The 55389-nt window shown below is 59.0% G+C and carries 53 protein-coding genes and 9 pseudogenes (1 of these 62 cut by a window edge); 25 read left to right on the forward strand and 37 right to left on the reverse strand.

Going from position 1 to position 55389, the window contains the following annotated elements; all coding sequences use genetic code 11:
- Positions 1 to 108 precede the first annotated feature (108 nt).
- The 3 genes and pseudogenes from ACR9ZQ_RS00820 to ACR9ZQ_RS00830 form a co-directional block, all read right to left on the reverse strand.
- Positions 109 to 648, reverse strand: a complete 540-nt coding sequence (locus ACR9ZQ_RS00820; protein WP_481426575.1) for a cytochrome b — start codon at positions 646 to 648, stop codon at positions 109 to 111.
- A complete protein-coding gene (locus ACR9ZQ_RS00825) occupies positions 645 to 1691 on the reverse strand; it encodes a catalase family peroxidase (RefSeq protein ID WP_310384060.1) in 1047 nt (348 codons plus the stop codon). The genes ACR9ZQ_RS00820 and ACR9ZQ_RS00825 overlap by 4 nt, the downstream gene beginning before the upstream one ends.
- A 719-nt stretch (positions 1692 to 2410) precedes the next feature.
- Positions 2411 to 2964 (reverse strand): annotated as a pseudogene (locus ACR9ZQ_RS00830) (IS6 family transposase); the annotation flags it as partial.
- Between the two features lie 682 nt (positions 2965 to 3646).
- Between ACR9ZQ_RS00830 and ACR9ZQ_RS00835 the strand changes: the two are divergent.
- Positions 3647 to 4354: an HAD family hydrolase gene (locus ACR9ZQ_RS00835; protein WP_481426576.1), complete on the forward strand. Its 708-nt coding sequence runs from the start codon at positions 3647 to 3649 to the stop codon at positions 4352 to 4354.
- A 206-nt stretch (positions 4355 to 4560) separates the two neighbouring features.
- On the opposite strand, the gene maiA is transcribed toward ACR9ZQ_RS00835, so the two are convergent.
- Positions 4561 to 5196, reverse strand: a complete 636-nt coding sequence (maiA, locus tag ACR9ZQ_RS00840; protein WP_310384086.1) for a maleylacetoacetate isomerase — start codon at positions 5194 to 5196, stop codon at positions 4561 to 4563.
- Positions 5197 to 5306: 110 nt separating this feature from the next.
- A complete protein-coding gene (locus ACR9ZQ_RS00845) occupies positions 5307 to 5762 on the reverse strand; it encodes a 2'-5' RNA ligase family protein (RefSeq protein ID WP_481426577.1) in 456 nt (151 codons plus the stop codon).
- 574 nt (positions 5763 to 6336) lie between these two features.
- Here ACR9ZQ_RS00845 and vapB point away from each other — a divergent pair.
- From vapB to ACR9ZQ_RS00860, 3 genes and pseudogenes are all read left to right on the forward strand, one after another.
- Positions 6337 to 6567, forward strand: a complete 231-nt coding sequence (gene vapB / locus ACR9ZQ_RS00850) for a type II toxin-antitoxin system VapB family antitoxin (protein WP_113185894.1) — start codon at positions 6337 to 6339, stop codon at positions 6565 to 6567.
- Positions 6567 to 6968: a type II toxin-antitoxin system tRNA(fMet)-specific endonuclease VapC gene (vapC, locus tag ACR9ZQ_RS00855; protein WP_310384091.1), complete on the forward strand. Its 402-nt coding sequence runs from the start codon at positions 6567 to 6569 to the stop codon at positions 6966 to 6968. Before vapB ends, vapC begins: the two co-directional genes overlap by 1 nt.
- A 327-nt stretch (positions 6969 to 7295) precedes the next feature.
- Positions 7296 to 7430: pseudogene (locus ACR9ZQ_RS00860) on the forward strand (hydrolase); the annotation flags it as partial.
- Positions 7431 to 8022: 592 nt separating this feature from the next.
- Here the strand turns inward: ACR9ZQ_RS00860 and ACR9ZQ_RS00865 are convergent.
- Positions 8023 to 8460: a hypothetical protein gene (locus tag ACR9ZQ_RS00865; protein WP_481426578.1), complete on the reverse strand. Its 438-nt coding sequence runs from the start codon at positions 8458 to 8460 to the stop codon at positions 8023 to 8025.
- A 627-nt stretch (positions 8461 to 9087) separates the two neighbouring features.
- On the opposite strand from ACR9ZQ_RS00865, the gene ACR9ZQ_RS00870 reads away from it, so the two are divergent.
- Positions 9088 to 9366 carry a hypothetical protein gene (locus ACR9ZQ_RS00870; RefSeq protein WP_481426579.1) on the forward strand — a complete coding sequence of 93 codons (279 nt, stop codon included), beginning with the start codon at positions 9088 to 9090 and terminating at the stop codon, positions 9364 to 9366.
- Between the two features lie 203 nt (positions 9367 to 9569).
- Here ACR9ZQ_RS00870 and ACR9ZQ_RS00875 read toward each other — a convergent pair whose 3' ends face one another.
- From ACR9ZQ_RS00875 to ACR9ZQ_RS00885, 3 genes and pseudogenes are all read right to left on the reverse strand, one after another.
- Positions 9570 to 11561: an AI-2E family transporter gene (locus ACR9ZQ_RS00875; protein WP_481427260.1), complete on the reverse strand. Its 1992-nt coding sequence runs from the start codon at positions 11559 to 11561 to the stop codon at positions 9570 to 9572.
- Positions 11562 to 11929: 368 nt separating this feature from the next.
- Positions 11930 to 12304: a VOC family protein gene (locus tag ACR9ZQ_RS00880; protein WP_310384100.1), complete on the reverse strand. Its 375-nt coding sequence runs from the start codon at positions 12302 to 12304 to the stop codon at positions 11930 to 11932.
- 309 nt (positions 12305 to 12613) lie between these two features.
- Positions 12614 to 12903 (reverse strand): annotated as a pseudogene (locus ACR9ZQ_RS00885) (SOS response-associated peptidase); the annotation flags it as partial.
- 430 nt (positions 12904 to 13333) lie between these two features.
- Here ACR9ZQ_RS00885 and ACR9ZQ_RS00890 point away from each other — a divergent pair.
- Positions 13334 to 14173, forward strand: coding sequence for an SDR family NAD(P)-dependent oxidoreductase (locus tag ACR9ZQ_RS00890; protein ID WP_310384102.1), 840 nt, complete (start codon positions 13334 to 13336; stop codon positions 14171 to 14173).
- A 76-nt stretch (positions 14174 to 14249) separates the two neighbouring features.
- Here the strand turns inward: ACR9ZQ_RS00890 and ACR9ZQ_RS00895 are convergent, their stop codons facing one another.
- On the reverse strand, positions 14250 to 14435 hold the full coding sequence (locus tag ACR9ZQ_RS00895) for a hypothetical protein (protein WP_113322326.1): 186 nt from the start codon (positions 14433 to 14435) through the stop codon (positions 14250 to 14252).
- 337 nt (positions 14436 to 14772) lie between these two features.
- Here ACR9ZQ_RS00895 and ACR9ZQ_RS00900 point away from each other — a divergent pair.
- The 3 genes and pseudogenes from ACR9ZQ_RS00900 to ACR9ZQ_RS00910 all read left to right on the forward strand — a co-directional run.
- Positions 14773 to 14847: pseudogene (locus ACR9ZQ_RS00900) on the forward strand (Na+/H+ antiporter NhaA); the annotation flags it as partial.
- A 194-nt stretch (positions 14848 to 15041) separates the two neighbouring features.
- On the forward strand, positions 15042 to 16868 hold the full coding sequence (locus tag ACR9ZQ_RS00905) for a bifunctional diguanylate cyclase/phosphodiesterase (protein WP_481426580.1): 1827 nt from the start codon (positions 15042 to 15044) through the stop codon (positions 16866 to 16868).
- A gap of 68 nt (positions 16869 to 16936) precedes the next feature.
- Positions 16937 to 17893 (forward strand): HD-GYP domain-containing protein, encoded by a 957-nt coding sequence (locus ACR9ZQ_RS00910; protein ID WP_481426581.1) that lies wholly within the window; start codon positions 16937 to 16939, stop codon positions 17891 to 17893.
- 61 nt (positions 17894 to 17954) lie between these two features.
- Here the strand turns inward: ACR9ZQ_RS00910 and ACR9ZQ_RS00915 are convergent, their stop codons facing one another.
- From ACR9ZQ_RS00915 to ACR9ZQ_RS00950, 8 genes are all read right to left on the reverse strand, one after another.
- Entirely contained in the window at positions 17955 to 18779 is an 825-nt protein-coding gene (locus ACR9ZQ_RS00915; RefSeq protein WP_481426582.1) for an ABC transporter ATP-binding protein, read from the reverse strand.
- Positions 18772 to 19377, reverse strand: a complete 606-nt coding sequence (locus ACR9ZQ_RS00920) for a hypothetical protein (RefSeq protein WP_481426583.1) — start codon at positions 19375 to 19377, stop codon at positions 18772 to 18774. Before ACR9ZQ_RS00920 ends, ACR9ZQ_RS00915 begins: the two co-directional genes overlap by 8 nt.
- Positions 19377 to 19928, reverse strand: a complete 552-nt coding sequence (locus ACR9ZQ_RS00925; protein WP_481426584.1) for a hypothetical protein — start codon at positions 19926 to 19928, stop codon at positions 19377 to 19379. Before ACR9ZQ_RS00925 ends, ACR9ZQ_RS00920 begins: the two co-directional genes overlap by 1 nt.
- Before the next feature lie 90 nt (positions 19929 to 20018).
- Positions 20019 to 20414 (reverse strand): periplasmic heavy metal sensor, encoded by a 396-nt coding sequence (locus ACR9ZQ_RS00930; RefSeq protein ID WP_481426585.1) that lies wholly within the window; start codon positions 20412 to 20414, stop codon positions 20019 to 20021.
- Positions 20411 to 20860: a hypothetical protein gene (locus ACR9ZQ_RS00935; protein ID WP_481426586.1), complete on the reverse strand. Its 450-nt coding sequence runs from the start codon at positions 20858 to 20860 to the stop codon at positions 20411 to 20413. Before ACR9ZQ_RS00935 ends, ACR9ZQ_RS00930 begins: the two co-directional genes overlap by 4 nt.
- A complete protein-coding gene (locus tag ACR9ZQ_RS00940) occupies positions 20860 to 21438 on the reverse strand; it encodes an RNA polymerase sigma factor (RefSeq protein WP_481426587.1) in 579 nt (192 codons plus the stop codon). The genes ACR9ZQ_RS00935 and ACR9ZQ_RS00940 overlap by 1 nt, the downstream gene beginning before the upstream one ends.
- Positions 21439 to 21457: 19 nt before the next feature.
- Positions 21458 to 21844 carry a hypothetical protein gene (locus ACR9ZQ_RS00945; protein WP_481426588.1) on the reverse strand — a complete coding sequence of 129 codons (387 nt, stop codon included), beginning with the start codon at positions 21842 to 21844 and terminating at the stop codon, positions 21458 to 21460.
- 32 nt (positions 21845 to 21876) lie between these two features.
- Positions 21877 to 22311 (reverse strand): EF-hand domain-containing protein, encoded by a 435-nt coding sequence (locus ACR9ZQ_RS00950; RefSeq protein ID WP_481426589.1) that lies wholly within the window; start codon positions 22309 to 22311, stop codon positions 21877 to 21879.
- A 237-nt stretch (positions 22312 to 22548) separates the two neighbouring features.
- Between ACR9ZQ_RS00950 and ACR9ZQ_RS00955 the strand changes: the two genes are divergently transcribed.
- Both ACR9ZQ_RS00955 and ACR9ZQ_RS00960 read left to right on the forward strand, forming a co-directional pair.
- Entirely contained in the window at positions 22549 to 22974 is a 426-nt protein-coding gene (locus ACR9ZQ_RS00955) for an EF-hand domain-containing protein (RefSeq protein WP_481426590.1), read from the forward strand.
- A 34-nt stretch (positions 22975 to 23008) separates the two neighbouring features.
- Positions 23009 to 23437: a BA14K family protein gene (locus tag ACR9ZQ_RS00960; RefSeq protein WP_481426591.1), complete on the forward strand. Its 429-nt coding sequence runs from the start codon at positions 23009 to 23011 to the stop codon at positions 23435 to 23437.
- A gap of 590 nt (positions 23438 to 24027) precedes the next feature.
- Here the strand turns inward: ACR9ZQ_RS00960 and ACR9ZQ_RS00965 are convergent.
- Genes ACR9ZQ_RS00965 through ACR9ZQ_RS00975 form a run of 3 tightly spaced genes read right to left on the reverse strand, consistent with a single transcriptional unit; the run spans position 24028 to position 25604 of the window.
- Positions 24028 to 24672 carry an HD domain-containing protein gene (locus tag ACR9ZQ_RS00965; protein ID WP_481426592.1) on the reverse strand — a complete coding sequence of 215 codons (645 nt, stop codon included), beginning with the start codon at positions 24670 to 24672 and terminating at the stop codon, positions 24028 to 24030.
- Between the two features lie 45 nt (positions 24673 to 24717).
- Positions 24718 to 25167 (reverse strand): carboxymuconolactone decarboxylase family protein, encoded by a 450-nt coding sequence (locus ACR9ZQ_RS00970; RefSeq protein ID WP_481426593.1) that lies wholly within the window; start codon positions 25165 to 25167, stop codon positions 24718 to 24720.
- Between the two features lie 11 nt (positions 25168 to 25178).
- Positions 25179 to 25604 (reverse strand): cupin domain-containing protein, encoded by a 426-nt coding sequence (locus ACR9ZQ_RS00975; RefSeq protein WP_481426594.1) that lies wholly within the window; start codon positions 25602 to 25604, stop codon positions 25179 to 25181.
- Between the two features lie 90 nt (positions 25605 to 25694).
- On the opposite strand from ACR9ZQ_RS00975, the gene pdxR reads away from it, so the two are divergent.
- Positions 25695 to 27110 (forward strand): MocR-like pyridoxine biosynthesis transcription factor PdxR, encoded by a 1416-nt coding sequence (gene pdxR / locus ACR9ZQ_RS00980; protein WP_481426595.1) that lies wholly within the window; start codon positions 25695 to 25697, stop codon positions 27108 to 27110.
- A 14-nt stretch (positions 27111 to 27124) separates the two neighbouring features.
- Here pdxR and ACR9ZQ_RS00985 read toward each other — a convergent pair.
- The 5 genes and pseudogenes from ACR9ZQ_RS00985 to ACR9ZQ_RS01005 form a co-directional block, all read right to left on the reverse strand.
- Positions 27125 to 27586 (reverse strand): annotated as a pseudogene (locus ACR9ZQ_RS00985) (GlxA family transcriptional regulator); the annotation flags it as partial.
- Positions 27587 to 28152: 566 nt separating this feature from the next.
- Positions 28153 to 28551, reverse strand: coding sequence for a helix-turn-helix domain-containing protein (locus tag ACR9ZQ_RS00990; RefSeq protein WP_481426596.1), 399 nt, complete (start codon positions 28549 to 28551; stop codon positions 28153 to 28155).
- Positions 28552 to 28805: 254 nt separating this feature from the next.
- Positions 28806 to 29645 carry a TIGR01459 family HAD-type hydrolase gene (locus ACR9ZQ_RS00995; RefSeq protein ID WP_481426597.1) on the reverse strand — a complete coding sequence of 280 codons (840 nt, stop codon included), beginning with the start codon at positions 29643 to 29645 and terminating at the stop codon, positions 28806 to 28808.
- Positions 29638 to 30918 carry an FGGY-family carbohydrate kinase gene (locus tag ACR9ZQ_RS01000; RefSeq protein WP_481426598.1) on the reverse strand — a complete coding sequence of 427 codons (1281 nt, stop codon included), beginning with the start codon at positions 30916 to 30918 and terminating at the stop codon, positions 29638 to 29640. Before ACR9ZQ_RS01000 ends, ACR9ZQ_RS00995 begins: the two co-directional genes overlap by 8 nt.
- The gene (locus ACR9ZQ_RS01005; RefSeq protein ID WP_481426599.1) at positions 30915 to 32051 is read right to left on the reverse strand and encodes a class II aldolase/adducin family protein; all 1137 of its coding nucleotides are present in this window, start codon (positions 32049 to 32051) and stop codon (positions 30915 to 30917) included. Before ACR9ZQ_RS01005 ends, ACR9ZQ_RS01000 begins: the two co-directional genes overlap by 4 nt.
- A 143-nt stretch (positions 32052 to 32194) precedes the next feature.
- Here ACR9ZQ_RS01005 and ACR9ZQ_RS01010 point away from each other — a divergent pair, with 143 nt between their 5' ends.
- The 9 genes from ACR9ZQ_RS01010 to ACR9ZQ_RS01050 all read left to right on the forward strand — a co-directional run bounded on the left by ACR9ZQ_RS01010 (position 32195) and on the right by ACR9ZQ_RS01050 (position 43860).
- Positions 32195 to 32974 carry a DeoR/GlpR family DNA-binding transcription regulator gene (locus ACR9ZQ_RS01010; protein WP_310384141.1) on the forward strand — a complete coding sequence of 260 codons (780 nt, stop codon included), beginning with the start codon at positions 32195 to 32197 and terminating at the stop codon, positions 32972 to 32974.
- Positions 32971 to 34377 (forward strand): FGGY-family carbohydrate kinase, encoded by a 1407-nt coding sequence (locus ACR9ZQ_RS01015; protein WP_481426600.1) that lies wholly within the window; start codon positions 32971 to 32973, stop codon positions 34375 to 34377. The genes ACR9ZQ_RS01010 and ACR9ZQ_RS01015 overlap by 4 nt, the downstream gene beginning before the upstream one ends.
- Positions 34374 to 35918 carry a sugar ABC transporter ATP-binding protein gene (locus ACR9ZQ_RS01020; protein ID WP_481426601.1) on the forward strand — a complete coding sequence of 515 codons (1545 nt, stop codon included), beginning with the start codon at positions 34374 to 34376 and terminating at the stop codon, positions 35916 to 35918. Before ACR9ZQ_RS01015 ends, ACR9ZQ_RS01020 begins: the two co-directional genes overlap by 4 nt.
- Positions 35919 to 35949: 31 nt before the next feature.
- Positions 35950 to 36933 (forward strand): ABC transporter permease subunit, encoded by a 984-nt coding sequence (locus tag ACR9ZQ_RS01025; RefSeq protein ID WP_310384147.1) that lies wholly within the window; start codon positions 35950 to 35952, stop codon positions 36931 to 36933.
- A 65-nt stretch (positions 36934 to 36998) separates the two neighbouring features.
- A complete protein-coding gene (locus tag ACR9ZQ_RS01030) occupies positions 36999 to 37937 on the forward strand; it encodes an ABC transporter substrate-binding protein (RefSeq protein WP_481426602.1) in 939 nt (312 codons plus the stop codon).
- A gap of 77 nt (positions 37938 to 38014) precedes the next feature.
- Positions 38015 to 38914 (forward strand): sugar phosphate isomerase/epimerase family protein, encoded by a 900-nt coding sequence (locus tag ACR9ZQ_RS01035; RefSeq protein ID WP_481426603.1) that lies wholly within the window; start codon positions 38015 to 38017, stop codon positions 38912 to 38914.
- Between the two features lie 171 nt (positions 38915 to 39085).
- A complete protein-coding gene (locus ACR9ZQ_RS01040) occupies positions 39086 to 40351 on the forward strand; it encodes a metallophosphoesterase family protein (RefSeq protein ID WP_481426604.1) in 1266 nt (421 codons plus the stop codon).
- Between the two features lies 1 nt (position 40352).
- A complete protein-coding gene (locus ACR9ZQ_RS01045; RefSeq protein ID WP_481426605.1) occupies positions 40353 to 41885 on the forward strand; it encodes an AAA family ATPase in 1533 nt (510 codons plus the stop codon).
- A gap of 25 nt (positions 41886 to 41910) precedes the next feature.
- Positions 41911 to 43860 (forward strand): ATP-binding protein, encoded by a 1950-nt coding sequence (locus tag ACR9ZQ_RS01050; protein ID WP_481426606.1) that lies wholly within the window; start codon positions 41911 to 41913, stop codon positions 43858 to 43860.
- 614 nt (positions 43861 to 44474) lie between these two features.
- Here the strand turns inward: ACR9ZQ_RS01050 and ACR9ZQ_RS01055 are convergent.
- From ACR9ZQ_RS01055 to ACR9ZQ_RS01105, 11 genes and pseudogenes are all read right to left on the reverse strand, one after another.
- Positions 44475 to 44684, reverse strand: a pseudogene (locus tag ACR9ZQ_RS01055) (DUF6088 family protein); the annotation flags it as partial.
- Positions 44685 to 44794: 110 nt separating this feature from the next.
- Positions 44795 to 45290, reverse strand: a pseudogene (locus ACR9ZQ_RS01060) (hypothetical protein); the annotation flags it as partial.
- Position 45291: 1 nt separating this feature from the next.
- A pseudogene (locus ACR9ZQ_RS01065) lies at positions 45292 to 45444 on the reverse strand (IS66 family transposase); the annotation flags it as partial.
- Positions 45443 to 45601: pseudogene (locus tag ACR9ZQ_RS01070) on the reverse strand (alpha/beta hydrolase); the annotation flags it as partial. The pseudogenes ACR9ZQ_RS01070 and ACR9ZQ_RS01065, both read right to left, overlap by 2 nt.
- A gap of 175 nt (positions 45602 to 45776) precedes the next feature.
- Entirely contained in the window at positions 45777 to 46631 is an 855-nt protein-coding gene (locus ACR9ZQ_RS01075) for a MurR/RpiR family transcriptional regulator (RefSeq protein ID WP_481426607.1), read from the reverse strand.
- An 86-nt stretch (positions 46632 to 46717) separates the two neighbouring features.
- Positions 46718 to 47422: an aspartate/glutamate racemase family protein gene (locus ACR9ZQ_RS01080; RefSeq protein ID WP_481426608.1), complete on the reverse strand. Its 705-nt coding sequence runs from the start codon at positions 47420 to 47422 to the stop codon at positions 46718 to 46720.
- Between the two features lie 46 nt (positions 47423 to 47468).
- On the reverse strand, positions 47469 to 48434 hold the full coding sequence (locus tag ACR9ZQ_RS01085) for an ABC transporter ATP-binding protein (RefSeq protein WP_481410996.1): 966 nt from the start codon (positions 48432 to 48434) through the stop codon (positions 47469 to 47471).
- A gap of 2 nt (positions 48435 to 48436) precedes the next feature.
- On the reverse strand, positions 48437 to 49498 hold the full coding sequence (locus ACR9ZQ_RS01090) for an ABC transporter ATP-binding protein (RefSeq protein WP_481426609.1): 1062 nt from the start codon (positions 49496 to 49498) through the stop codon (positions 48437 to 48439).
- Positions 49495 to 50385 (reverse strand): ABC transporter permease, encoded by an 891-nt coding sequence (locus tag ACR9ZQ_RS01095; RefSeq protein WP_439018688.1) that lies wholly within the window; start codon positions 50383 to 50385, stop codon positions 49495 to 49497. The genes ACR9ZQ_RS01090 and ACR9ZQ_RS01095 overlap by 4 nt, the downstream gene beginning before the upstream one ends.
- A gap of 2 nt (positions 50386 to 50387) precedes the next feature.
- Complete coding sequence (locus tag ACR9ZQ_RS01100; RefSeq protein ID WP_481426610.1) at positions 50388 to 51341, reverse strand: ABC transporter permease; 954 nt, start codon at positions 51339 to 51341, stop codon at positions 50388 to 50390.
- Between the two features lie 79 nt (positions 51342 to 51420).
- A complete protein-coding gene (locus ACR9ZQ_RS01105) occupies positions 51421 to 53019 on the reverse strand; it encodes an ABC transporter substrate-binding protein (RefSeq protein ID WP_481427261.1) in 1599 nt (532 codons plus the stop codon).
- 266 nt (positions 53020 to 53285) lie between these two features.
- On the opposite strand from ACR9ZQ_RS01105, the gene ACR9ZQ_RS01110 reads away from it, so the two are divergent.
- The 4 genes from ACR9ZQ_RS01110 to ACR9ZQ_RS01125 all read left to right on the forward strand — a co-directional run.
- Entirely contained in the window at positions 53286 to 54110 is an 825-nt protein-coding gene (locus tag ACR9ZQ_RS01110; protein ID WP_439018914.1) for a bifunctional allantoicase/(S)-ureidoglycine aminohydrolase, read from the forward strand.
- A complete protein-coding gene (locus ACR9ZQ_RS01115) occupies positions 54107 to 54328 on the forward strand; it encodes a hypothetical protein (protein ID WP_481426611.1) in 222 nt (73 codons plus the stop codon). The genes ACR9ZQ_RS01110 and ACR9ZQ_RS01115 overlap by 4 nt, the downstream gene beginning before the upstream one ends.
- A gap of 469 nt (positions 54329 to 54797) precedes the next feature.
- On the forward strand, positions 54798 to 55271 hold the full coding sequence (locus ACR9ZQ_RS01120) for an Hsp20 family protein (RefSeq protein WP_310384320.1): 474 nt from the start codon (positions 54798 to 54800) through the stop codon (positions 55269 to 55271).
- A gap of 76 nt (positions 55272 to 55347) precedes the next feature.
- A protein-coding gene (locus ACR9ZQ_RS01125) for a DUF982 domain-containing protein (RefSeq protein ID WP_481426612.1) crosses the window boundary here: on the forward strand, positions 55348 to 55389 show its start. 258 nt of this gene lie beyond the right edge of the window; only the first 42 of its 300 coding nucleotides appear in the window; its start codon is at positions 55348 to 55350; the stop codon falls past the right edge of the window.

The following is a 55389-nucleotide window of genomic DNA, read 5'->3' on the forward strand; positions in this document are numbered from 1 at the left end:
GCCAATGGACGGTTCCAGGAAAGCGAACTCTATGGCCGAATGATCACACTCAGCGCCGCCTCGGTTGAAGGCCTGGTGGTGACGATAGCCCTTTCACGAACACCACCGCTATCTGCCGGGCAGCATCGTTTCGAGGACCCCATCGCGACGGACGAGCCCGTGAAAAAGCGCCGCCGCAAGATGCATCAACACAAGAGCGAAGAACGCGAAGGCAAGATAGTAATGCGCGCTCCAGAGGAATGCGTGCAGGGTGTCGCTCTGCGGCAGTATCGGGGGGAGCCTTATGCCGCCATAGAGTACGACTGGATAAGCGGCGGCGGACAACATCGCCCACCCGATCAAGGGCATCCCTATCATCAGCACATACAAACCTACGTGGGACAGATGGGCGGCAAGCTTCATCGGTTCCGGAAGGTTTGCGGGCAACGGTGGAGCGCCGGATATGAAGCGAACCGCGAGGCGAACCAGGGCAAGGACAAGAATGGCGATCCCTAGCGTCTTGTGCGTCAGCAAGAGCGGCACATACTGACGTCCGATGGTGGAAACCATTCCGACGCCGATGAAGAGCATTGCCAGGATGCCTATCGCCATCAGCCAGTGCAACAAGCGCTGGATGGTGGAGAATCGTGTCTTGATGCCGTCCGTCATGGCTTCGCGCTCGCTCCGGTTCGAGGATAACTGCTCGCTTCCGATGTCCGCAGATCATAGGATCTGGCATAGGCTGCCGAGCGGGCCGCGGGGAACGGATCATCGGACAGCTTGATTCCGTCAGGCAGGATGGTCGGGTCGAAATTGATGTCTCGGCACGGGCCGTCCGCCTCCGGCTCGATTTTCTGCACGACCAGAGTTCCAGCTTCGACAGTACGCCGCCCCGGCGGCCAGGCCTTGGTAGGATCTGATATTGGATCGGAGGGATCGGCCACCGTCAGCACCAGCGTCCAATGCTGAGGCGACCTTCCAACGCGTTCGGTTATATCTTGCTCAAGATGATTGGCGCCGAGCTTGGCGAAGTCTTCGGCCGTGATCGGCGCGGCCTGCGCCTCCGGACGCAAAGACCAACGAACGGCGTGCTCTGCGCCCGACCCATCCTTGAAAATGAATGCATTGAGGCTGTTGAACGCCACCTCGGCGTAGCTGGCCGTCCAGGGAGCCTTGGTCGCCCACTCGCCGAACGCAGCGAATTCTGGATGCGCTGCCACAAATCCTTTCATCGCTTCCGGATTCTTGCTCGAGGACGCATTAAGCAAATCGTAGAAACCTTGCGGCGTGGAGACCGCGAAAACAGGCGGATCGATCAGAGCCATCCGCCAGACGTTGCCGTCAGGCGCCGAGATCTGCACGCCAACGCCCCGAACTCGAACTGTCGCATCGGCAGCATTCGGGTCCGGCGTTGCGAGGTTGAAGCGGCCAAGGACGGGGTATTGTCCGGCGGCAAGCATTGACGCCCGTGAAATTGCACTACCGTTGCCGTTCGCTTCGAATGTGCCAGTGAAGCAGACGCCCTTTGCGTGGTTCCTCCGATGTCCGAGAGCGGGGCCGCCAGGAGGCGCCAACGCACTTACGAGCTTCGTCGACGTAAGGCGGTCAGGGCTGAGCCATCCAGCAGTGTAGGCAAACGCGCCGACCCCGAAACCTACGACGGCCGCTATCAATACGAGGGATCCTAGGGCGGAACGCTGCGGGCCAGGCATCCAAGACTCTCCCTTCGTGCTCGTTCAACGCGGTGCGGGGGCTTCGATTTCAGTAGACAATGAGAAGTAGCCGGCTTCTATGCGCAGGGCGCACAGGGAAGATGCCACCGTCGAGCTGCCAGGTCAAACCCTCGCCGCGAACAGTCTAAGAGCTCGGCCAGCGTTCCGAGGGTTTGCATCAAGATTGCGGTGCATCTCCGGCTGCCCTTCCTCACGCCCTCGTGTGACGCGAATTCCCGCTTTCCCCACGCGTATCCGCGCGTCGCGATGCTGAAAGCTCCGATACGCTCCTTTTGGATCGATGCATATGGCCGGGTCGGGTCTGCAGAGTATGGGGTTTGCTACCTCACCTGAACGTCGACTGGTGGGAGGGTGATGCTCTACCGCTTCCGTTCAACGGAGGTGTATCGCTCGTCATCATCGAACTCTTTCGACAAGTGTTCACAACGAGCAACAGTTGAAAGCGCTCGTCTATGCGGCCCGTGGAGGTTCGAATTCCTTCAAAGCGAAGAGGTATCGCCAAGTTGTTTGAAGCAAGTTGCGCGCGATCAACTGGACCGAGGTCAGGCGGTCATTTCTGCGGTGTAGTCATGCCAGAGGGCAAACGCATCCGCCCTGGCGTGACGGCAAGACGCGGCGTTGATTTTGTGGCGGCGGGGCCGGAAGATCAGATTGATCTGGTCGTGGGCAGCGAGAAACCTCTGTGCTTGCCGCGGTGACTTGAACCGGCCGACTATCTTCTCCCGCTTTCGTGTCGGCCTGTGCGAGACTTCGACCGCATTATTGAGTCCTTTGTGCGCCCGATGCTCGGCGCCTGCCGCGAGGGTTCGGATCGGCTTGATGTAGCTGCGGAGTTTGTCCGTAACGACAACCCTTGCATGCCGAACCGAGCAACCAGGCCGCGCAGGAAACGCCTTGCGGCCTTCGCATTTCGACATGGCTGAACCAGAATGTCGAGCACATGGCCGTCCGCGTCGATGGCCCGCCATAGCCAATGCTTTTTGCCACGGATCGTGATCACGACCTCGTCGATGTGCCATTTATCGCGAGGCGCAGGTCGATCTCGCCGGACACAAACTGCAAAATGCCGCCCGAAGCGATTGACCCAAAGCCGGATTGCTTCCCGGCTGACAATGACACCGCGTTCGGCAAGCAGGTCTTCCACGTCGGCGGTGCTGAGCGCGAAGCGATGATAAGCCCATACCGCATAGGCGATGATTTCACCGGCAAAGCGAAAGCCTTTCAGGCGCGGCATTTGGCACGGGATATTCATCCGGCTCGAATAGCCCACGCAGACAAGTCAAACAACTTGGCAATACCTTCTGGGGCGCCAAATCCGCACAGATGTGGAACCGCTCTACTTGCGAGATTCTTTAGTAGCCGTCGAATTCTTTCTATCCATCTCAAGCCCTAAATTGTCGACCGCTCAGAACGCAAGTTCAGGTAACCTGCGACACCTCTTAAGCTAGTCACCTCATGCAGACAGGCGCTATCAACCATTCAGGCTCCAATGCACCAGTCGGAACAAGCCCTTCAACTCCGGCTCCTGTACCATCGATAAGGCTTCTGCCGGCGGAACCCGTATCTGCTGTCGCTCTCCTTTCTCGGGAAACTGATTGAGTTGTTCAATGAACCTCAGCGCGAAGACCGAAACAACCAGAGGCGGCCTCGTTTCATCCTTGAGGTAGGCAGGGCCACTCCCGATCGAGCAAGAGATCGGCCCGGACATCCTCGCTCCGCCAGTGACCCGCCGCCGGGAGCGGGCGGTGTGCGATCCTCGCATAGTTAAGCCAAGTCTTCAGCGTGACGATAGTGCGCGTGGGGTCCGACGCGAAACAAGTCGATGGTCCCGAGGCGGGGACTATGGCTAAATCTGCGACGATCACTTAGGTCTTGGCGTCGGGTGGGGTCACGGACCAATCATCAGATGGGCTTTTTTAAAGGAACGAGCCGGGATGCTGGTAATATTCGACTGTGACGGCGTGCTGATCGATTCAGAGTCCATATTTTGTACGGTCGACGCTGAGGCTCTGACCGCGTTGGGCCACCCAACAACCGCATCGACTATTTCCGAACGGTTTGCCGGGATTCCCCATCGGACGGCATGGCAGAAGCTCGCCGAAGAGCACGGTTTGAACCTACCGGATGGCTGGGTTGACGACATTTTACACGAATGCGACCGCCGCTTTGCAACGGAGTTGAAAGCGATGGCTGGCGCGCAGGAAGCGATAACAACGATCAGGAACCATGGGCACGACGTAAGTGTGGCGTCATCAACGGAACTCATAGCCTTGACGAACAATCTGGATCGCACTGGGATGCTCGACCATGTCAGTGCCAACGTCTTTTCTGTCAGTCAGGTCAAGCGTTCGAAACCTGCGCCCGATGTATTCTTGTTTGCTGCGTCGCAAATGGGGTTCGATCCGACAGATTGCATTGTCGTCGAGGATTCCGTCGCGGCTGTGACAGCGGCAAGACGCGCGGGAATGAGGTCCGTTGGATTTATTGGTGGCGGGCATGCTTATGATGCTCTACAGGCGCGCCTCTTAGAATCCGGGGCAGCGTGTATATGTTCTTCCATGGCAGAGATCAGCGACCTGATCGGAACGATGGAGAACGCATTATCGGCGAGCTCGAAAAACAAGGGCAGGCTTCTCGAGTAAGGAGACGCCTGCTTTTGCGCGCGCTGGTGCCAATCCGCGTGATAATCGTCGCTGCGCCGCGCCTCGATGAGCATTGAAACCAAGGTGGGAGCGCAACGTCGGATAGGATCCATCACCAACGACATTCTGCTATGGATTGCGCCCGACCAGAGCGGACGGTTGAACGTAAACTTGATCCCGCCTTCACCGTAAAGCCGCCTCCTCGATCACGGTGAAGACGGGAAATCCGGCTGGGCTTCAGGGCGTGACATGCGAAAGGCGTCAAGGACAACGCAATGCTGTTCCACTTCCAGGAGCTGGGGGTAAGGGCTTAGATCGCACTGCAACCGGCGCGCCGCGCTGAGCTGCGGTATGAGATGCAAATCGGCCCAGCCCGGGCGGTCGCCAAAAGCGAAGACCGAGTGAACTGCCCGTTGCTTAAGCGTGGCCTCCAGCGCCTCGAGGCCCAATGTCAGCCAATGATGAACCCAGCACTCGACGCCCTTGTCGTCGACGCCGTATTCATTCGTCAGAAACCGTCTCACCCGCTGCACCGTCAGGGAATGCATTTCAGAAGAGACCAGGGCTGCGAATGCCTTCGCTTGAGCGCGGGTCACCGGATCAGCAGGCAACAGGCTTGGTTCCGGAAACGTCGTTTCAAGATAATCGAGAATGGCGGCCGACTGGGCGATGATGCGGCCGCCGACATCGAGTGCAGGCAGCAGCCCCTGCGGGTTGAGCTCGCTAAATTGGCCGTGTTCCAGCGAACTGACTGGGATATAGGTGTAATCGATACCCTTCAGGCGAAGGGCAATCCGCACACGCTCCCCTGCGGAATTCTGCCATCGGCTTATGAGACGCATCGCGACTGGTCACCTCAAGATCGGAGTATTGATATTGGTCGGATCATCAGAATGCCTATGGCGCTAGGCGAGCTGACCGAGAGGGTAAAACAAGACGTTTGCCGGTACGTTTACGAAGCTTCATCCCACACGCCCAGTAGTAGCGGCGCACTCAGCCTGGTGATCTCGATACTCGGATAAACCAGTTCCTCTAGCAATTGAAGAGATCGAACTGCGGCCGCTATCGGGACAAATCGGGCGTTCACTTTGACCTTTGATATCGATTTTGCAGCATGAAACCTAAACAGCGTGATGTGGGCGATCTGAGGTGGTCTCGGACGCCAATCCTCGAAGCAGATGGCATGTGAAATGTCCGCACGCAGTCTGTGCAATTCTGGCGGCTCTTTTGCCTTAATGAAGACAGCGGCCTCCGAAGTAGCTACCTCGCTGAATTCAAGATCAACCGGCGGCGTCTTCTCAACTAGCCTATCGATGATCTCTGTCCATCGAGCGCCTTCCAGCTTCCAGACCTCATGATTTGGAACCCTAAATTGACTCCTCGCGTCGATCAACGTGACGACCGTCATGTGCAGGCTTTGAAGGGGGACACGCAGAAGCGGCGCGGTACTCTGCTGCTCGATGCGATTCTGCAAGTCGCAGAGCTTTGATAGAAGCGGAGTGTCGGGAAAATATTGAAGGTGAAAAGCGCAGCACTGTCTGAGCCAGAGAGTGTCAATTTTCGTTTGGATCACGGGCGCCCTCGAAGCACTGAGTTCTACCCACCCCGCCGGAAAGATCGCTCGACCCGACTTGAGCGTATTCGATTCTGAAATTGCCTCGCCGGTGGAGCATTTCAATGGATCTGGTGCGTGCCGTGACGATTTCGTTAGCGGTCGGGGGGCCAGGGGCAACAATCTCGAAGTAACGCGGTCCCATAGAAGGACGCTACGAGGTACCCCGCCTCCGTGCGCCGGTTCGGTGGGCCTGCATTCACTTAGCATCTAAGGCGCGGGTCTCCGGTTCGATTCCAGTCAAGGCGAAGGCGTCTGGTGCGGCATGGATCGCATGGGCAGCAGACCTAAGTCGTATATCCCATTGACATATCCCATCAAGAGGGCCATTTAGGTTACGTCATAATCAATGCAATTCGGAGACGTGCAGATGGAGCAGGGTGCAGTATTCCAAAGCAATCGTAGCCAAGCGATCCGTTTGCCAAAGGCGCTTGCTTTGCCTGATGATGTAAAGCGTGTCGACATCGTTGCGGTGGGACGCACTCGTATCATTGCACCAGCTGGTGAGATCTGGGACAGCTGGTTTGAAGGAGCGGAGGCGACATCCGACTTCATGAGCGAGCGTGATCAACCTGCTTTGCAGGAGCGTGAGGCATTTTGATGCTGAAGTACATGCTCGACACCAATATCTGCATTTTTACGATCAAAAATCGACCGCAGCAGGTTCGAGACGCGTTTAATCGTTCTCATGATCAGCTGTGCATCAGCTCGGTTTGCCTAATGGAATTGATTTACGGAGCGGAAAGGTCAGCCAGTCCTGAAAAGAACCTTTCCGTTGTGGAGGGCTTCGTAGCGCGTCTCGAGGTATTGCCGTACGACGAAATGGCAGCAAACCATAGCGGTCAACTGCGAGCTGAATTGGCGCGTAGCGGAACTCCGATTGGTCCATATGATCAATTGATTGCGGGACATGCGCGCTCGCGGGGACTGATTATGGTTACCAATAACCGCCGGGAATTTGATCGCGTGCCCGGCCTACGAGTGGAAGATTGGACAACCTAGTTTAAATAATTAATCGCATAGCCGGATCTCGCGGATTGCAGTAAGCTTTTAACCAGCGGTTGTCGGAGCGAACCCCATCACATCAGGTCTTTTGTCAATTGTTCATCCGAGTGGCATCGAATTTCTCCTGGGTGAGCGGATCCGCGGTCTGAGCCCATAGCAATTGCTGGCCCGGTCTCGGGCCCATACAAACTCGACAGTGGGGGCTTCCGCGCGACCGCAAGCGTCGCGGTCTGTCGCCATCCTGTGTCAGCGAGAAAATCCTGTCTCTCGAGCAGCAATCGGCATTCCGCTGCTGACGAGAACGACGGGGGGGCGTGACGCCGCGGCGTGAACAATATCCTGCCGATAGTGCCGCACTTGCCCCATGCCCCTCGGTGGATTTCGACCAGGCCGGCCGGGCTCGGATTTGCGGATATCGGGGCGACCATTGTTGCTGCCGCCAGGCGTATGAAGACCTAGAGCCAGGCATGGCCCCGAGCCCTAGAGCGTGGCACGCAGCCGTCGCTCATCGATCGGACGGTCCGGCGCCTTCGCAATGACATGGGGCTTTTCTAGTCCCACGCAGTCGTCAGCCGGTTAGACCGACGAGCATCAGGCCACTTTGTGGAAGGCGTGGATCAATGTGTAACGAAGGCCATTCGACAACGCCCGGCGCAAACGTGATCGTGGAACACTATTGCGACCATGAGGAGCCAGTCGGCACGCGCTGCCCGCAACGGGGCTGCTACGGCTTTGAGGAGAATAAGGCAATCACGCTCTGGTAGTGCAAGAAGCATCAACCGCTAAATTATCGTGGATGGCCGCGCATGGCGCCACGATACAATGATCACCGCTATGTTGAAGTGCGCCAGCCTGACGGCGGTCGACGGCGACACCGTGCGCTGCGACTGGAAGCCAATGCGATTGCTGGGAGGAGGAGTGCCGTTCCAGTGGGGAATAGATACCCCGGAGATAGGATCACACGCAAAGTGCATCAAGGAACGGAAGATGGCGCTGATCGCCAAGGGACGGCTGAAAGAACGTTTGGAAGAACGCGGGCTGCAGATCGAAATCAAGGGCTACGACGATACGCCGAAGCACCGAATGGGGAAGAGATCGGGCCCAAACTGCTCAAGGGCGGATTTGCCAGGACATGCTCCGCACCATAAAAACGATTCGTGCACTGGCTAGCGTCCACGATCACGCTCGGGGCCTTCATCTCGAACAGAATGAGTTTCAGGCCTGCCGTTTCAACTGACAGGATATTGTCGAGTGGAGGCGCGTGCGTTTCGAACTCTATAACGGGCTTGTCCATGTGGCGGCTAAGCTCTGCATAGAGAAGTTCATGCGATTGCTTGGCAAGAAGGACCATGCTCACCGCCTCACACATTGCCCGGCGTCCACGTTGACTGTCCACGGGCGTCCGATGGGCGGAAGACCATTTCTGAACGACTGCTGTAATGAGATCGATTTCTTCGTCCTGCAACGAAAGCAGATGGAGTAGAGACATCGCCGGCACCTTGTGTTGCGGCAAGAGCACCCATGGTCTCCCAACCGGCCTCTACCGTTGTACTTCCGGGCCGACGAGAGGACCGTACTCCTTTTTGCGTGTAGAGTCTCAATTAATTCAATCCCAAGATGCTACAGCATATCGAACAAGAGCTTGGCCGCTAGAACGGCGGTTTTGTCAGTTTGGTGCGCGAGCGGATCTGGTCGCAAAAGGGATGGGCAGAGACAGCGCGCGCCGCCTCACGTTTGGCTGAAGAACATTTCGCGAATACAAAAAACGGCAAGCGATCGGTGCAATGGAACTTTCAATCACGATCTGCGTTTCGCGCGCGGATCGCGCGGCGAACCTGTCTCTGTGATGATCCCTTCTAAGCCCTAGGGTTCGTTTGCGCGGTCCACCAACCTGGATCTTGGAATGGCTGAACAAATCGTGCCAGCCGGAAAACGGCTAGTATATAGCTGCTACGGCAGCTTATTTTGATATGTACTGTCGCTTATTTAGCTCTACATGATGCATTGTAGCAACAACGGCAAATGTTGTGACGGAATCATAATTTTGTCGCACTTGAAAAACGGGAGACCAGTCTCTAGCTCTACTGCGTGAGGATCAATCAGCTAGCGGAACATCATGCCGATTATTGAATCAGATCGAATATTGTTCGAACGGGTTTGGGCTGCAGGCGCCAAAGTGGTGAGAGAAAATCGCATCTCTGCGCTGATTGACGTGGCTCTTAATACCCCCACGTTGGAACAGTACCAGGACAGCCGCGGGCAGCGGATGACCGACATGATCAAGGTCGTTCAGCTCGGGATCGCACAACTTCGCGGTAGCGAGGACCTCGCCCAATCCGATGACGCGCAGACCCCCACTTCGCCCTCTCGCCGTTTCGCCAACAGTCGGAACTGATGCTACGTGAATAAGTCCTATTAGTGACTTGCCCGAGGATCATTGGTTTCGTCACATTTCTTGCCGGCCCCAAGCTTCCTGTCCCCGGCGCACACCCCTGGCCGTTGGCCGGAGATGCGGGGCCGGCACTACCCGACGACCCTGTGGAGGATGTCGTTTCGGCATTTGGTCGTCAGAATGGCAAACCGTGAGGCCGCTACATGTCAAAGTGACTGCACGGCGGCAGCGTTTGTCGTGTTGAGCGACCGTCTGACCCGAATTTTGCGCGGCGGTGCCACCGATGTTGACGGCGGTGCATTGGACAGTGCCTCGCGGGCCGCCGAGGTCAAGGTGGAGGCAATGAAGTCAGCCTCCGCGAGCGCGGACGATTGCCTATCCTCTTCGCCTTCCGCCCATAGGACTGCGCCGACGCGCATTGCCGGATACATACGCTTGAACCGGCGAATGAGTATGCCCGCATGCCTGGCCGAATCCTCGTTGAGGAAGCACACCACGACGGCGTTCGCTTGCTTCGGAACGGGGCTCATGGCGCGGCGATTGGCAATTTCGGAATGTCTTGCTGCGACCACGTCGGCACCTTGCACCTGGAGGACCTGGGCGAGCATCGCAGCTGACGCGTCATCGAGCGAGCCTCTGCCTCCGATGCAGACGACGGTTTTGCCACGCCCGTCCGGCAGTTCCCTTTCAATCCCATGACCTTCCTTGGCGGGGGTGGAGGGTTGCCCACTTGCCAACTCTTTCTCTTCCTGACCGTCTTCTTCCTGCTCTTCTTCCTGGGCAATTTCGGCCAGGTTCGAGATCAGAGCAATGGCGGCCCCAAACACCTTTTCCATCTGCTCTGCCGTCAAAACACCCCGACGCCGATCCTTCTCGGCGAGCAGAAGAGCCGGAATGGCAACCTTGCCGTAGTAGTCCTCCAGATAATCCTCCTCCAGGATTTCTTCCGCGAGATCGGTCGCCTCGTCAGGATCCCCAGCAAGAAGCCTCTGGTAGAGGCGCTCCTTGGGATCGAGTACCGGGTTGCTGCCGAAAAGAACTTCGAGAAACTCGAACTGTGGGACGTACCGCCCCAAAACAGCCAGGCATACGGTCAGCGGCGTCGAAAGGATCAGACCGACCGGTCCCCAAAGCCACGCCCAAAAAATCGCCGCCACAATGATCGCCAATGGAGAGAGCCCGGTACGTGAACCATAGAGCCAGGGCTCCACGATATTGTTGCTTGTCAGTTCCAGCACGAGAAAGATGGCCCCAACCCAAAGAACGAGGCTCCAGCCCGGGTCGACTGCGAAGGCCAGGAACAGCGGTAGAACCATCGCAATGACGGGGCCGATGTAGGGGACAAATCGAAGGACGATCGCAAGCATTCCCCACAGCGCCGCATTGGGAATGCCAACCACCCACAAACCGACGGCCAGGGGCACGCCGTAGGCGCAGTTCACAACCAACTGCATGAGAAGATAACGGGCGACGCGGCTGCCCGCTTCCTGGATTGCTTCAGTGGTGCGATGCAGGTCTCCATAGCCAACGAGTTGGATAAAGCGATCGCGAAGCTCCTCTCGCTCTAGAAGCATGAATATAACGACGACTATGATCAAGCCCAATGACGCAATGGGACCGAGCAAGGGACCTATCAGGCTTGTAAGCGTTTCGATCGGCCGGCTAGGCGCGAATATTTCGACTAGCAGAGGCTCCCTTGGCGTGAAACCACCACCTGGAGCAGCTGACCTCTGCTCGGCGCTGTTGAGTTCGCGTCCGACGCTCTCCACGACTGACGTCAGGCGCCGAACAATGCCGTTATCGGTTCCACTTTCCTGGAGCGCCCGGATCTTTGCTATGATGTTGCCTTGATAAGCTGGGAGGTTTTGAGCGACCTCAGCAACGTGTCCCGCCACAACAAGCCCGAACAGGATGAGAGCGAGGAAAGCAAGCACGACGGTGATTATGACCGCCAAAATCTTGGGAACACCCAGCTTGCGCAGCCGAGAGGAAATCGGACCCAATGCAAACGTCAACAGGACTGCAATTGCGAGAGGAAGAAGCACTTCCTTGGCAAAATAGAGAATGGCGATAACTGCGAGTACACTCGCAAATGCCGGCATCCTTGACGGCGAGGAGGGCGAGATCGAATAGACGCGGCGGGGGCCGCCGAGGTCATTTTCCACTTCCGCCTCCCTGGGGTAGCTCGAAGAGCCGATAAGGGTCTTCTTACTTGCTCTTCTGCAATTAGCGCACAGGTTTACCACGGCAATGGTTTGCTGCTCCTGGTTGGACGGCAAAACGCGTTTCGTTCGCTTAGTAACCGCTTAGCGACGAAAACTCGTATCGAGGTCGGGACAAGGCAGTGAAAGACACAGGTCGCCGTAACATGAAGGCTTCGGCAAGGCCTCTCAACCCAGAAGGTTAACTTGTTTGACAGCGAGGACGATGAGCGGGACTCTTGGATTCCACCACACTTCACCTTTGTTGAGGCACTCCAAGTGTAACTGCCAGCTTTTCCTCGAGCGGTCTCGTTCGGGGTGCTTCCGATAAGCGCTCGTTAGCTTAAAGGAGTTGTTGCTCCTGTTCATTTCGTTGGTGAAGACCGTGCCGTGAGTTTGTTGCCGTCCGGATCGCGAAGATAGGCGACAAACGCCCCGTTCGGACGCTCCACAGGCGGGGTTTCGATGGACGTGCCGCCGTTGGCGGTGCCGGCGACATGCCACGCCAGAACATGGTCGGGACTTGCGGCGGCAATTCCTATTGTCCCACCGTTCGCCGCAGTCGCCGGCTTGCCGTCAATCGGCTTCGTGATCATCAACCTGCCACCCTCATGGACATAAATCAGCCTGCCTCTGGCATCCATCTCGCCGCGCTGCCCACCAAGAGCAACGAACGTCGCGTCGTAAAACGCCCTGGCCTTCTCCAAGTCGTTACTGCCAATCATGACGTGGGTGAACATGCTTGATCTCCGATTACGATGAGGTCGGTCATTATGGCACTCCAACGAACGCCCAGGATAGGAGGTCGGCCACTATCGAGACGAAGTCAATGTCATCTCACAGAACTTAACCTACTGACGCTAGACCCGGGCCGACACCCTGTCTGCCGCCTGCGCATTGGTGTTCTTCCAAAGCTGGATTTCGACGCGCAATAGATGGCCGCGGCAATCCTCCTCCCAGCCGATGTTCAATATTTCGAGAGGCCCGCCGCACCTCCTCCCGCGGCAGGCTTTTTCGTTTCCGACACAATCAAGCTTAGAGTTCAGGCGTCAAAGCACACCGCCCTGTTCCATCGGCTCTTCGGATGTCGAGACGATCGTGGATCCGTACGGTTCGCGCGAGGAGATGATGAGCGCGTCAGTTGGCAGACGGCGGGCCAGGGCCCCCGCATCCAGGTGTCGGTCTCTTCCTTCGACAGCAACAGCATCGGCATGGCCTTCTCATGGATCGGCTTCACGAGATCGTTCGGGTCCGTGGTCAGGAAACCATAGAGGACATCGGTCGTCAGTCCGTCCTGTACCTTCCGGACGATTCTCCATTGCGGCACATGGATGCCGGCAAGCTCTGAATATACTAAGAGTGGCCGAAGAGCGAAATGGTTCGTAAAAATTGTGACCTGCCGAGGCAATGCTATCGCGGCGGATAATTCAGCAGCTGCGCTCGAACCCGATCCTCCTTGCAATCTCGCTGTAGGTGAGGCCCTGCTGTGGCAGAGCTTGAAGCGTCATGAATATTCCTGACGAGATTGCCTGTGCGCCAAGCGGGCACGGCGCTGTCGTCGCAGCAGGGATCCAAACGGGTTCCTGAAGCCAACGATCTCGCGCCCGACCCGAGCCTCTCGGTCGCCGCGTAGCGCTATGCGACCTCGTCGGCTAAGACGACCGCTGGATTAGCCCAAGCCAAAAAAGCCAGGGGGCGGCATTGTCATCAGCCGCCGCCGCACACATAGTTCTATCACCAGATCATTTTGGCAATGCATAGGAGTCAGCATGGCCCGCCTTTCGAATACGGTCGCGGTCGTAACTGGCGGTGGCAGGGGGATAGGTCGAGAAATCGCTCTAGAGCAGGCGAGGGAGGGAGCAAAGGTTGCCGTGCTGGCGCGAACGGTGACCGAGATTGAGGAAACAGTCTCTCTCATCGAGGGAGAGGGCGGGGAAGCGATCGCTATTTCGACGGACATCGTCGACCTTGCCGCTGTTGAAAATGCCCTTACCCGGGTGGCGACCGAATTGGGTCCTGTTGACATTCTGATCAACAATCACGGCTCGTTCCAGGGCTTTGGCCCGATTTGGGACTGTGACCCTCTTGTGTGGTGGCGGGATGTCGAGATCAATCTGCGAGGCACTTTCAATGCTTGCCGCTCGGCCGCCCCTATGATGTTGGCGCGGGGTAGGGGCCGGATTGTAAACCTCGTTGGTGGCGGAACGGGCAACAGCTTTCCCCATGGCTCTGGCTACGCGTCCAGCAAAGCCGCCGTCATGCGGCTCACGGAATGCCTGAACGACACCACCATCGGCCAGGGGGTGCGCGCATTTGCGGTCGATCCCGGCCTCGTTCGGAGTGCGATGACCGAAATGCAGCTTTTTTCAGAAGCAGGAAAAACCTACCTGCCCGGGATCCAGAAGCTTTTCGATGATGGCGTCAACATCGAACCGTCGCGGGCTGCACTCTTGATTGCCGACATCGCCGCCGGACGTTTCGATACTCTAGCCGGCCGCCTCTTGCGTGGTGTCGATGATCGCGACGCGCTTGCAGAGGAGATGGACGCCATAGTCGCGGCAGACGGCAGAGCGTTGCGCCTCAGCGACGTCGACCAAGCCAAGCTCTAAAGTGGTTGGCGATGAGGGCTATCACGACGAGGGCCGATGATATCGATCTTCCAATGCACCCAGCCAGCGATCCGCCTCAGGCTGCGGCCGCGTTTTCTTCGCCGGCCTGAGGCGATGACCTGTCCCGCGATCCGAGAAGACGATCTAGCTCGAGGCGATTGCTGCCGAAACTGTTGATCAGCCTTTTGGCTTCGCCGAGGTCCATCTGGTAGCGGTCGTGGAGGGTGGAGGGCGTATATTCTTTATCTGCTGTGGCTGGCATTTGCGTAGTCGCTCCTTTCAAGGGCGAAACGAGCACAAATCGGGGCCGGTTCCCTCAACACTTGTCACCATCTGAAACCAGATTTGAAATTCGCAGTCTTGTCGTCTGGAGCCTGTAAATGGCCGCACAGACCGCCACCCGCGACCATCATCAGGTTCTCCGCAAGGCAGATGAAACCCAGCGGAAGCCTGCAGTCGCCGCCGACGCAGGCGCATTTGAGCTGTCGCTTGTCTACCTATACCGCCGGAACCACCGGCGAGCCACCAATGGCATCGATAAACAAACCCACCGGCGCGGAAATCCGCGTCAAGGCTCCGGCAATCATCATGGCGCCGGCCATAAATTGGAGCACGGCCTTCACAAGCCGGTAGCCTTCCTGATCGTCCCGATTTTCGGATTTTCCAACGCGGGCGCGCCTCGGTTCCGAGAGATGTTCATTGCTGGCGCGAGCGGCGATGGACTGATTATACGTCGCCGCCGAATCTGAGCGGGGACATCGACTGACCCACCAACCCAGCCGCCAAATTGATCAATATTTAATCGATACGGTAACTTGATCGGAAACTGCGGCTGTTAAAGAGGGCTTCCCTTTCGAGACGCCCTTTCATGATCCTAGAATTGCAGAATGCCATTCTTGAAATGATTGCCAAAGGCCAGCCGCTGGCGACCACGCTTTCAGCATTGTGCTCAAAGGTTGAAGCAGCGATTCCGGGCATTGCGGCCACAGTCCTCAAGTCCGATGGCGTCCGTTTGTCGACGCTGGCGGCGCCGTCGCTCCCAACATCATATTCCGCCGCGGTGGACGGCGTCAAAATAGGGCCTTATGCAGGTTCTTGCGGGACCGCCGCCTTCCTTGGGTCGCCGGTTGTCGTCACCGATATAGAAACGAACCCAATATGGACCGACTATGCTGCCCTTGCTCTCGCGCTTGGCTTGAAGGCTTGTTGGTCAAGCCCGATCAAGAGCGGCGACCGCGTCATCGGTACCTTCGCCTTCTATTACCGGGAGAACCGGGGACCAAGCGAGCTTGAGCAAACGATTGTGGATGCATGTGTGCATCTGTGCTCGATCGCAATCGAGCGTGAAGAACGGGTAGCCGAGCGTCAGCGTCTGACATACACGGATGGACTTACAGGGCTCCATAACCGGGCTGCCTTCGATCTCGCTCTTCGAACCCTGACGCCGCCTGCAAATCACGGCTGGGGCATTATAATAGCCGATGTCGACAATCTGAAGCCGGTGAACGATACGTTTGGTCACGCGGCTGGCGATGCTCTGATCCGCGTTCTGGCGGAGCGCATCGCGACAGCCGCGGGCAGGGAAAGGACCTATCGGCTGGGCGGCGACGAATTCGCAATCATCGCCGTCGGCGAAGGCGAACTTGATCTGCAGCGGAAAGCGGTTCAGATCCTGAGGGTACTCGAACCTCCAACAGATTGCGCGGGCCACGTCGTCTTTCCTGCGGCGACACTCGGCGGTGCCTTGGCGACCGACGATATCGATCCTGAGCAAGTCCGACAAAATGCAGACATCGCGCTCTACCACGCCAAAGAGCATGCCCGTGGACAATTCGTCGAGTACCATTCGGGACTCGGGACAGCGTTGACACGCCGCTTCAGGGCGGTAAGGGACGTCAGCCTTGCACTATCCGAGAACCGCATCGAGGCTTACTACCAGCCGATCGTGCGCCTTGATACGCGCGAGGCTGTCGGTCTGGAGGCCTTGTGCCGGATGAAGACCAACTCCGGCGACGTTGTTGCAGCCGCTCATTTTCATGAGGCGACCAAAGACGCCCACGTTGCTTCAACGCTGACGGAGCGGATGTTGGCCAAAGTTGCGAAGGACATGCGGACATGGCTCGACGACGGGCTTCCTCTACAGCATGTCGGCGTAAATCTGTCAGCTGCCGACTTTCGCAAGGGAGGATTGCGTGACAAAATTTGCCGAGTCTTCGAAGATGCGGATGTCCCCCTTGATCACCTGATCCTCGAGGTGACGGAATCTGTTTACCTCGGACAGCGAGACCACGTGGTGGCGGATGAGATCAAAGCCTTGCGCTTGGAGGGCCTGAAAGTCGCGCTCGACGACTTCGGGACCGGCTATGCCTCCTTGACCCATCTTCTGACGGTGCCCGTCGACATCATCAAAATCGACAAATCCTTCATTGACCGAACGAGCATTGATGACGCCGGGATGGTGATCGTCGAAGGCGTGCTTTCGATCGCAGGTAAGCTTGGCATCCGCGTGGTGGCGGAAGGCATCGAGGACGAGGAACAGGCCCGCCGTCTCGAAGCATTCGGTTGCAGGCTGGGTCAGGGCTATCTCTTCGCCAGAGCGATGGACGCCCTGAAGGCGGGTCAGTTCCTAAGCGCGCGCGGCCAGCGGCTCGTGCGTCGCGGGTCCTTCTCGGAGCCACTCAGGTACTCCAGCTGAGATAGATCTTCTGTTTCTCCGGCTTCGTTTCATCAATCGATAATGCAAGATTTTCAGGAAGATCATAAATGCTCAAACGCATCCAATTGAATCAGCTCCGGGTCGGCATGTTCATCAACGATATGGAGTTTACGACCCAAGTGGATGCCGCTCGGTTCAAGCCTTTTCTGGTCTCCAAAGGCGATGATGTCAGAAGGCTTGCCAATGGACATGTAAGAAGCGTGGTCATTGACATCACGAAGGGCGTCGATGTCGAAGGAGCGTCGCAACGCAACGCTATGGCAAGCTTTGAGGCGCAATTGCTGGCCATCTTTTCAAAGGCTGAGATCAGCCGCGCGAGACAATCCATTCAGGAGATCGGACCGCATCTTCGTCATGTGCTGGAGGATGCTCGCGCAAACGGTTGTTTTGCAGACGAGGCAGCGAGCAGTGCGGTTGAGCGCATCATGTTGGAAACGCTCGATAACACTGGCGCGCTGATTGCTGTTGCCAAGCTGAAGGAGAAGGATGAAACCACGTTTCTTCATTCGCTTGCGGTCAGCGCCTTGATGATCGCGTTCGGGCGCGTTCTCGGTCATGGGCAAGAAGAAGTGCGTGTTCTTGGCCTAGGCGGTCTCATACACGATCTCGGAAAGATGATAATTCCTGATGAGATCCTGAACAAACCCGGGAAACTAACCGCCGAGGAAATGGATCTTGTCCGCGCTCACCCGCAAAAGAGTTACGAGATGGTGGCGAAAGCGGGCTCGGCGCCGCATGAAGTGCTCGATATCTGCCGTTTCCATCATGAGCGCTATGATGGCAGCGGTTATCCTGATCGCCTGTCGGGCAGGAGGATCCCTTATGTTGCTCGCGTTGCTGCCATTTGCGACGTATACGAGGCGCTGACAACCATCCGCCCCTACAAGCCGGCTTTCTCACAGGCTGAAGCAATCAACATGATGATGAACTCTCCCGGGCATTTCGACCACGAGCTCCTGTCAGCGTTCGTCTCCAAGATGGTCATCAGTGGAACGCTGCACTAGCTTGCCTGCTTGGTCTTCTCCTCCTGATCGGAAGCGCAGCCGCTCATGATGGAACTGCGGTTCATCCTTCAATTGAAACGGATTTGCGAGTTAGGCCGTCTCCGGGCTCCACAGGACGCGGGACCTGCAGTTGAGCCCTGAGCGTGCTGACAAGGCATTCTTCGAAAGTGCCAGGTGTTGCCCGCATTTTGGCAAGATCATCACTTTCCCATGATCGCGAGACTTTGCCTTTGGCGAGGAACACGGCTCGATTGCAAAGGCGGGGTATGGTTTCCACGACGTGCGTGGAGATGAGGACGGCATGTCTTCCGCTGGCGGCGAGCTCGATCAACAGCGACTTCATCTCCCAAGCGGCGAGCGGATCCAGGCCATTCAGGGACTCGTCGAAGATCAGCAGCGGTGGCGAGCCGATCAGGGCTGCTGTGATTGCGATCTTTGCGCGTGTGCCAAGTGAATATTCAGCGATTGGCCGATCAAGCCAGGCCGTTATACCCAGTCGTGCCGGCAAGTCACGGTCTCGCCAGTCGGTGGGGGCGCATGAACGAAGCGATGCGACGAGGTCGAGATATTGGCGTCCCGAAAGCGATGCCGGCAAGTCTGTGACGTCGATGGCCAGCCCAAACCGCGCCTTGGCCTGCTCCGGCTTCCGGGCGAGATCGATGCCGTCGATGGCGATGGCCCCGGTCCGCGGACGGAGCTGCCCGGTGATGGACTTGATCAGCGTCGATTTGCCCGACCCGTTGGCGCCGAGAAGTCCGAGGATTTCGCCGCTCCGCATCGTCAGATCGACGCTGGCGATGACAGCGCGGCTGCCGTAACCCACGCTCAGGTTAGATAGGCGCAGAAGCTCCCTCATGTCCGTGGATCCATGGGCGCTGTCATCCATAATAGAACCTCCGACGCGTTCGGTAGAACAGCCATATGACAAGGGCGAGAAACCCGAGAACGACCGTCCGGCCGTATTCGGAGAATTCGTAGGTGGCATAGGCGATCGCCGCCAGGAAGCTGAACGCCGCGATCCGAGGTTTCGTCATGAAATAGGCGGCGAAAACCGCATAGGCGCCGTTCAGCATCAACAGCCACACCCCGCTCGCCGCGAGTAACGACCACGAGGATGGTTCCGCCGCCAGCGCAGCCCCGGTTGGCAACAGGAAGAAGACTGTCGACAACTGCAGTGGAAGCCACAAGAACCGCAGCCATGCCCGCCCGAAGCCAATCGGCGCGGTGCGCAGCACAGGTGAGCCAAGCGGATGATAGCGCATTGCGAGCATGAAGACGGTGAGCCCACCTACCAGACCGGTGATCGCGCCTGGGGCGGCCCGATGATAGGCGAGCCCGCCGACGGCCGAGATCAGAACAGCAAGGCCCATCACTGAGCCGGCTCCGAAAATGCGCCATGACAGCATCACAGTGCCGGCGCGCAGGTTCCAGGCCCAGGCGGCGGCCCAGCTCGGCCGGGCGCGGTCTAAGCGGTTGAGCGTCACTAGCGGCCTGCCCCCGCTGGTTTCATGATCGCCATTGCGTGCTGGCAGAAAGAGGGGACGCGAAGCTGCGCAGCAACTGCTGCCGCAAAACCGGCGGCAAAAGGAGGCGCGGCGACAATAGCCCACATGAACGAATCCGACTTGGCGATCAAGACGCAGGCCAACGCGGTAAAGCCGACGACAAGCACTGCCAAACCGGTTCCGATGCAGGCGGTCGCCAAAATCGCCATGCGCCGCCGCTCCCTGTTGGAGACGGGAAGAGCCGCCATAAACGGCGCATAGGCGCGCGACAAAGCGAGATGGATGGCCCCGAGACCGGCGAAAAACCCTAGCAGAAATGCTCCAGCCGGAAGGCCAGCGAACCAAAGCCATCGCGAATTCCGCAGCAGCGGCGCGGCGGCATGCAGGGCCACAACGGCATCGGCTGCGGCATAGGCCATAACCGCGCCGCCGCCGAGGATAATCCACGCGAGATCGCCGCGGCGCAGCGACCGGAGTGAGCCCAGCACTTCCTGCTGCAGCAGGCTTAGGATGAGCCTGTCGTGCTTCATTGATCACTCTTCCTGCCTGGCCGGCTCGGCATCGCCCTGCCGCACCGGAATTCAATGGCGGATTGTGTTCCTGTCATGTCCGGCCGGGCTTCAGGACGCGGATTTGCTCTTGCTGCGTTTCAGCGCCGTTAAGAGATAATCCTGGATGACGGCCTGCAGATTGTCGGTCGCGTCGCGGACGTCCTTCATCGCGGCCTGGACGGCGACCTCGTCGAAGGGTGAAGCGGCGATCTTAGCGGCCAGACTGGTGCGGGCACGACGAAGATCGCGCAATGCCGCGAAGGTGCGCGGTCGGTTCTCGCGCATGGCGCTGCGAAATTCCTGCCTGACGTCGGGCGGGTAAATGCTGGCGACGTTCTCGACGAGGCTGCGGGCTGACGCTCCTTCGCGCAAGCCGTGAGCGGCATAGCCGATCAGGAAAACGTTGAGCGCGACCGAAAGGCCAAGCAGGATGAGAACTACTGTCCAGATCGATCGCCGCGTCATAGCGCATTCTCCGTGCCGTCATCGGGGGAAAGATCAAGAAGCCCGGTGTTTGCCGGTGAACCCGTGGCCAGCGCCAGTAGCTTCGCGTCGAGGGCATTGCCCTCAGAGGCTGCCAGCTGATAGCCGCCAGCAGCCAGTGCGAGGAACAGCAGCGCACTGCACGCTGTCATCGTGGCCGGCCGAAGCAGAAAGGCCGAAAGGCGCGTGCCGAACGTCCGGCCCCGGTCGGCGTCGATGCGCGCCAGCACCTGGCTGGCCAGGCGCTGTTCGTCGGTATCGTCCAATGCCGCTTCCAGAACCAGGCGATCCAGCGCCTCGTCCCGATCGGACGGCGAGTCTTGCCTCCCCGCGGACAAAAGCAATGCCTGCTGCCGATAGGGCGCCGGCCATGCCGTGACGTCCTTGCCGAAGCGACGTGTCAGCTGCGCGAATTCGTCCTTTGTCATCACACGTTCCTTTCGCGGCCCTCATGGGCCGCCACATGATTCCGCAGCCCGCGTCGTGCGCGCACGAGCAACTGTTCCACCGAGCCGGTACTGGTCCCCATGACCTCGGCAATGGCGGGGACGTCAAGGTCCGCCACCACCTTCAACAGCAGCGCCATGCGCTGCCGCTGGGGGAGGGCGGCGATGCCGCCGCGCACGATCGACAGTTCCTGCCGGTTCGAAACCCGCGCCTCGGCGTCGGGCGCTTCCGATGCCGGGTCGCAGTCGAGATCGTCGAGGTCGATGAAATTGCGCAGGAATTGCCGGCGGCGCTGGTCGATGCACCGATTGGCCGTGATCTTGTAAAGCCAGGTCGAGACGCGCGCCTTCTGCGGATCGAAGCGGCCGGCGTTTTTCCACACGGTTACGAACACGTCCTGCACCACGTCCTCCGCATCGCTCGCATTGCCGAGATAGCGCGCGGCAAAAATCCGCAGGCCGCGGCCGTGACGCGCAATCAACTGGGCAAGCGCGCCCTGACTGCCAGCCGCAATACGGGCCAGCAGGTCGTCATCTTCGCGCTGCCTCGGTTTTTCCACGACGATACGGCTCTTAGTGTCAGCGGCGAAAGCGGCGAAACCCAACGTAACGATTGCCACCCGGGCCGGTAAAGCTGCCGACCGAACGCGTGTTGTAAGGTCCGTGCGCCGACAGCCGTTCGCCAGAGAAGGTCTTACCGTTTGCGGTTACACCGGAATAGCTCCTCGAGCAGCGTGTCACAACGCCTGCCCCGCAGCTGGAGCTGGAGGTATAGCTGCCGCCGTTGGCGCCGGTCCGTGTGGTCGTTCCCGAATAGACGCCGTCGCCGTCATTGGTCACGCTCCGGCTGATCTGGCCGCCGCGCGGGGTTGTCCTCGTCCATTCCTCGGCAGCACCTGGACCGGCCGCCGAAATGGCGACAAGCGTGGCGAGCGAGAGCAAGGAGAATTTGAAAGAGGTCAGCATCTCTTGAATTCCTTCGTTTGAGGTCTGCGGGTTCAGCCGTGACGATTCCCAAAGAGGTTGCGGATGAAGGCGGCCTCGGCGGGAGAGATCTTGCCGTCGCCGTTGCGGTCGGTGAGATCGAAGAGGGATGTATCGGCGCGGAACTCGTCAGCCGAGACCTTGCCGTCGCCATTGGTGTCCAGACGCCGCATCGCATTGCCGAGTCGTGCTTCGGCTGCCTCCGCCCGCGCCATGATGGCATCGCGCGCGCCTTCGCTTTCGTCCCTGTCGATTGTGCCGTCGCCATTGCGATCGAGCCTGGAAAACAGGCGTTGACGGGCAGCAAGGGCCTCGTCCTTCGAGATCACGTCGTCGCCGTTTGTGTCGGCCTTGCGGAAGACGCGGTCGCTGGTCGCGTCCTGCGCATGCGCAATGGAGAACGAGGCAAGCGCCATGAGCAGCGCCGCAACGATGGTCGATGTATTCATGATAACGATCCTTTTGTATCGGTTCGGCCGCGCTGTTGGCGACCTTATCTGCCGATACGTCGTCCCGTCCTTCCTCCTACGCCGTCGACGAAAAGAATTTCGCCCGTGGGTTCGGCGCGGTCGACTTCGATGTCGGTCAAAGTTTGACACCCCGCGTAGGAGCCGGGCCGTCGCTGCGTAGACGCCTGCAGAAGGACGGCCCGCGGTGGGCCATCTGTCTTTGGAATGGAGACGAGAATGAAAAGAACGATCGCAATCCTCGGATCAGTGCTGCTTGGGAGCTGCAGCGCTATGGCCTCCGAGCGGGAGCGCGCGGGGGACATGTTTCGCGAGCTGGACACGAACGGCGACAGGAAGCTCGCATTCAGCGAGATCGAAGCGGGCAGAGCGAAACTGTTCGATCGGTTGGATGCCAATCGTAACGGTGTTCTCGATCCGCAGGAGATCCAGGCGGCGGTCGACCGTGCAAAATCCGCAACGGGTGGCAGCGCCGGTGCGCAGCTCGCCGACCTGCAGCAGCGCAAGGCCATGATGGACAGGAATGGCGATGGCAAGATTTCGCGCGATGAGTTCGCAAACTTCATTCCCGAGCGTCTGGTCAAGGCGGATATTGATGGCGACCGGGCGCTGTCGCTCAGGGAATTGCGGTCGCTGCGCCGGTAACACGCGCATTTCGTATTTGGACAGGACCAAGACCATGATGAAAATTTCAACGACGATCGGAGCGGGCCTTCTGACGCTCGCGACCACGATACAGCCGGCCGAGGCGATCCCGATGCAGCCGATCTCCGATGCCTTGATCAGCACGGACAATGTGACGGCGGTTTCCTTCCGCCGCGGTTTCTATGCGGCGGGCGGCTTCTACTACGACAACGGATACAGAGGCGTCTTCGGCTTTCGGCCGGGCTATCGCTACTATAACGGCTACTGGTTTCCGGCGACCGCCTTCGCCGCCGGCGTAGCGGCGGGAGCGATCGCAACAAGTCCGCCTCCGTCCAAGCGCGGGCGTCTCGCCGCAGCGCATGTGCAATGGTGCTATGACCATTATGTATCCTATCGCGAATGGGACAACAGCTACCAGCCCTATGTGGGACCTCGTAGAACGTGTCTATCTCCTTATCATTGACACCGGATGCCGTTAGTGGTCATCACGGTCCAGGGACAGCCTGAACCGGTCTTCGACTTCCTTCTGAAGGGACTAATTATCGGAGCGGGGTCCCCGTCGTCATTGCTGATAACGCCGTCGAAGGAGTAGAGCTGCGCTAGTTCCCTGAATGCATTTCTGAGGCCTGTGTATCATTGAGATCAACTGAGACCAAAGTACCAGGGAAGTCAGGATCCTTTCCGCGGGCGATGCCGGCCACATGGTGGCTTGCGGCGGCGAGGCGATTTGAAAGTGCGCGACCGATGCCCTTGCTTGCACCTGTCACCAGGAAATTTCGTTCAGTCATGTCTGTACCTGTCATCGTAGAATGTCACGCTATTGCCGAACCGTGTCCAAGGACACACCTGACCTGTGCGCCGGTTGGGTGGTCGCTGCAGATGGCTCATGCGGTGAGTGAGAAGGTTGCTGTCTGGCCGTCCTCCGGAGCGCCGGTCGAACGCTGTGACGAGATCCTCCCGACGTCTGCCTCCCGCCGAGATTTCGCGGGATGCAGCTGCCACGGAAGGCCTGTTGGTGTGTCCTGACGCTTCTGCTCACGCTTCAGGAAGGTTTCAGTGTTCCCAGTGCGAATGGCAGATAACCGAGCACATATTCACCCGCTTGAACTGCGGATCCTTCGCGGCCAGAAAGTCATCATTGAAGGTTCCAAAGGTGGTCTCCGGCCTATGCTTCATGCCCTGGTAGAACGCGTCGATGATCCCGTCTTTGAAGTCGGCTTCGCGAGGAAACGCCGCGACGACAGCATTACGCTGCGCCTCTGTGTAATGTTCGAATCCTCGCCCGGCGACGTCCATCCCGGCTCCGGCCTGGAGCAGCGCAATTTCGGGACGCATGAACTCTGGAATTCCGGGCGTCGTATGCAAGGCGACCGCGTTCCACACCGTTTCGATGTCGCCCTCTGAGATGCCACGCGCGTGCAGGAAGTCGCGCGCGGCATTTGCCCCATTCACTTCGAAGCGAAGGCGGCTGTCTGCAAACTGCGCCGTTAGTCCGAGATCATGAAACATGGAGGCGACGTAGAGCAGTTCGGGATCGTAGACGAGCCGTTTGCTTTTCCCGCTCATGGCTCCCCAGAAGTAGACGCGACACGAGTGGTGAAAGAGCAGCTCGCTCTCCGTGTCGCGTATAAGCTGGGTGACATCCCCTGCGAGCTTGCTGTCAGGAATGCGTATGCCGGCTATCTCCAGCGGGATCATGGCACGCTCCATTCATCGGTTGATTGGGACCGACTTTCGGCCGGCTTACCGCACCGCCTGCGGCGTGTTGCGGAAGCTGATGGCCATGCGATTATAGCTGTTCATCAGGCTGATCGCGATGGTGAGGTCGACGAGCTGCTTCTCGTCGAAAACCTTCCGCGCCGCCTGATAGGCGCTGGCCGGCACGCCCGTCTGCGCCACGAGGGTAACGCTCTCCGCCCATGCGAGAGCTGCACGCTCCGTCTCGGAAAAGAGGTTGCCGCCTTCTTCCCAGGCCTGAAGGAGGGCCAGCTTCTCGGCCCTGACGCCCCGCTTGACCAGCTCGCGGGTGTGCATGTCAAGGCAGTAGGCGCAGTTGTTGATCTGCGATACGCGCAGATAGACGAGGTCGACAAGTTCTCCCGACAGGCCGCTCTGGGTGATGTATCCATATACGCCTCCAAGAGCCTTCGCTCCGTTCGGGGCCACCTGGTTGTAATCAAGCCTCTGTGTCATGTCGGTTCTCCTTACTTCTGCTTCACGGGGAAAGTGAGCTTCGTTTCAGTGGTATCGGTGACGAAGACGGCAAGCAGCCTGGCTGGCTCCGTCGAGCTCGCATTGCGGCTAATGGAATGAATTGCGCCAGGCGGCTCCGACCAGCCTTCTTCGGCCTTGTAGATGCGAGCCGGGCCGTCGTTGACCTTCGACTCGACCTCGCCAGAAAGGACGTAAGCGTAGATGAAGGCTGAGTTGGCATGGGTATGCGGCTGGGAGGCCGCACCAGGCTCGTAGTCGACTTCGACGGCGACAAGGGACTTGCCCGGTACGTTCGGGATAGCCTCCCGGAACCTGGGAGTGACCGTTTCGGACCGCGGATCATGCGCCAATGCTTGCGACGCCATGATGCAGGACAGTGCCGCGAAGGCGGCGGGCAACAGGTTTTTCATCTTCATGGACGTGCTCCTTTCGATGGCCTGAAGATGCCGCTGCCGTGGCACAAAGAAAAGAACCAAGAACATGCAGAAACAGTGTACCATGAACCCATGGGAACCAAACTTAGCCTTTCCATCGACCGCTCCGCACGGACATCGCTCTCGGAACAGATCCACTCCGGAATCAGGAAGGCGATCGAGGACGGCGTATTGGAACAGGGAGCGCGTCTGCCTTCCTGGCAGGACCTTTCGGCCGAGCTTGGGGTCGCGCGCGGAACCGTCCGGGCCGCCTATGACAAGCTTGCTGCCGCGCAGCTGATCGAGGCTTCAAGGGCGGCGGGCACCCGCGTGGCGCAGCGGCCGGGTGCCGTTGCGGATATGCAGACGCGGGTGGATCCCGGTGCGTTCATGCAAATGTATCTGGAAATGACGCAGGGACCTGCGTTCTTTCAGATGGGCGTGCCTGCCACGGATGTCTTCCCGGCAACATTGTTCGCCCGTCTGCACGGCCAGGCGGTGCGTAGCGGAGCAAGGGCGCCGCTGCTCTACCCGGACCCGCGTGGGGAGCTAGAGCTGAGACGCGAGATCGCCTCCTTTCTGGCCATAGCCCGTGGCATGAACTGTTCGCCGGACCAGGTGATAGTGACCAACGGATATGCTGCAGGTCTGGGGCTTGCACTCGGCGCCCTGAAGCTGGCCGGGCACGCCGCCTGGCTGGAAGAGCCAAGTTTCCCCTGGTCTAGACGAGGGGTCGAACTGGCCGGTCTCTCGGTCACGCCGGTCCCGGTCGATACGAAGGGAATCGACGTCGAGCACGGCATGCGCTCATGCCCCGGCGCGAGGCTCGCGGTGGTCACACCGGGGCAGCAGGCACCCCTGGGCCACACCCTGTCCCTCGAACGACGTCTGCTTCTGCTCGACTGGGCAGCGGCGAATGATGCATGGGTTGTGGAAGACGACTACCTGAGTGAACTGCAGCTGACGGGTAGAGCCGCCCCCGCTCTTGCCTCGCTGGATCGAATAGGACGTGTCATCCACATCGGCTCCTTCAGCAAGACCATCAGCCCGGCGCTCCGGCTCGGCTTCGTCATCGCGCCCCCTGCGCTGGTGCCGTTGTTCGCGGAGATGGCCGCCTGCCTCATGCCAGCGCCAGGTCCCGCAGTGCAGATGGCTGTCGCGGAGTTCATCAGGGAGGGCCACTATCTAAGGCACTTACGCCGCATGAAGCGTCTCTATGCCTCGCGACAGCAGGCCGTGCTTGCTGCCCTTCCAAGCTCCGACTGCGTCGTTGATGTTTCGACACCGGGTCTCGCGGTCCTGCTCAGGCTGCAGAACGACATTTCGGACGTCGCCGTGGTAAGCGAGGCTCTCCCATTCGGTCTGTTTCCGGCGCCGCTTTCGCCGTGGTTCGTGTCGCCAGGAAACGCACAGTCGGGGCTGCTTCTGGGCGTCGCGAATGCTCCCCAGAGAAATCTCCGCGAGGCTTGCGGCCGGCTTCTGGAACTGGCCGAACGGTCGCGGCTCTAGGTGTGGCCGCACAATCACCGCGTCTTCCGGAAGCTTGCGCGATACTGGGCTGGAGTGACGGTGAGCCGCTGCCTGAAGACGGCCCGCATCCTGTCGGCCGTGCCAAATCCGCAGTCGTAGGCGACCGTCTTCAGCTGAAGATCGCTACCCTCAAGCAGGTTCCTCGCGGCGTCTACTCTTGACCGCTCCACGAACTCGTGCGGGGTGCGGTCTGTGGCCTGCACGAAGTGTCGGCTGCGTGTGCTCATTCCGACAAGCTTCCCCAGAGATTCAAGCGTGTGCCGTTCACGCAGATGGTCCATCACATGCTGCTGGATCCTGGCGATCTGCGACGTCGGATCGGCGGGGGCGATGAGGAACGGGCTGAACTGCGACCGGCCGCCCTGGCGCTGTGCGACCACGACCAGCCGCTTCGCGACAGCTAGCGCCACGTCGTTTCCGTGTGTCTCCCTGACCAGAGCCAGCGCGAGATCGATAAGCTCAAGGTCGCGACCACCACACGCGAACACACGTCGTTGTATGGCACGCAAGGATAACCGTCGAGGTCGTCAATGTGATCACGGATGAACAATGGCGAGCTATCACGACATCCGCCGAACTATCTTGTTCGAGGCTCGTGGCCTGACTGGATAGGACGCAAACCATCCGGATGACCGTATGCCAGGGCATATCCCGTTTCTGCTTATGCTTGGCAGCAGGGCTGTCGGTGCGGCTCGTCTCGATCTGATGACCGACAGGGAAGCGTGTGTTCGAACGGTCGGAATCAGGCAGGATTTCCAACGAAAAGGATGGCCGTACGCTCATGGTCCATCTCGAAGCGCTCGCATCATCTCATAGCGTCGAGAAACTGGTCGTGAACGCTGCGAGAGATGCTGTTGGTTTTATCGGGCGCTCGGATGGACCGTCATTGATGCCGCAGGGGATAATCCGGTGCTAACCAAAGAATTGGGAACAGATGTCTAGTGGGACATCTCGTGCCTTTCGCGCCATAGTGCCGAGGAGGTTTCATAGCACGAGCCTTGCTGTACCAGAGGCGACGGGCTCACTGAGAACCGGACGCAGACCAATGTGAATCGTCGTCCACTTCTGTCGAAACGCATTTGATAAGGCTCGCAAGGGCTTTCCTGACGCCAGCATTCTTCACCCGGTCAAGGTCGCCGGAGACGTACACGCGACCTGTCGCCTGTATGGAGATCGTATCCCGCTCGACGGTTTCGGCACCTTTAAAGAAGTCGTCCATGGAAACGCTGAGAGCTTGCGACAGATGGTAGAGAACGCCGGCACTGACGCGATTTGAACCCTTCTCGTACTTTTGCACCTGCTGAAACGAAATCCCCAAAGCCTCGGCGATGGCGGATTGGCTTAATCCCTTCGTCTTCCGGATACGTGCCAGATTTCCGCCAACGACCGCATCGATCGGGTCTCGTGCTTTTCGCGCCATCTTGTTCTCCGTTCAAATGTTCGTCCGCGCCCGGTATCGCTTGCTACGCCTTCTAAATGTCGGCAACGGTTTCACTGAAAACTGCCCCTCTAAGCTTCCTCGCGTATAGCCACGATTGGTTTCGGCGCTCGTTGCGCCGAAACGCAACCCCTCCGCGTTAACGCCCGGCGAAGCAATTGCTAGCGAGACTGGCGGCGGCCTTCGGGACTACGCCAACCCTTCCAAGACCGCAAATCCAGCGCCAAAGTCCGGGACTAAAATGCAAAATGCTGGAGGATATTCCTGGGGTAGGCACGCGCATTTTCGCAGAGTTTTTCTATCTGCTCATCGCTGACGTCAGCAAGAATACCGGTACGCACCAGCACGGAATCCAATCCAGCCGACTTCGCGCCCAGAATATCGTGATCGATGCTATCGCCAATGCAGACTACGCGACGACGGTCGGTGACACCAACGAGCTTCAATGCGTGTTCGTAGATTTCGGGATACGGTTTTCCAAGCCAGGTGACGTGACCGCCCATCCCCTCGTAGAGCTTGGCGATGGTGCCTGCGCCCGGCGCGATGGAGCCGTTGCTCAATTTATGGATGTCGGGATTGGTACAGTAACAGGGGATTCCGTTCTCGGCCGCCGGACGCAGCATTTCGCGGTAGTCATCCATCGGTATTCGTTCGGCTTCGCTGCCGGAGATGATGACAATTTCGGCGTCGGAGGCGTCTTGTGCGGAGATGAGCCCAAGCCGATCAGCGAGATTGGTGTCTCCACCGCTGGATATCGTCAAGCATCGAGCCTTTTTCGGTATGGCCTTTTCAGGTCGAGAGAGGATATCGAATGCCACGTCTCCCGATGTGACAAAGAAATCGAAGCTTCCTGAAGCAAAACCGAGGCTAACGAGCCGCTCGGAATTGTACTCACCGCTTCTGCCTGAATTGGATAGGATAACGACCTTCCGGCCCGCCGATGCGAGCTTGGACAGGGCAGCGATTGCACCCTCATAGGGACCGGCGTCGTCCCTCAGTACCCCGAACTGGTCGACGAAGAAAACGTCATATGCCGGCGCGAGTCGAGGTAGAGTGATCGGCGTTAGTTCAGGCATTTCCGCCATCCAATCGGGAAAGCACCAGCGCAGCTGTACCGACGGCTGCCTCGACCGATTTCGCAGCCAAAGTGTCCACCCCCATAGCCTGCGCCCTCATGGCGGTCCAAACGGGATTTCGCGCTCCGCCCCCAACCGTTCGAAGGCTTGTCACTGCTGGCGCTCCCAACTCGCTTAACCGCTGATAACCCAACCTCTCGATCTCGGTCATGCCTTCAAGGATTGCCTGAAAGTATGCGTGATCCTCGGCGGGACGCGGCGTGAGCCGGGGCGGGTAATGAGGATCGTTGATCGGAAAACGCTCGCCGGGTCGCAGAAGCGGATAGTAATCCAGATCCAGTTTGCGGTCCGGGTCGATTTTTCGGGTGAGTTCGTCCAGACGGTCATCGCCGAGTAGGGCGCGCACGACGTTTCCACCGCTGTTGGAAGCACCACCAACAAGCCAAAACCGCCCGACACGGTGCGAGTATATGCCATATTCGGGCGCGCTGATCGGAGCGTCCGATGCAAGCTTGAGCACAATCGTGGATCCGAGGGCGGTTACCGCGTCGCCAATGGCCGATGCTCCCGTAGCAAGAAACGAAGCGCAGCCGTCGGTCGTTCCCGCATGGAACCAAGCGGATTTGGCCAGACCCAGTTCCAGCAGGTATCCCTCGACCGGAGCGACCTTTTGGCCCGCACGATAGACCATGGGCAGCTTGGATACGTCCATTCCCGCGGCTTCGATCCAATCCGGCCAGCGTTCCGTTCCCAGATCGAAACCGGTCTTGAGTGCGTTGTTTTCGTCACTGACCCGCCCTGGGCAACCCAATTTCATCAGGATCCAGTCGGCCTGATGTACGATGGCATGAGCACGGTCCTGGCGCGACAAATAGATGGCTCGGGCAAGGCCCGAATTCGCGCCGACTGCCGTGCTGGTCGCCGGAGCCTCACTTGCTATGCTTTCGATGATTGCAGCATCAGGGCAGGGATCATTGTACATGAGGACCTGACCTGTCGGCTCGTTGGCACGATCGAGCGATAGAACCGTCCCGGACGTGCCATCAACAGCAACGCCTTCAATCGAGCTGAAGTCGGTTGCTTCGGCGAGACGCTCTATCGCCTCCTTGACCCTGTCCCACCAGCAGGCGGGTTGCCGCATCTCGTCCGGCGACACGAACGGTGCCGTGGCGAAGCCGACCGGATTTCCCGCACGGTCGATAGCCGAGGCCCGAGCGCCGGACGTGCCGATATCGATTCCGAGTGCAACTGGTTGGCTATTTTTGGCGCTCACGCGTTCCGCCTTTCGGAGCCTCGGTCGAGCGCTTGTCGATATTGCTCTGCTTCCCAGTGCGTCAATTCATATTCGTCGTCTTTCGAAAGATACACTACCGACGCCTCTTCAGGGATGCGGCCCACCACCTCCGAGAGGCAACGGGCCATAACCTCGCCACCTGCAGTGAGGGTGCTGGACAAGAGTACTCCCTTGTCCGGGACGATCAGCATTTTCGGAGCTTCACGACCTTCGCGGTGAGATGCGGCCTCGAGGTCGGCCGCGCTTTGCCCCTCTGAAAGCACGCCTATCTCCGTTCCAAGGAAAATGACGTGGTCCGGATAAAGCGAGCCGCCAAGTGCAATTCCTCGATTGACATTCGAAAGCGCGACGGCGTGGCTTTCACTGTCGCGCGCCAGATGATAGCCGGAATTCTTCGCGATCCGTTCCAGCGCATCGACGTCGGCCAGACCGCTGTTACGGGTTTCGCGTGAAAGGGCCTTCGAGACACGCTGGATACGACCGGCGACTTCCTCAACCGTGTCACCGCAAACGATGATCCCGTGATTGAACAGGATGAGGACGTCCGGCATCGATGCGGCTGCTTTCTCGATCTCCCTGGCGAGTGGAGTTCCTGGACGCCTGTATGGAACCGTGACCCATCTGAGATCGGAGACGGCACTCATGCATTCAGCCAGCATAGCCTCGCGGTCTTCAAGAACGGCCAGAGCAATTGCGTTCACGCAATGATAGTGCGCGACCACCGGACTTTTGAGTGCCGCGTGAAAACTGGTTTCGATCGATGGCCGAAGGCCGCTGGAATTCAGTTCGGAAACAACGAAATCGGTGGACTTCTCGGCCCGTACGTCGCCATTGCGAAGCGCTGCAACCAGCGGATCGACGACAACTGGGACCATGATGTCTTCAATATCCGCCTTGGAAAGCCACGTGCCCGATGCCTTCACCCACATCACGCCGTCGCTCTTGATCGACGTATTGCCGCCCGCGCCCTGCGTCTTGAGGATGTCGCTGCCAATCTGGCTGGAAAGCCCGAGAAAACTCTTGAATAGTTCCGTGTTCCTGGGGTCCGGTTGGGTCATATCATCTTTCCCTCCTGCTGCGTTGATACTCGCCTTCCGGTTCGGCTGGCTCATGAGCGAACTTTTGCTCGATCCTATAAATGTGATTGCAGATCGTCAACGATGAAGATTTTGCGTCTCTCGTGTTGCGATCCTATACATGATGTGATTATAGTTCGTCATAAGCGCTCAGGGAGAAGCGTCAGTGGAGGACTGTCTTGAACGATTCCGATCGCCATCGCCTGATCGCAGAAATGCTTCGCGAGCGGCCCTTCGCGTCCGTGCGTGACCTGCAGAAGCGGCTTGGCGTTTCCCCTGCGACAATCCGAAGAGATATCGATAAGCTTCACGACATCGGAATTGCTCGAAAGGTCTACGGTGGGATATCCGCTAACGAGTCATCGACCGTGGCGCGCCTTTCTGCTCGGCCATATGACGAAAACCGCGACATTGCTGTTGATGCAAAGCGTGCGATCGCTGAGATGGCCGCGGGTCTGGTGCGAGACGGGGACTCGATAATCGTCCATGCGGGATCGACCTGCTATCAACTCGGTCTGCAATTGGCTCGCCGCAACGTCCGCCTCTACACGAACTCCATGCCTTTGGCCGCATATGTCGGCGAGCACGGGACTTGCCATCTGACCTTGGCGGGCGGTGTGCTGTATCGAGAGCCCGGAATTATCCACGATGCGTCCGCCGGCGCGCCCGACTTCTTCGCCTCGCGGTTCTTCCTTGGCACTCAGGGTATCAGCAGCGAGGGACTTCTGGAATCGCACCCGTTGTTAACGAAGGCGATTGGGGAGTTGAGCGGTTGTGCGGACGAAATCGTGCTTCTGGCAGATAGCCGCAAACTCTCGATTCAACCGCGCAATGTCGTTCTCCCGCTTTCCCGTATCGGCACGATCGTCATCGACGACGGACTGTCGGACGTCGGAGCAAAGATGCTCGAGGATGCGGGGGTTACGATAATGATCGCGACGGTCGGAGGTCAGTCATGATGCCACCAAACGCGATCGCGGTCTTCGATCTCGGCAAGACCAACTCGAAACTCTTCGTGTTCGGAGCGGATGGCTCGGTACTTTCGGAGACGCGAACGAAGCCGTCATGGGGCGAGTACGAAGGTTTTCGCGTGCTCGACGACGCCGCTCTGTTCGGCTGGATGAAGACCGCGCTGACGCGTGCGATTGAAGTGCACTCGGTCGGACACGTCATCTTTTCCGGTCATGGCTGCACATTTGCGCTCGTTGAGGAGGATCACCTGGTGCATCCGATCCTCGACTATGAACAGGAACCTCCTGCGTCGCTGGGGGATCGCATCGACATGTCGATCCCGGCTTTCTCCGAGACATATTCTCCAAGGCTGCCGCTGGGTTTCAACTACGGGCGGCACATGCTTTGGCTGGAGGCCGTCAAGCCCGAGGCGCTGAGCCGCGCCGATGCTGTTCTTCCCTATCCCCAGTTCTGGTCGTGGAAATTCTCTGGCCGCAAGGTGTCGGAGGTATCTTACATCGGCTGCCACTCTCACCTTTGGGCACCGCTGCGCGGTGATTTCAGCAGTCTGGTCGATAGTCGAGGTTGGCGTGAGAAGATGCCCGCTTTCGAAAAAGCAGGCGCTGTTTTGGGCAATTGGAACCTCACAGACGGAACGGGTGAGGCGCGCTCCGTCAATGTCCACAATGGCGTTCACGACAGCAATTCGGCCCTCTACTACTATCGTTCGGTTGGATTCCAGGACTTCACCCTCGTGTCTACCGGGACGTGGGTCGTGATCTTCAATTCGGCATGCCCGCTCGAAGCGCTGGACGAAGATAGGGATATGCTCGCGAACGTTACGGTCGATGGGAAGCCAGCGCCGACGATCCGTTTCATGGGCGGCAGAGAGTACGATCGCGCCAGTGGCGGTTGGAACAAGCCTGTGAGTCTTGAGGCATTGTCTCGGGTAATCGCAAAAGGCGTATTCGCATTGCCGTCGTTCGCGCTGGGCGGCCCGATGCAAGGCTTCGAAGGCCGGTTCGTGGGACCGGAGGTGGAAGGCGAGGAGAGGGCGGCCGCCGCGCTTCTATACGTCGTTCTCATGACCAGTCTGTCCCTCGATCTCATTCGGTCCGATAACGCGATCGTCATAGACGGTGGCCTAGTCAAGACCGGGTTGTTTGCCGAAATACTCGCCCAACTGCGGCCCGCGCAGCCGATCTTCACCAGCGCGACGGCCGAAGGCAGTGCCTTTGGTGCCGCGGCTCTTGTTTTCGACACGATGGGCCTAGAGCCGTTCGCAAATGAGACCAGTCAGGTAGCGCCGGCGCAAATCTTTGGTCTTGAAGCATACCGCGACACGTGGCGAACACTAGCTGAGGTCGACGGGCCGGAGGCGACGCAGCCAAGGAAGGAGTTCCACGCATGAGCGCGGCAAACACCGAAACGCAAGCACCCATCCTGGAGATGCGCAATATCAGCAAGACGTTCGCAAGCACCAAGGCTCTTACCAACGTCTCGCTGACCGTCTATCCCGGCGAAGTCCATGCCTTGATGGGTGAGAACGGCGCCGGGAAGTCGACGCTGATGAAGGTTCTCTCCGGCGCCTATGTTGCGGATCCTGGCGGTGCTGTCCTCGTCGACGGAAAGCCGATCGTGTCCGGCGATCCGATCAAGGCCAAGGCAAATGGCATCGCGGTCATCTATCAGGAACTGTCGCTCGCGCCGAACCTGACGGTTGCACAGAACATGTTCCTGGGTGCCGAGCCGTCGCGCTATGGTGTCGTCGATAAGGCTGCGGCACGCGCCCGTGTCGAGCCAATTCTCAAGCAGCTGGGCATTAACTTCGGACCGTCACAGTTCGTGGCAACGCTCTCGTTGGGCGAACGTCAGATGGTGGAGATCGCGCGTGCCCTGACCACCAACGCGAGGATCATCGTCATGGACGAGCCGACGACTTCGCTGACCTCCAGGGAGACGGAACGCCTTTTCGAGGTCATCGCGGGGCTTAAGGCGCGCGGCATAGCGATCATCTACATCAGCCATAGAATGGAAGAGATCTACGCGCTCGCAGACCGTGTCAGCGTTCTGCGCGATAGCGCCTACGTCGGCACGCTCGAGCGCGAAGAACTGTCCGCCGACCGACTGGTCTCGATGATGGTCGGTCGCGATCTCTCCACTTTCTACAAAAAGGAACATCGTGCACCTGTGCAGGCGGCCAAGACGGTTCTTTCAGTGAAAGATGTTGGTGACGGCCGCCGAGTTCTCGGATGCTCGTTCGACGCAAGGGCAGGCGAGGTCCTCGGCATCGCGGGCCTGGTTGGGTCCGGTCGGACGGAACTAGCGCGCCTCGTTTTCGGCGCGGACCCCAAAACGGCCGGCACGGTGTCTTTGGAGGGCCGGGAACTGGCCATTAGCGGACCGCGGGACGCGATGGATGCAGGGATCGCGTATCTCACAGAGGACCGGAAGGGCCTTGGCCTCTTCCTCGATATGACGATCAACGAAAACATCAATATCGGCGTTATCAGCAGGGACGCCGGCCCCGGTGGCATCTTGAATTTTGCCGCCGCCAGGGAGCGTGCCACCCGCGCGATCAAATCGCTTTCCATTCGCACGTCGAGTGCAAGCATCAATGTCGGCGCTCTGTCGGGTGGCAACCAACAGAAGGCACTGATTGCACGACTCCTCGAAACGAAGCCCAAGGTCATCATCTTCGACGAGCCGACGCGCGGTGTCGATGTGGGTGCCAAGTCCGAGATTTACCGGATCATCGACGAGCTCGCGCAGGCAGGCATCGCGATCGTCGTGATTTCGAGTGACTTGCCGGAAATCATCGGCATCGCCGATCGCGTCCTTGTCATGCGCGAGGGCCGCATCGCGGGTGAAGTTCTGGCGACGCCCGATCAGCCAATCAGCCAGGAAGCCATCATGGCGTTTTCCACCGGATCGGCATCGAAAGTCGCCTGAAGCCGGACAACAAAGACGACGGGATAAAGATATGACCTCGACATCAACCGACCAGCTGAACGCAGGCAAGGCAAGATTCAGATCGACGCTTACCGCGCTCGGTATGTTGCCAGTGCTCGTCATCCTGGCTATCGGCTTTCATCTGTTGAGCGGCCGCTTTCTAAGCGTCAACAACCTGTCGATCGTGATGCAACAGGCATCGATCAATACTGTTTTGGCTGCCGGGATGACCTTCGTGATCCTGACGGGCGGCATTGACCTGTCGGTAGGTTCTATCCTTGCGGCCTCGGCCATGGTTGGCGTGATCGTGTCTCTCTGGCCGGACGTCGGCATGCTGGGTATTCCTGCTGCGATCGGCGTGGGACTTGCCTGTGGTGTCGTCAACGGCACGATCATTTCGGCGCTGAAGCTTCCGCCCTTCATCGTCACGCTCGGCTCGCTGACCGCTATGCGCGGCATCGCCAGACTTCTCGGCGGCGACACGACGGTTTTCAATCCCGACTTGCCGTTCGACTTCATCGGCAATGGCAGTTTCTTCGGCGTGCCATGGCTGGCGATCATCGCTCTGGCGACCATCCTGATCTCGTGGTTCATCCTGAAGCGCACGGTATTGGGCACGTGGATCTACGCTGTCGGCGGAAACGTCGAGGCAGCGCGCCTCACCGGGATCAAGGTCCCGCTGGTGCTGCTCTTCGTCTACTCGATGTCGGGTCTGCTCTCGGGGCTTGGCGGCGTGATGTCCGCAGCCCGCCTGTATGCCGCGAACGGCCTGCAACTTGGTCAATCCTACGAGCTCGACGCGATCGCAGCCGTCATTCTCGGCGGAACCAGCTTCGTCGGCGGTGTCGGTTCGATCTGGGGTACGCTGATCGGCGCACTCATCATCGCGGTGCTGTCCAACGGCCTCATCCTCGTCGGCGTTTCCGACATTTGGCAGTACATCATCAAGGGACTTGTCATCATCGTGGCCGTAGCGCTCGACCGCTACAGGCTCAAAGGACTTAGCCGCACCTGACGTGCGACTGGAGGAACCGGGGTTGCCGGATAACGGGGCGCAGGAAGCGCCATAAGGAGGAAAATATGCGCATGATTTCGAAACTGCTCGCAGCGACCGCTCTGGCCGCAGCCATCGCAATGCCGGCAGCCGCCAAAGACCTGGAGAAGATCGGCATTTCCGTCGGTCTGCTTGGCAATCCGTTCTTCGTTGCGACCATCAAGGGCATCGAGGATCGCGCCAAGGAAATCAATCCGAACGTACAGGTCACCTCGGTTTCGGCAGACTACGACCTCAACAAGCAAGTTTCGCAGATCGACAGCTTCATCGCCGCAGGCGTTGACATCATCATGCTGAACGCCGTCGACGCCAAGGCGATTGCTCCGGCCGTCAAGAAGGCCCAGGCTGCAGGCGTTATCGTTGCCGCCTTCGACGTTTCGGCTCCGGGCGCTGATGTCACGGTCATGACGAACAACATCAAGGCAGGTGAAGAGGCGTGCCAGTACATCGTCGATCAGCTCAAGGGCAAGGGCGACGTCGTCATCATCAACGGCCCGGCATCGTCCTCGATCCTCGACCGCGTGCAGGGTTGCAAGAACGTGCTCGCGAAGAGCCCGGACATCAAGATCCTGTCAGACGACCAGAACGGTCAGGGCTCGCGTGATGGCGGCCTCGCAGTCATGCAGGGCCTGCTGACGCGCTTCGACAAGATCGACGCCGTCTTCGCCATCAATGACCCGACGGGCATCGGTGCCGAGCTTGCCGCCAAGCAGCTGAACCGCAACGAGTTCTTCATCACTGCCGTCGACGGTGCCCCAGATATCGAAAAGTCGCTCGCAAGCGGCAATTCCATGATCAAGGCCTCGGCTTCCCAGGACCCGTACGTCATGGCCGGCGACGCCCTCAAGATGGCTGTCGATGTTCTGAACGGCAAGAAGCCGGCGGAGAACACCGTCCTGCTCGACCCGAAGCTGATCACTGCTGACAACGTCAAGGATTACAAGGGCTGGACCGCAGCCCGCTAACGTTTCCTCCCAGGAGCTCGCCGGCGCCTTCGGGCCTGGCGAGCCTTCGCTTCAATGAAATTCAGGATATTAGTGTCATGTCCAAAATCGGCGTCCACTCGTTCGTCTGGAGTGCTGGCTCGTCTCGCGATGAGCTTGAGCGTACACTTACCAGATCGCATGAACTTGGCTTTAAGCTGGTGGAGTTTTCCTATCTCGATCCAAAGCTGGTCGACGTGAAATGGCTCGCGTCCCGCATCAGGGAACTGGGCCTCGACGTCGCGGTGAGCATGGGTCTTCCGACCGATGGTGACATCTCCAGTGATGATCCGTCGGTGGTCGCCAACGGTGAGGCCATACTCGACAGAGCCGTTGCGTTGGTTCGCGATCTAGGTGGCACAAAGCTCGCCGGTATCCTGAGTTCCTCGCATGGAAAGCAGGAGCATGCGTTGTCCCGCAAGGGATGGGAAACGAGTGTTACCACGCTGTCGCGGGTCGCCGATCGTGCGAAGGCAGCCGGCGTCACTCTCAATCTCGAAATCGTCAACCGCTTCGAGAGCAACATGCTCAATACGGCAGCCCAAGGCCTAGCGTACATCAAGGACACAGGTGCCTCGAACGTCTTCCTGCATCTCGACACCTTCCACATGAATATCGAGGAAGCTGACGTCGGACTGGCAATACGCAATGCCGCCCACAAGATCGGCTATGTCCACATCGGCGAAAGCCATCGTGGTTATCTCGGAACGGGCAACATCGATTTTGCCGCCATCTTCGACGCTCTGGTCGCCATCGGACGGGACGATTACGTCACGTTCGAATCCTTCTCAACGGCCATCGTTGACAAAGATTTGTCGTTGAAGACGGCGATCTGGCGAAACCTTTGGGACGACAATGTTGCTTTGGCCCGACATGCTCGCCAGTTCATCGAACTCGGTTTGGAAACCGCACGCCTTAAAGCCGAACTCGTGAAGGATGCTCACGCGCCATCGGCGTAGAGGTGTCGAACAAAAGGTATGGAGCAGGTCAAGGCCCGAAATGGCAGAGCCCTTGCGAGCATCCGTCATAGCACCCAGCTTTTTGGGGATTACCAGAACAAACCGAGAATAAGGGCTGGCGCGGGCAAATTGTAAGGGCTACGAAGATCGACCAACAGATGAGGTTCTGCTTTGGTCTATCGATTCATCCACACCGCCGACATTCATCTCGACTCCCCGCTGCGGACGCTGGCCCTGCGCAATGCCGAGCTTTCCGAGCTGATTGGATTGGCGACCCGACGGTCGTTTGTCCGCATCATCGATCTATGCCTGGATGAACGGGTAGATGCGTTGGTCATCGCTGGCGATCTCTACGATGGCGACCAGACATCGATGAAGACCGCGCGGTTCCTAGCTGAGCAGCTTGCGCGTTTGCACGAGGCAGGCATCAGGGCGTTCATCATTCGCGGCAACCACGATGCGCTCTCCAAAATCACCGCGGAGCTAATTATGCCGGATTCCGTCAAAGTGTTCGGTTCCGTGGCGGAAACCATCGCCATCGACCGAGCTTCCGGCCGGTTCCCCGTGGCAATCCACGGACTGAGTTTTGCGAAACCGCAAGCGCCCGAGAGCCTCCTTCGACAATACGCCGTTCCTGTTCCGGATACCGTGAACATCGGCATTATGCACACCAGTCTCGGCGGCTCTGCGGGACACGATTTGTACGCTCCATGTAGCGTCGCCGACCTCCGCCAAACGGGATTTCGGTACTGGGCACTCGGCCACATTCACAAGAGGTCGGCGGTCGAGGACTTATCCTCCGCGATCGTCATGCCCGGTATTCCTCAGGGGAGGGATATAAACGAGGACGGCCCCAAGTCCGTCTCCCTCGTCACGATAAGGGATGACCGCTCCGTCGTCGTCGAAGAACGCCAAACCGCCATCGCCCAGTTCGAGAGACTGGTCGTCGATATCTCCAGGGCGACTGATTGGAAAGATGTGGTTCTGGAGGCGAAAGGCAAACTGGAACGCCTTTCTTCAGCGGTGTCCGCCGACCAACTGGTTGCCCGCGTCGAAATAACCGGAGCCACCGAACTCGCGTGGCGCATCCGGCGAGACGCCGACCTTCTCCGGACCGAACTCGAGACACGCGGTGCGACGATCGGGAATGTCTGGATCGAGAAGGTCGTGACGTCGTCGGTTGCGCCCAAACAGCAAGATGCACGGCCGAGCGCGCTCGACGAACTTGCAGCGATTATCGACAGCGAGATCCATAGCTCGACCGAATATCGCGACGAGGTTCGCTCGATCGCCGACGAACTGCGGGCCCAGCTCCCGGCCGAGCTCCGCGAGATCTTCGGCAAGGACGAGGGGTCTTTCGAGAACTTGTTGGCGCAATTTGCCAAGGACGGTGCGTCGCAGGTCTTGGCGCGTCTGCGCGGCGGCGAGGGAGAATAGCGTGCGCATCAACCGTCTCGACCTGACGCGTTACGGGAAGTTCACCGATGCCGTCATCGATTTCGGATCGCGTCCCGTCGGATCTCCAGACCTCCATGTCATTTACGGTCCGAATGAGGCTGGAAAATCGACCACGCTCGACGCGATCCTCGATCTGATCTTCGGGATCGGCAATACGACCAAATACGGGTTCCAGCACCCCTATAATACGATGCGCTTAGGGGCGAACGTTCATGTGGGAGGTCAGGACAGAGACTTCGTCCGTATCAAGCGGCCCCAGAACAGTTTGCTCGATCGTGAAGAACGCAGCCTCGCCGATACGGAGATCCGGGCCGACCTTGGCGGAATAGATCGTGACGCGTTCTCGACAATGTTTTCGCTGGACGACATCACACTCGAAAAAGGTGGTGAGAGTATTCTGGCAAGCAAGGGAGACCTGGGCGAATTGCTTTTCTCCGCCAGCGCCGGGCTTTCCGATCTCAGCCGCCAGCTCCTGACGATCCGCGGGGATGCGGACACCTTCTATAAATTTCGGGGGCGCAGCAGCCAACTGAGTGAGCTCAAGCTGCGGTTGACGGAGCTGAAGCAAAAACGCGAAGAACTCGACCTCCAGGCCACCGAGTATCGTAAGAGGTTGGCTGAACTGCAGCGCCTCGACGGTCTCTACAATCAGGCTTTGACCGAGCGTGCGAACACCCAGCGCCAGGCTGACGAGATCAACCGTGTCCTACGAGCGCTTCCGACGATGCGCAGGCTTACCGGGCTTCGAGGCCAGCTCGATGCCCTCGAGACGGTGTCCGATCCACCGGAATCGTGGAAGATCGAACTCCCGGCAATCCGCAAGGGTGAAATCGAAATCCGCGTCAAGCTGGACGAGGTTGCCCGTACTATTGCGGAGATCGAGAACGAGATTGACGGGATGGCCGATGACGCTGTCGCTCTTGGCCTCGCGGCGCGCGTCGCCGATCTCACGAAAACATTCGAACCCAGATACCTGACGGCGCAGGTCGACATCCCGAAGCTTACTGGCCGGGTCGCTGAACTCTCTGTCGAAACGCTCCTTCTGCAGCTAGGCAAAGCCGACGAGAAAACGCCTGCGCGGTTGGTTCTGGATGCGGCGACCGTCGGCAAACTCAGATCGCTCATCAGCGCCAGGTCCGGGGTCGAAGCTCGTCGCGCTTCCGCGGAGGAAGAGCTTATCCGTTCGGAACGCGCCCTTCAGGATGAGGGCAACCGGATTTCGCTCTTCGAGGAGTTTCGCGATCCTGCACGGATCAGGGCTTTCGAAGTACTTGCGGCGACGGTTAAAGCTCTGCCGAAAGCCGGCGACGAGGTCGCGTTCCGTTCCCTGATGCGGCGGCGCGAGAACGCGGATGGCGTATTGTCGGAAAGCCTCGCGCATCTGGCTCCCTGGGGCGGCAGTCCGGCCGATCTGGCGGCAATGAGCGTGCCGTCGGCCGCAAAGCTGAACGATTGGAGGAACTCGATACCAGGACGGTCGGGAGCGGACGAAGACAACGCGCGCCGAACTTGAGCGCCTTGAGCCGGACGCCAGACGGATGGACGCGGAGATCCAAGTCCTCCGCGCTCGGGCAGGGGAGATCGACGAACCTTCAGTCGCGGCTAGCAGAGCCGCCCGTGAAAGGGCATGGGTTGCACATCGTCAGGCGATGGACGTGCAATCGGCTGACGCTTTTGAGCATGCCATGAGAGCGGACGATCACCTCGTTTCGCAACGGCTCCTGCATTTCGCGGAGGCCAGCAAGCTGGCGCAGTTGATGTTGAGCCGAGCATCCGCAGGTTCCGATATCGAAACTGCCCGCGAGCGCATTGAAGCGGCCGCACGTTCCCTCGCGGAACTACGGGCAGAGATGTCCCTAACGTTGGCATCGATTTCGTCCGGTGCCGAATTTGGTGTCGATCCCTCAGAACTGGAAGAATGGCTGCGTAGAAGGACCGTTGCCCTAAGGGCACGTGACGATCTATCGGCCATCGACCAGGAAGTCGCGGAAATCCATGACAGGACCCAGCAATCGAAGGAACAGTTGCTTGCGGCTATCAAGGCAACGGGCCTGGCCGCCGGCTGCGACGCCGATCTGGCAACGCTGTTCGCAGCCGCCGAAGAGGGCCTCGATGCCTTCAACCTCGCCATGGATCAGGCAGACCGTCTGGTGCGACTGAAGGAGGATAACGCCGCGCGTGCCCGTGCGATGACCGATGCGTCGAAAGCCGCGCAGGAATGGGACGCCAGATGGTTCGAGCTCTGCAACGGTTGCTGGTTAGGGGAGGCGTCGATCTTCCCAGACGTAGATGCAGTCAACGGGATCCTCGACGTTCTCGAAAAACTAGCTTCGGCAATCGAAGCCAAAGACAGCCTCGTCGATCGAATCCAGAAGATGGAAAAGGATAGCGCTCTGTTCGAAGCTTCGGTGTTCGAATTGTGCGACAGCCTGGAAATCCCGAAATCCGCCTCTCTCACGGAGCTTACGCGGACGATCACCGACCGTCTCATGGTTGCAGAGCGGGGCAGGGAGCAACGGGAGAAGCTGGGACGCGACCTCGACAAGAAGCGAGAAGAAGAGCGCGAATACCTTGTCACCAAGGAGGTACTCGATCTCCAAATAGGAAAGATGGCAGCGTTCTTCGAGTGTACCACGCTGGATGAGGTCGAGACCTTTATCGAGCTTTCCTCGAAGCGGCAGGTGCTGCGGACTTCCATTTCTGACGTCGAGCAAGAACTCATCGAGATCAGTGGTGCGAACGATATCGGTGACGTCGAGGAGAGGCTCGCGTCGGCGAATAGAGAAGAATTGGAGGGCCAGCTAGCTTTGCTGACGCCAATCCTCGAAGACCAGGACAGAAAATGTCACGACGTCTTCCATGAGCGCTCCACCATGCAGAAAGCGCTCGACGCCATAGGCGGCGATTCCGTCGTCGCGGAAATCGAGGAGCAGCGGCGCACCATTTTGCTGGAGATCGAAGAACGCGCCGGGCGCTACCTCGAACTTCGCGCGGGGATAACCGCCGCCGAGCAGGCGCTGAAGCTCTTTCGAGATCGGCATCGAAGCGGGATGATGACAAGGGCGTCGGATGCGTTCAGGACCATCAGTCGCGGTGCCTACACGGGTGTCGCCGCCCAGCCCGGCAAGGATGGAGAACTCCTGATCGCGGTCTCGGCGAACGGCGGTTCGAAGATCGCCGACGAGTTGTCCAAGGGCGCACGGTTCCAGCTCTATCTCGCGCTTCGGGTGGCGGGATATCACGAGTTCGTCGCCAATCGCGAACCCATTCCGTTCATCGCCGACGACATCATGGAAACCTTCGATGACTTCCGTGCCGAGGAGGCCTTCCGTTTGTTCACCGAGATGGCCGGGTGTGGGCAGGTAATCTATCTGACGCATCATCAGCACCTGACCGAGATCGCCAAGAAGGTTTGCCCGAGCGTCCGGCTACATGATTTGGAGACGATTCAATCGGCGAGCCGGCTTGGTAGGATTGCGGCCGAGTAGAAGGGACCTGGCATCAAGGCGCAGCTACGATGAGCTCCGAACCGGATTACCGCCTCATTGCGCCATCCACTAGAACATTATTCCAACGAGTAAGTCGGGCATGGGGATTGGAATGCAATCTGAATTCCAGCAACAATCGAAAGTCCTAGACAAAGAAACGGTCCAAATGGCAAGCGCGTAGTCGATGCAATTTTCCTCCCGACGAGTGTCAGAGCCACAACAATCTGAACCGACTGACCACCGTCTACAACGGTACGGTCGCCGCCGCCAATCGGATCGTTGGCTATTCCTACGACTCGCGCGTCGCCGCCGCGAGCGAACTTATCGGGGATGTGGGTGGGGCCATCGCGGCCTTCTCAGGGACTATTGAAAGGCCGCCTGAAAAAAACCAGCGTTGCTGGAGACCTGGCTGCGCGTAGTTCTAAAGCTTGAATATTACGGTCGTCTTCAAAAGCGCGGGATCTTAATCCGAAGCAAACCCGTTGAGCGGCTAAACTTGCTGCTCAATCGGTTCGGTGAAACGCTATTAGCCGACCCGCGTTATGGGGTCAGAACAAGATGGGGTCGTCTAATCGCACGAGGTTTTGCAAGCGTTTTTTTCAAAGATCTGTTCCGCCGGTCAGTTGGCTGATAGCTGGCTTGTCGTAGAGACCACGATGAGGGCGTCGGATGTCGCCACGATTGGTCAGCCTCTGTAGCGCCTTTTCGACGGCGTTCGGTGTTGCGATATCCAGGAAATCGGAGCGCGACCAAACGCCCGAAGGCGCCGCACTGGCGATCCTTTGGTGAATGCGTTCCAGAGTGTCCGATGTGGGATCCGGCATAATTATCCAACCTTGTGACCGAAGATTGTATATAGAATTTGGTCACTGGCAACAAATCGCATTTTTCTGACCAATTTTTATATCCAAACATTGGTCAGTAGAATGATCGCTCACGCTTTCATACAGTGCTTTTGAAAAGCTGTGGTCAGGCCTTTGTCATTCGTCTGCTTGCACATAGCAAGGATAGCCGGAGCGAATTTCAAGCCGAGCGTATAGGGGATCACCTCGTCGACCACTTCGGCAAGGCCGTAGTGCTCGATCTGCGACCGCACGTTGGCAGCACTCTTGTAGGCGCTCGGCAGTTCCGACACATCCGCGAAACCGGAGAAGAACCGCGCGTCGAGGCCGCTTGTTTCCTTCTCCAGAATAGCCGCGACATTGTTCGGGCTAAGGCCTCGCGAATCCGAGATCGGTCGCATCATTCGCCCAGTTGTCGAAGGCAGGGGTCGCACCCTTTCCATGGTAGAACAGCCCGTCCGACTTCCGGAAGACGAAGTTGTGTTCGTTCCAGAAACGATCCGCGACCTTGGCCGAAAGCTTTTCTGCCGCCATGTCGTGAAGGACATAATGGTTTTCCTTCGTCCACTGGCGAATGGTCTGCAGCGCTGGCGTTCTTCCCCCGTTTGGCGTTGGTAGCGATGTCTGCAAGCACGAAGAACTTGCGACGCGAATGCGACCAGCACAATGCCGGGGTCAGCGGACCGCAATGGTGCTCTGCCTTGAACAGCGGATTGTAGCCGCCATAGGCATCAGCCTGCAGCGCCTTCCGGCAGGAAGATGGGATCATTCTCGCCCCACAGAATCAGGGCCGGCGGCCGATGCGCGCGGAAATAGGCGTGAAAGGCGGGGTAGAGCGCGACATTGGTCCTGTAGTCGTAGATGATGTTCAGCTGGATGTCCGTGTTGCCCGGGCGGTCGTGCGACTTTCGTCGCGTCGGATTATCTCAATGCGCTCACCGGAATTCGCAGCCGGCGCGATTTGTGAATATCCCAAACTTGCGGATTGGGTCTCTCGTCGGTAGAACTTTTTGAAGCCCGGGCGATGAACGTCGTCACGTCTCCCATATGCTCCAAACGATCGTTCATCTGCTTTTAAAGCTCTTCTAGGCCTTCGTTGAGTGTTTCAATATTTCTGAGGCGCTTACGTCCCTCGACACCTGCCTTTTCTAGGCATCTGGTGATCAGAAGGTGGCAGAGCGCCATGACGGATGTGTGGTTGAACAACGGTCCAGGCGCCAGCGTCTGGCACCGGAAATGCCAGCTTGCAGCGGTCTCGAAGGATGCACCTTCGTCGGTGATGTAGAGGAGTTTCGCCTTCGATTTGCGGATCTGTGCGAGGATCATATCAATCTGGGCGATCCTGCGGCGCATGGCGAAGAAAATGACGACATCGTCTTCGCGCAAGCTGACGAGATGTTCTCCCAGCGTTTGCCCGGCACCGGGGATCGCTACGATGCCCTCGATCACCTGGGTCAACTGCCATTGCAGATAGGACGCGAAGGGATGGCTGCTGCGAAAGCCAAGTACCCACACCTTGCGCGCCTGCATCATCGTAGCAGCGACCGTCTCGATCTGGGCGTCGGAAATGGAGAGGAATGTCGCCTCGAGATTAGCGATCCCCTGCGCGATATGCGCCGTTACCGATTGAGAAGATGTCGGATCGGCGGAGCTTGCGAGGAAAAGCCGGGAGCCGGTTTGTTTTTCCGCCCGGGCATGACGGCGAGCTTCCTCGTAGTTTTCATAACCCAGCCGCTGGATGAACCTAGTAACGGTCGCCTTCGAGACATGCGCAAGGGCGGCAAGTTCCTGCGCCGAGTAACTGGCGAGTTCGCCGGGAAAGTCGCAGACGAATTCTCCCAGACGCTTTTCGGCGGGGTGGAGATCGGGCAATGCCTGCCGCACGCGATACAGGAATGATCTATCCTTCGGCACCGTAAACTCCGCCATATTCTCAGCGGGCAGACTTTCGTTTGGCGACAATCGACTTGCAACATAAAAAGCGGGTGCGCGATTGCGAGACGGGTGCGGTTTCCTCATTGCGTAGCTTTCGCAACCGCTTTCGACGGATGGGTCATGTGCGACAGTAGAAGTTCGACGGCTGACCGGATTGGCGCGATCACCGGGGCTGAAAGCAGCCGTTGAATATCGTCGGCCGCCTGTCCGAGCGGGCCGCCGCCGATGATGACGGCATCTGCGCCATCCTGTTCGAAACAGGCGCGGACAGCCTTTTCGAGTTCAGCCCGCAAGCGATTCGGATCGGCAGCCAGCTGTGTCGGATCGCCGGTCGTCAGACGCGTGCCGGTGAAAAGGCGCGCACCCCCCAGTTCCTCGGCTTTCTTGACGAAACTGGTTACCAGATGCGGAGTGACTGTTGCGATACCGAAGCGGCGGCCGCCGGCGGTCGCTTCCAGGATGCTGGCCTCGCATATGCCGACGGCAGGCAGGCCCGACAGTCTTTTCAGGCGGTCGAGGCCTGGGTCACCGAAGGCGCTGACGATCAACCCGTCTGCATGCGGCGCGGCAGCCATCCCCATTTCAACAACGCCTTCCGCCGCCGCTGCAAGCGCGACCGCGTCGAGGATCATCGTCACGCCCGTGCTTGCGGTGACTCCTTCGACGGTGAAGCCCTCGGGCAGATATTTGCGGGCGATGTCAGTCATCATCGCCGTGGTCGGTTGAGAGGTGTTCGGGTTGATGAGAGTAATGCGCTTCATTGTTTCCAGACATGCGAACCGCATGTCCTCCTCCCTTAGTTATCATCGTTTTTGATAATCATAGCCGTTGCTAGGCATATTGCACGCAGGCGACCCTCGCTGCCTCACCAATCGTCATGAGGGCCGGAACATTCGCTCGACAGAGATCCGAGGCTTGTGCGCAGCGTGGAGCGAAGGCACATCCCGCCGGCATGTTGGCGAGATCCGGCGGTGCCCCCGGAATGGTGATCAGCCGGTCGCGCCCATGGGCAAGTTCGACGCGGGCGCCCAGAAGGCCCCTCGTATAGGGGTGTTTGGGATTGCGGATGATCTCGGCGACGCTGCCTTCCTCGACGATCCGCCCGGCATACATAACGGCGATCCGGTCGGCGACCTCCGCCGCAACTCCGATATCATGGGTGACGAAGATGACGGAGAGACCGTATTCCTTCTGCAGATCGCGGATCAGCAGCAGGATCTGGATCTGTACCGTTGCATCGAGAGCGGTGGTCGGTTCGTCTGCCAGCAGGACCTTTGGGTTGCAGGCGAGCGCCATGGCGATCATCGAGCGCTGCAGCATGCCGCCCGACATTTCATGCGGGTAATTCTGCAGCCGGCGCTCGGGAGAGGGGATCTTGACCTTCTGGAAGAGCGTGAGGGCACGCGCTGCGGCCTGCGACCGCGGGATACGCTCATGACGCATGATCGTTTCTTCGATCTGCCGGCCGAGCGTATAGACCGGGTCGAGCGCCAATCGCGGTTCCTGAAAGACCATTGAGACCATGGCGCCGCGAAAGGCACCGAGGTCCCTGGTCGAAAGCCCGGTGACGTCGCGGCCGTCGACGGTCATTGAACCTTCGATCCTGGTGCCCCTGGGGTGCAGCCGCAGCAGCGAGCGCATGGTGACGCTCTTGCCGGAGCCGGATTCGCCAAGCAGGGCAACGACTTCCCCCGGCCGGACCGAAAGGCTGACGCCGTTGACGGCTTTGACCGGCTTGCGGCCGCGGTTGAAGGTAACGGAGAGATTGCGGATATCGATCATGGCATCGGTCTGCATGGTCATGCCTCCATCAAGACTGGCGCGCGGCTGTGGCCCGATCCGGGTACAGACATCAGGCAGGCGGCCGCTTGGCTTTCGGACACATCGGCAAGCGGCGGCAGCTTTTCACTGCAGACGGCCTCTGCAAGTGAACACCGGGTATGGAAACGGCAGCCCGATGGCGGATCGATCGGGTTCGGCGGGTCGCCGGACAGCGGCGGCTCGGTGGTTCGCTCGGAGGGGTCCATCTTCGGCATCGAGGCGAGCAGCGCCGCCGAATAGGGGTGGCGGGTGTTTTCGAAAATCGCATCGCGGCTGCCGATCTCGGCCACCTTGCCGAGATACATGACCATGACCCGGTCGCACATGAAGCGCACGACGTTGAGATCGTGGGAGATGAAAAGGTAGGTCAGGCCGAAATCTCGTTTCAGGTCGAGGAGCAGGTTAAGGACCTGAGCTTCGACAGATTTGTCGAGCGCGGATACTGCTTCATCGAGAATGACGAGGCGCGGTTCCAGTGCCAGGGCACGGGCAATGTTGATGCGCTGGCGCTGGCCACCCGACAGTTCGTGCGGGTAGCGGCCGGCAAAGCGTGCGGGCTCCAGCCCGACACGGTGCAACAGGTCATGCGCCCGGGTGATCGCCTTCGCCATCGGCACGCCATGCACCCGCGGGGCAAAGGCGATGGAATCCTCGATGGTCAGCCGCGGATTGAGTGAGGCATAACTATCCTGGAAGACCATCTGCACCTGCCGGCGATAATCCGAGAGCGGCAATGCGCCGCCAACCGTTTCGCCGTCGAACAGGATATCGCCCTGATCGGGCATGATCAACTGCATGAGCAGCCGCGCCGTCGTCGACTTGCCGCAGCCGCTTTCGCCGACCACGCCGAGCGTCTCGCCCTTGAGGATGTCGAAGTCGACGCCATCGACGGCCCGCACCACCTTCTTAGGCTTCATGAAGCCGCTGCCCTTGACCGGAAAGTGTTTGAGTAGCCCGCGGGCGGAGATGAGTGGCTGTGCCGGGCCGCCTCTTTCGCCGACGGGAAGGTCATAGGCCGGTTCTTCGACGATGCTAATCATGACTTCACATCCATGGCTGAGCGCAGCCCGTCTGAGAAAAGGTTGAAGCAGATCGAGGTGATGAAGATCATCACGCCGGGGAGTGCTGCCACGAACGGATTGTTGTAGATCGCGGTGCGGAGTGTGTTCAGCATCAGCCCCCATTCCGCGTCAGGTGGCCGCACCCCCAGGCCAAGGAAGGAAAGGCCGGAGGCAAGGATCATTGACACGGAGACGAGGCTTGTCGAAAAGACGAAGATAGGTCCCAGCACGTTGCCGAGAATGTGGACGCGGATAATCGTCATCGGCGGAGCGCCCGACGCCCGCGCCGCATCTACATAGTCGAGCTTGCGAACCTGCGTGGTAACGCTTTCGGCAACGCGGGCGATTTGCGGAATGAAGACCACGACCAGCGAAACAAGCGCATTGGTGAGCCCCGATCCGAGCGCGCCGGAGAGAGCCACCGCCAGCAGCACGGACGGAAAGGCATAAAAGATGTCGATCGTGCGCATCAGCAGCGTGTTGACAATGCCGCCGGTATATCCTGCGACGATGCCGATGGTCGAGCCGATGACGAAAGCGATCGGCACGGGTATGACGCCCATGATGAGAGAAAGTCGCGCGCCGTAGATGAGCCGGGAGACCATGTCGCGGCCGAGTTCGTCGGTACCGAGGATAAAGCCCGGCGTTCCGATCGGCTTCAGGCGACGGATGACGCTGCCCTTGGACGGATCGTTGGGCGCGATATAGGGAGCGAAGATCGCCATCAGCACCAGAAGGAGAAGGATGACCAGTGCCGTGACGGCGACGGGATCGCGACAGATGCGGCGCAGCACGCCGCTCCAGAAGCCGGGCGACTTGGCGACGGCTATTGCAGCCGGTGGAATGTCTGCGGTTATGACGGCCATGGTCAGTTCCTCTGGATGCGGGGATCGATGGCGCTTTGCAGCACGTCGACTGCGAGGTTGAGGAAAACGAAAAACATCGCGAGCACGAGGATCGTGCCCTGTAGGATAGGCAGGTCGCGGGTGAAGATCGCGCCGTTCAGCAGGAAGCCAGTTCCGGGCCAGGAGAAGACGGTCTCGATCAGGATCGAGCCACCCAGCAATTGACCAAGCTGTAGGCCCATGACCGACAATGCCGTCGGCGCGGCGTTGCGTACCACATGCCGCAGGATCTGCGGGGTCATCAGCCCCTTGGCGGCCAGTGCCTGAGTGAAATCCTGCGAGAGGATGTCGGCGACCAGCGAGCGGACCGTTCTGGCGACGATCCCCATCGGGATAACCGACATGGTGACCGCGGGCAGGATCAGGAACTGGATATAGGCCCAGCTCAAACTCCGGCCCGCCGATCCTTCCGGCCCGCCGCCCATGGACGGCAGCCAGCCGAGCGTGACGGAAAAGGCAATGACTAGCACCATGCCGAGCCAGTAATGCGGCAAGCTGACGCCGAGCATCGAAAACATCGATGCGATTCGGTCTATCCAACCGCCGCGCAACACGCCGGCCAGGAGACCCAGCGTGCAGCCGGTGAGAAAGCCGATGGTTGCCGCCGCCAGCGCCAGGATGATGGAATTGACCGAGGCACCGAGGATCTCCTGCAGTACGGGTCGACCGGTGGCGATGGAAGTGCCGAGGTCGCCGTGCAGCGCATGCCATGCCCAAAGGGCATATTGAACGGGCAGCGGCTGGTCGAGCCCGTAGAAACTGCGCATCTGGTTCTGCACGTCGGCCGATGCGTCGGATGGCAGGATCGCGGCCAGCGGATCGCCGGGGGCGATATGGATCAGCATGAAGCAGACGATGCTCACGCCGATCGTCACAGGTATGACGTGCAGTAGTCGTTTGAGTGCATAGAGCAGCATGGTGTCCTCACGAAAAGCGATTGATCGGGCATCATGGAAGGCGGAGCGCCGGTTGGCCTTGCGCGCCGCCTGCTCAAAATCAGGGATCCATGGAGATCGTCGAAAAGTCCTGGAACCAGTTCTGGGCCTGCACGAAACCGTTGACCTTGGCGGTCATGGCACGCGGGTTGACGTCGTGCGTCACCATCAGGAAGAGCGCGTCGTTCACGTATTTCTCGTGCACCTGCTGCATCACCTTGTCCTGCTCGACGGGATCGAAAGTGTTGCGCACCTTGTCGAACAGCGCGTCCATGTCCTTGTCGCAATAATAACCCCAGTTGGTGCCGGTTGGCGGCGCGAGGTTGCATTGGGACTGGCGGATCATTGCCGTGAAGGGGTCCTGGATGAAGTAGCTGTAGTTGATCGCCGTCGCGCCCTTGGCGCTCGGATCCTTGGCGCCGGCGCGCCAGACGTTGATCACCGTGTTCCAGTCCATCACTTCGTATTCGACATTGATGCCGACCTCGGCGAGCGTCTGCTGGATATATTCGTTCATCTGCAGCGGCAGCATCTGGCCCGAGCCGGACGACGAGATGATGACCTTGGTCTTGAGCGGGTTGTCTGGGCCGTAACCAGCCTCCTTCATCAGTTGCTTGGCTTCGTCGACATTGTATTCCACCTTGAAGGAGGGTTTGCCGAACCACTGATGGCCTGGCGGCATGTAGCCTTGAGCCGGAATAGACAGGCCGCCGAGAAGTTCATTGAGCCCGTCTCGGTCGACGGCAAGGTTTGCCGCCTTGCGCACGCGGATGTCGTTCCACGGCGAACCCTCGACGCGCGATAGATGCCAGGTCCAGTTGTGCGGATAGGAATTGGTGATGATCTTGAAGCCGGCATCCTTCAGCGACTTGACCGAATCTGGGGCAGGAGCCTCGATCCAGTCCACCTGGCCGGAGCGCAGGGCAGCGACGCGGGTATTCGGTTCCGGCAGCGGGATCAGGACCAGCTTGTCGAGCTTGGGAATGCGCGCCTTGTCCCAATAGTCCTTGTTGGGTGTCAACTCGGCGCGTTCGCGCGGCGTAAAACCACTCTCCATCTTCCACGGGCCGGTGCCGGAGGGCTTCTGCGCAACATTATCCCAGTTCTTGCCCTGCTTTTCCCAGTTTGCGGGGGAGGACATCAAGATCCAGCTTATCTGATAGGGAAGCGTAGCATCTGGCCCCTTGGTGGTGATCTCGACGGTGAGTGGGTCGACCGCCTTATAGGAAACGACGGCCGGAATGCGCGACTTGCCCTGCGCCGACTGACGCTTGTCGAACTGCGGTGTGTCCGGCTTCATCAGCTTGTCGAGGTTCCAGACGACGGCATCGGCGTTGAACGCGCTGCCGTCATGAAATTTCACGCCGTCGCGCAGCTTGAAGATCCATTTGGCCTTATCCGTTGCATCGACCTGCCAGGAGGTTGCAAGGCTGGGGATCAGGACAGAAGGTTTGTCGGCGCTGGTGAGGTCCCATTCGATGAGCGAATTGTAGACGGTATAACCCATGAAGCGCTGGCCTTCACCGCCCTGGTCGGTCTGGCCGGTGGTCAGCGGTATATCGGACGCTGTCATGCCGATGCGCAGCGTTCCGGCCGCAAGAGCCGGAATGACGGCCGCTGTCAGTAGAGCGGCGGCGACGGTGCCCAATACCGTTGTCATCCGCAAGGTATGAAGAATGCCGATGCCATATCGGGTCGTCGATAATGTCCTGGTCATGCCGTTCCCTCTTTTTTGAACCGTGCTGGACCTCTATCCAGTCATAAAAAGAGAAGCAGATTTCATGCCAGACTATGTGAAACTGAAATTTCATAAATGTTGTAGATAGATAGCGCCATGCCTCGCTTTTTTCCCGCGGCGCTGTTATTCAGTTGTAGCCGAATTTCTGGGCTGCGGTAAAGCATATGCTCAAACAAACGCCGGAGCTGATGGTGAGCACGAATAACTATTTCTCTCAGGTGGGCGGCCTACCGCCGCAGACCAACCTCCTGTCCAGCAAAGCCGTTTTCAAAACGGCCTATGCAGTGATACCGCGCACCGTGATGAGCGATATCGTCACCAGCGCGCTGCCTCACTGGGCAAAGACGAGGGCCTGGATTCTTTCACGGCCGCTCACCGGCTTCTCTGAAACGTTTGCCCAATACTTAATGGAAGTGCAGCCCGGCGGTGGAAGTGCCCGCCCAGAGCCGGATGCCAGAGTGCAGGCGGCGATCTTCGTCGTCGAAGGGCAGATGACGATCGAGTTCGAAGGCACGGTACATGCTCTACGCGCAGGATCCTTCGCCTACCTGCCGGCGGGTTCGGCATGGCAGCTCTTCAACCGCGGCACCTCGCTGGTTCGCTTTCACTGGGTTCGAAAGGCCTTCAAGGTTGTCGACGGCCTTGATCTGCCGCCAGCAGTCTTCATCCACGAGGACGATTGCGAGCTCGATGCGATGCCGGATACCGAGGGAAAGTGGGCGACCACCCGTTTCCTTGATTCCTCCGACATCCGCTACGACATGCACCTGAATATCGTGACCCTCGAACCGGGCGCAGTGATCCCATTCATGGAAACGCATATCATGGAGCACGGACTTTACGTTCTCGAAGGAAAGGCTGTCTATCGCCTAAACGAGGACTGGGTCGAAGTCGAGGCCGGAGACTTTATGTGGCTGCGCGCCTACTGCCCACAAGCCTGTTATGCGGGCGGTCCGGGTAGATTTCGCTACCTGCTGTACAAGGACGTCAATCGTCATGCAGACCTGTGGTGAAAAACCTCGCATCAAGCTGCGATTCGCCGATCGACATGCATACCTTAGATCCTTGCAGGCTTTCCTGGACGGTTCGAACCTTTCTTCGTCCGACCGATTCCACCGACGCGCAAGATCATGGGGAAAAGAACTTCAATGTGAAACAATTGGATCGCATGACATCCGGGTCGCAGGACAACGCTGCCGTTTTTGAACTTCCCGAGCGTCTCGCGGAATAAATGCTGTGCGATCAGGATTGATTTTGCGCCACCTTCTCGAACCCGTGCGTCGCTGTCTCGTTCAAGTCCTGCACCAGCCCTGCTGCCATCGCAACGTCAAGCCGTCTCAGAACACATCCGCTGATGTCGGCTATTCGGCCGGTTTTGATGTCGACGATGGTCTACGTTCCGTAGTCTTGTCTCCTGGCGACATAGACGGGATCTGCTGCAGAGATCATTGTCACCTGCTGGCGTCGAAGGGATGATGATCTTTTAAAATGCGGCTGGCCTGATAATGGTTCCGCTGCAGTGCAGCATCGTATCAAAATCCTTATCGGCGGAGCTGCGAATTTTTTCAGCAGCGCGCTCTTGAATCAAAATATGCCAAACCAAATCGATTCCCGTCAGCCGCTGATGACAGGGCTGGCCTTGCTGGAGGCGTCGTCTTTCGGCCCTCCCGTACCCATGTTGCTTCAAGGAGAATATGGCTATGGCAACATCTTACGACTATGCACCCCTCTTCCGCTCGAGCGTCGGCTTCGACCGGGTCTTCAATCTTCTCGAAAACGCCCAGCGTGCCCGCTCGATCAGCGACTGGCCGCCCTATGACATCGTCAAGACCGGTGACGACAGCTACCGGATCTCGATTGCGGTGGCGGGCTTCGCGCAGGACGATCTCGACATCACCTTCCAGTCCAATCTTCTGACCGTCACCGGCAAGAAGCAGGAAGCAGCAAACGAAGGCTACCTGCATCGCGGCATTGGCGGCCGTCCCTTCGAGCATCGGTTCGAACTTGCCGATCATGTCATGGTGAACGGGGCCGACCTCAGCAACGGTCTCTTGTCGATCGATCTGGTTCGCGAGATCCCGGAGGCACTGAAGCCGCGCAAGATCTCCATCCAGAGCGCTCCCGCAATGACGTCTGCTGCTCCAGCGCAGATCGAAGCGCAAAAGGCCGCGTAACTGCGTTATCCGCAGAACAGGGCGCCGTTGCGACGGCGTCCATCCATCAACATTCCGGGTTGGGAAGGAGAGAGCGATGAAACCCGATATGTTCAGACAGCCAGTTTTCATTCTTGTC

Source organism: Rhizobium sp. KNZ14-9A, from assembly GCF_056755015.1.

Bases quoted from the DNA above. Each gene is read 5' to 3' on its own strand.
- ACR9ZQ_RS00820 (WP_481426575.1), bottom strand. From the start codon at position 648: ATGACGGACGGCATCAAGACACGATTCTCCACCATCCAGCGCTTGTTG.
- ACR9ZQ_RS00825 (WP_310384060.1), bottom strand. From the start codon at position 1,691: ATGCCTGGCCCGCAGCGTTCCGCCCTAGGATCCCTCGTATTGATAGCG.
- ACR9ZQ_RS00835 (WP_481426576.1), top strand. From the start codon at position 3,647: ATGCTGGTAATATTCGACTGTGACGGCGTGCTGATCGATTCAGAGTCC.
- maiA (WP_310384086.1), bottom strand. From the start codon at position 5,196: ATGCGTCTCATAAGCCGATGGCAGAATTCCGCAGGGGAGCGTGTGCGG.
- ACR9ZQ_RS00845 (WP_481426577.1), bottom strand. From the start codon at position 5,762: ATGACGGTCGTCACGTTGATCGACGCGAGGAGTCAATTTAGGGTTCCA.
- vapB (WP_113185894.1), top strand. From the start codon at position 6,337: ATGGAGCAGGGTGCAGTATTCCAAAGCAATCGTAGCCAAGCGATCCGT.
- vapC (WP_310384091.1), top strand. From the start codon at position 6,567: ATGCTGAAGTACATGCTCGACACCAATATCTGCATTTTTACGATCAAA.
- ACR9ZQ_RS00865 (WP_481426578.1), bottom strand. From the start codon at position 8,460: ATGTCTCTACTCCATCTGCTTTCGTTGCAGGACGAAGAAATCGATCTC.
- ACR9ZQ_RS00870 (WP_481426579.1), top strand. From the start codon at position 9,088: ATGCCGATTATTGAATCAGATCGAATATTGTTCGAACGGGTTTGGGCT.
- ACR9ZQ_RS00880 (WP_310384100.1), bottom strand. From the start codon at position 12,304: ATGTTCACCCACGTCATGATTGGCAGTAACGACTTGGAGAAGGCCAGG.
- ACR9ZQ_RS00890 (WP_310384102.1), top strand. From the start codon at position 13,334: ATGGCCCGCCTTTCGAATACGGTCGCGGTCGTAACTGGCGGTGGCAGG.
- ACR9ZQ_RS00895 (WP_113322326.1), bottom strand. From the start codon at position 14,435: ATGCCAGCCACAGCAGATAAAGAATATACGCCCTCCACCCTCCACGAC.
- ACR9ZQ_RS00905 (WP_481426580.1), top strand. From the start codon at position 15,042: ATGATCCTAGAATTGCAGAATGCCATTCTTGAAATGATTGCCAAAGGC.
- ACR9ZQ_RS00910 (WP_481426581.1), top strand. From the start codon at position 16,937: ATGCTCAAACGCATCCAATTGAATCAGCTCCGGGTCGGCATGTTCATC.
- ACR9ZQ_RS00915 (WP_481426582.1), bottom strand. From the start codon at position 18,779: ATGGATGACAGCGCCCATGGATCCACGGACATGAGGGAGCTTCTGCGC.
- ACR9ZQ_RS00925 (WP_481426584.1), bottom strand. From the start codon at position 19,928: ATGAAGCACGACAGGCTCATCCTAAGCCTGCTGCAGCAGGAAGTGCTG.
- ACR9ZQ_RS00930 (WP_481426585.1), bottom strand. From the start codon at position 20,414: ATGACGCGGCGATCGATCTGGACAGTAGTTCTCATCCTGCTTGGCCTT.
- ACR9ZQ_RS00935 (WP_481426586.1), bottom strand. From the start codon at position 20,860: ATGACAAAGGACGAATTCGCGCAGCTGACACGTCGCTTCGGCAAGGAC.
- ACR9ZQ_RS00945 (WP_481426588.1), bottom strand. From the start codon at position 21,844: ATGCTGACCTCTTTCAAATTCTCCTTGCTCTCGCTCGCCACGCTTGTC.
- ACR9ZQ_RS00950 (WP_481426589.1), bottom strand. From the start codon at position 22,311: ATGAATACATCGACCATCGTTGCGGCGCTGCTCATGGCGCTTGCCTCG.
- ACR9ZQ_RS00955 (WP_481426590.1), top strand. From the start codon at position 22,549: ATGAAAAGAACGATCGCAATCCTCGGATCAGTGCTGCTTGGGAGCTGC.
- ACR9ZQ_RS00960 (WP_481426591.1), top strand. From the start codon at position 23,009: ATGATGAAAATTTCAACGACGATCGGAGCGGGCCTTCTGACGCTCGCG.
- ACR9ZQ_RS00965 (WP_481426592.1), bottom strand. From the start codon at position 24,672: ATGATCCCGCTGGAGATAGCCGGCATACGCATTCCTGACAGCAAGCTC.
- ACR9ZQ_RS00970 (WP_481426593.1), bottom strand. From the start codon at position 25,167: ATGACACAGAGGCTTGATTACAACCAGGTGGCCCCGAACGGAGCGAAG.
- ACR9ZQ_RS00975 (WP_481426594.1), bottom strand. From the start codon at position 25,604: ATGAAGATGAAAAACCTGTTGCCCGCCGCCTTCGCGGCACTGTCCTGC.
- pdxR (WP_481426595.1), top strand. From the start codon at position 25,695: ATGGGAACCAAACTTAGCCTTTCCATCGACCGCTCCGCACGGACATCG.
- ACR9ZQ_RS00990 (WP_481426596.1), bottom strand. From the start codon at position 28,551: ATGGCGCGAAAAGCACGAGACCCGATCGATGCGGTCGTTGGCGGAAAT.
- ACR9ZQ_RS00995 (WP_481426597.1), bottom strand. From the start codon at position 29,645: ATGCCTGAACTAACGCCGATCACTCTACCTCGACTCGCGCCGGCATAT.
- ACR9ZQ_RS01005 (WP_481426599.1), bottom strand. From the start codon at position 32,051: ATGAGCCAGCCGAACCGGAAGGCGAGTATCAACGCAGCAGGAGGGAAA.
- ACR9ZQ_RS01015 (WP_481426600.1), top strand. From the start codon at position 32,971: ATGATGCCACCAAACGCGATCGCGGTCTTCGATCTCGGCAAGACCAAC.
- ACR9ZQ_RS01020 (WP_481426601.1), top strand. From the start codon at position 34,374: ATGAGCGCGGCAAACACCGAAACGCAAGCACCCATCCTGGAGATGCGC.
- ACR9ZQ_RS01025 (WP_310384147.1), top strand. From the start codon at position 35,950: ATGACCTCGACATCAACCGACCAGCTGAACGCAGGCAAGGCAAGATTC.
- ACR9ZQ_RS01030 (WP_481426602.1), top strand. From the start codon at position 36,999: ATGCGCATGATTTCGAAACTGCTCGCAGCGACCGCTCTGGCCGCAGCC.
- ACR9ZQ_RS01035 (WP_481426603.1), top strand. From the start codon at position 38,015: ATGTCCAAAATCGGCGTCCACTCGTTCGTCTGGAGTGCTGGCTCGTCT.
- ACR9ZQ_RS01050 (WP_481426606.1), top strand. From the start codon at position 41,911: ATGGACGCGGAGATCCAAGTCCTCCGCGCTCGGGCAGGGGAGATCGAC.
- ACR9ZQ_RS01075 (WP_481426607.1), bottom strand. From the start codon at position 46,631: ATGGCGGAGTTTACGGTGCCGAAGGATAGATCATTCCTGTATCGCGTG.
- ACR9ZQ_RS01080 (WP_481426608.1), bottom strand. From the start codon at position 47,422: ATGCGGTTCGCATGTCTGGAAACAATGAAGCGCATTACTCTCATCAAC.
- ACR9ZQ_RS01085 (WP_481410996.1), bottom strand. From the start codon at position 48,434: ATGCAGACCGATGCCATGATCGATATCCGCAATCTCTCCGTTACCTTC.
- ACR9ZQ_RS01090 (WP_481426609.1), bottom strand. From the start codon at position 49,498: ATGATTAGCATCGTCGAAGAACCGGCCTATGACCTTCCCGTCGGCGAA.
- ACR9ZQ_RS01095 (WP_439018688.1), bottom strand. From the start codon at position 50,385: ATGGCCGTCATAACCGCAGACATTCCACCGGCTGCAATAGCCGTCGCC.
- ACR9ZQ_RS01100 (WP_481426610.1), bottom strand. From the start codon at position 51,341: ATGCTGCTCTATGCACTCAAACGACTACTGCACGTCATACCTGTGACG.
- ACR9ZQ_RS01105 (WP_481427261.1), bottom strand. From the start codon at position 53,019: ATGACAACGGTATTGGGCACCGTCGCCGCCGCTCTACTGACAGCGGCC.
- ACR9ZQ_RS01110 (WP_439018914.1), top strand. From the start codon at position 53,286: ATGGTGAGCACGAATAACTATTTCTCTCAGGTGGGCGGCCTACCGCCG.
- ACR9ZQ_RS01120 (WP_310384320.1), top strand. From the start codon at position 54,798: ATGGCAACATCTTACGACTATGCACCCCTCTTCCGCTCGAGCGTCGGC.